Origin of the sequence: Pseudomonas sp. AKS31 (genome assembly GCF_023634765.1) — a bacterium.
GTDB lineage: Bacteria > Pseudomonadota > Gammaproteobacteria > Pseudomonadales > Pseudomonadaceae > Aquipseudomonas.
Genome location: NZ_JAMLFX010000001.1, coordinates 1,066,928 through 1,123,939, shown reverse-complemented (window position 1 = coordinate 1,123,939; position 57,012 = coordinate 1,066,928). Strand labels below are relative to the sequence as shown.

Annotated in this window: 56 protein-coding genes, 1 tRNA gene and 1 pseudogene (1 of these 58 running past the window's edge); 31 read left to right on the top strand and 27 right to left on the bottom strand. The window is 58.2% G+C overall.

What is annotated here, in order from left to right; translation table 11 throughout:
• The 3 genes from M9827_RS05090 to M9827_RS05080 all read right to left on the bottom strand — a co-directional run.
• Positions 1–408: the 5' portion of a glycine zipper domain-containing protein gene (locus M9827_RS05090; RefSeq protein WP_007914081.1), read on the bottom strand. 12 nt of this gene lie to the left of the window's left edge; the window shows 408 of its 420 coding nt (coding positions 1–408); it begins with the start codon at positions 406–408; the stop codon falls past the left edge of the window.
• A 136-nt stretch (positions 409–544) separates the two neighbouring features.
• Positions 545–916, bottom strand: coding sequence for a hypothetical protein (locus tag M9827_RS05085; protein WP_038366883.1), 372 nt, complete (start codon positions 914–916; stop codon positions 545–547).
• Positions 917–1,238: 322 nt separating this feature from the next.
• The gene (locus M9827_RS05080; RefSeq protein WP_250603932.1) at positions 1,239–1,427 is read right to left on the bottom strand and encodes a hypothetical protein; all 189 of its coding nucleotides are present in this window, start codon (positions 1,425–1,427) and stop codon (positions 1,239–1,241) included.
• Positions 1,428–1,649: 222 nt separating this feature from the next.
• On the opposite strand from M9827_RS05080, the gene M9827_RS05075 reads away from it, so the two are divergent.
• Complete coding sequence (locus tag M9827_RS05075) at positions 1,650–2,003, top strand: YceK/YidQ family lipoprotein (protein ID WP_250603930.1); 354 nt, start codon at positions 1,650–1,652, stop codon at positions 2,001–2,003.
• On the opposite strand, the gene M9827_RS05070 is transcribed toward M9827_RS05075, so the two are convergent.
• The 3 genes from M9827_RS05070 to M9827_RS05060 all read right to left on the bottom strand — a co-directional run bounded on the left by M9827_RS05070 (position 2,004) and on the right by M9827_RS05060 (position 2,787).
• Positions 2,004–2,324 (bottom strand): YbjQ family protein, encoded by a 321-nt coding sequence (locus M9827_RS05070; protein ID WP_250603928.1) that lies wholly within the window; start codon positions 2,322–2,324, stop codon positions 2,004–2,006.
• A gap of 142 nt (positions 2,325–2,466) precedes the next feature.
• A tRNA-Ser gene (locus M9827_RS05065) sits at positions 2,467–2,556 on the bottom strand.
• A gap of 84 nt (positions 2,557–2,640) precedes the next feature.
• Positions 2,641–2,787, bottom strand: coding sequence for a hypothetical protein (locus tag M9827_RS05060; RefSeq protein WP_250603926.1), 147 nt, complete (start codon positions 2,785–2,787; stop codon positions 2,641–2,643).
• 64 nt (positions 2,788–2,851) lie between these two features.
• On the opposite strand from M9827_RS05060, the gene M9827_RS05055 reads away from it, so the two are divergent.
• From M9827_RS05055 to M9827_RS05045, 3 genes are all read left to right on the top strand, one after another.
• Positions 2,852–3,541, top strand: a complete 690-nt coding sequence (locus tag M9827_RS05055; protein ID WP_034151725.1) for a crotonase/enoyl-CoA hydratase family protein — start codon at positions 2,852–2,854, stop codon at positions 3,539–3,541.
• A gap of 215 nt (positions 3,542–3,756) precedes the next feature.
• Positions 3,757–4,479, top strand: coding sequence for a lysophospholipid acyltransferase family protein (locus tag M9827_RS05050; protein WP_116032837.1), 723 nt, complete (start codon positions 3,757–3,759; stop codon positions 4,477–4,479).
• Between the two features lie 134 nt (positions 4,480–4,613).
• The gene (locus tag M9827_RS05045; RefSeq protein ID WP_250603924.1) at positions 4,614–5,585 is read left to right on the top strand and encodes a magnesium and cobalt transport protein CorA; all 972 of its coding nucleotides are present in this window, start codon (positions 4,614–4,616) and stop codon (positions 5,583–5,585) included.
• Between the two features lie 108 nt (positions 5,586–5,693).
• On the opposite strand, the gene M9827_RS05040 is transcribed toward M9827_RS05045, so the two are convergent.
• The 3 genes from M9827_RS05040 to M9827_RS05030 all read right to left on the bottom strand — a co-directional run bounded on the left by M9827_RS05040 (position 5,694) and on the right by M9827_RS05030 (position 9,883).
• A complete protein-coding gene (locus tag M9827_RS05040) occupies positions 5,694–6,416 on the bottom strand; it encodes an amidotransferase (protein WP_250603922.1) in 723 nt (240 codons plus the stop codon).
• A gap of 92 nt (positions 6,417–6,508) precedes the next feature.
• Positions 6,509–8,653 carry a 3-hydroxyacyl-CoA dehydrogenase NAD-binding domain-containing protein gene (locus tag M9827_RS05035; protein ID WP_250603920.1) on the bottom strand — a complete coding sequence of 715 codons (2,145 nt, stop codon included), beginning with the start codon at positions 8,651–8,653 and terminating at the stop codon, positions 6,509–6,511.
• 24 nt (positions 8,654–8,677) lie between these two features.
• Positions 8,678–9,883, bottom strand: coding sequence for an acetyl-CoA C-acetyltransferase (locus M9827_RS05030; protein WP_250603918.1), 1,206 nt, complete (start codon positions 9,881–9,883; stop codon positions 8,678–8,680).
• Between the two features lie 585 nt (positions 9,884–10,468).
• Here M9827_RS05030 and M9827_RS05025 point away from each other — a divergent pair.
• Positions 10,469–11,290 (top strand): c-type cytochrome, encoded by an 822-nt coding sequence (locus tag M9827_RS05025; RefSeq protein ID WP_250604214.1) that lies wholly within the window; start codon positions 10,469–10,471, stop codon positions 11,288–11,290.
• Between the two features lie 120 nt (positions 11,291–11,410).
• Here M9827_RS05025 and M9827_RS05020 read toward each other — a convergent pair whose 3' ends face one another.
• The 9 genes from M9827_RS05020 to M9827_RS04980 form a co-directional block, all read right to left on the bottom strand.
• Entirely contained in the window at positions 11,411–12,214 is an 804-nt protein-coding gene (locus M9827_RS05020; RefSeq protein WP_007914065.1) for a transglutaminase family protein, read from the bottom strand.
• Positions 12,211–13,161: an alpha-E domain-containing protein gene (locus tag M9827_RS05015; RefSeq protein WP_007914063.1), complete on the bottom strand. Its 951-nt coding sequence runs from the start codon at positions 13,159–13,161 to the stop codon at positions 12,211–12,213. Before M9827_RS05015 ends, M9827_RS05020 begins: the two co-directional genes overlap by 4 nt.
• A gap of 12 nt (positions 13,162–13,173) precedes the next feature.
• Positions 13,174–14,583: a circularly permuted type 2 ATP-grasp protein gene (locus M9827_RS05010; RefSeq protein ID WP_150601308.1), complete on the bottom strand. Its 1,410-nt coding sequence runs from the start codon at positions 14,581–14,583 to the stop codon at positions 13,174–13,176.
• A gap of 543 nt (positions 14,584–15,126) precedes the next feature.
• A complete protein-coding gene (locus M9827_RS05005) occupies positions 15,127–15,474 on the bottom strand; it encodes a ribonuclease E inhibitor RraB (RefSeq protein WP_093441760.1) in 348 nt (115 codons plus the stop codon).
• Between the two features lie 208 nt (positions 15,475–15,682).
• Positions 15,683–15,916 carry a hypothetical protein gene (locus M9827_RS05000; protein WP_123449605.1) on the bottom strand — a complete coding sequence of 78 codons (234 nt, stop codon included), beginning with the start codon at positions 15,914–15,916 and terminating at the stop codon, positions 15,683–15,685.
• A gap of 340 nt (positions 15,917–16,256) precedes the next feature.
• A complete protein-coding gene (locus M9827_RS04995; protein ID WP_016773784.1) occupies positions 16,257–16,448 on the bottom strand; it encodes a PLDc N-terminal domain-containing protein in 192 nt (63 codons plus the stop codon).
• A gap of 77 nt (positions 16,449–16,525) precedes the next feature.
• The gene (locus tag M9827_RS04990) at positions 16,526–17,056 is read right to left on the bottom strand and encodes a hypothetical protein (RefSeq protein ID WP_250603916.1); all 531 of its coding nucleotides are present in this window, start codon (positions 17,054–17,056) and stop codon (positions 16,526–16,528) included.
• 166 nt (positions 17,057–17,222) lie between these two features.
• A complete protein-coding gene (locus M9827_RS04985) occupies positions 17,223–17,741 on the bottom strand; it encodes an ankyrin repeat domain-containing protein (protein ID WP_250603914.1) in 519 nt (172 codons plus the stop codon).
• 97 nt (positions 17,742–17,838) lie between these two features.
• Entirely contained in the window at positions 17,839–19,677 is a 1,839-nt protein-coding gene (locus tag M9827_RS04980; RefSeq protein WP_250603912.1) for a long-chain-acyl-CoA synthetase, read from the bottom strand.
• A 390-nt stretch (positions 19,678–20,067) separates the two neighbouring features.
• Here M9827_RS04980 and M9827_RS04975 point away from each other — a divergent pair, with 390 nt between their 5' ends.
• Entirely contained in the window at positions 20,068–20,346 is a 279-nt protein-coding gene (locus M9827_RS04975) for a DUF3509 domain-containing protein (RefSeq protein WP_008080936.1), read from the top strand.
• Positions 20,347–20,589: 243 nt separating this feature from the next.
• On the opposite strand, the pseudogene M9827_RS27940 reads toward M9827_RS04975, so the two are convergent.
• The 4 genes and pseudogenes from M9827_RS27940 to aroC form a co-directional block, all read right to left on the bottom strand.
• Positions 20,590–20,708: pseudogene (locus M9827_RS27940) on the bottom strand (acireductone synthase); the annotation flags it as partial.
• Positions 20,709–20,720: 12 nt separating this feature from the next.
• Positions 20,721–21,266 carry a 1,2-dihydroxy-3-keto-5-methylthiopentene dioxygenase gene (locus tag M9827_RS04970; RefSeq protein WP_250603910.1) on the bottom strand — a complete coding sequence of 182 codons (546 nt, stop codon included), beginning with the start codon at positions 21,264–21,266 and terminating at the stop codon, positions 20,721–20,723.
• A gap of 175 nt (positions 21,267–21,441) precedes the next feature.
• Positions 21,442–22,587, bottom strand: coding sequence for an MFS transporter (locus M9827_RS04965; RefSeq protein WP_250603908.1), 1,146 nt, complete (start codon positions 22,585–22,587; stop codon positions 21,442–21,444).
• 34 nt (positions 22,588–22,621) lie between these two features.
• Positions 22,622–23,713 (bottom strand): chorismate synthase, encoded by a 1,092-nt coding sequence (aroC, locus tag M9827_RS04960; protein ID WP_064118641.1) that lies wholly within the window; start codon positions 23,711–23,713, stop codon positions 22,622–22,624.
• Positions 23,714–23,843: 130 nt separating this feature from the next.
• On the opposite strand from aroC, the gene M9827_RS04955 reads away from it, so the two are divergent.
• Both M9827_RS04955 and M9827_RS04950 read left to right on the top strand, forming a co-directional pair.
• Positions 23,844–24,797, top strand: coding sequence for an alpha/beta hydrolase (locus tag M9827_RS04955; RefSeq protein ID WP_250604212.1), 954 nt, complete (start codon positions 23,844–23,846; stop codon positions 24,795–24,797).
• 99 nt (positions 24,798–24,896) lie between these two features.
• On the top strand, positions 24,897–25,688 hold the full coding sequence (locus M9827_RS04950; protein WP_250603906.1) for a hypothetical protein: 792 nt from the start codon (positions 24,897–24,899) through the stop codon (positions 25,686–25,688).
• 91 nt (positions 25,689–25,779) lie between these two features.
• Here M9827_RS04950 and prmB read toward each other — a convergent pair whose 3' ends face one another.
• Positions 25,780–26,688: a 50S ribosomal protein L3 N(5)-glutamine methyltransferase gene (gene prmB / locus M9827_RS04945; protein WP_103303798.1), complete on the bottom strand. Its 909-nt coding sequence runs from the start codon at positions 26,686–26,688 to the stop codon at positions 25,780–25,782.
• 239 nt (positions 26,689–26,927) lie between these two features.
• On the opposite strand from prmB, the gene M9827_RS04940 reads away from it, so the two are divergent.
• The 5 genes from M9827_RS04940 (at position 26,928) to M9827_RS04920 (ending at position 29,700) form a co-directional block, all read left to right on the top strand.
• Positions 26,928–27,518 carry a cysteine hydrolase family protein gene (locus M9827_RS04940; RefSeq protein WP_007914026.1) on the top strand — a complete coding sequence of 197 codons (591 nt, stop codon included), beginning with the start codon at positions 26,928–26,930 and terminating at the stop codon, positions 27,516–27,518.
• 130 nt (positions 27,519–27,648) lie between these two features.
• The gene (locus tag M9827_RS04935; RefSeq protein WP_250603904.1) at positions 27,649–27,969 is read left to right on the top strand and encodes a hypothetical protein; all 321 of its coding nucleotides are present in this window, start codon (positions 27,649–27,651) and stop codon (positions 27,967–27,969) included.
• Positions 27,970–28,043: 74 nt separating this feature from the next.
• Positions 28,044–28,601, top strand: coding sequence for a Smr/MutS family protein (locus tag M9827_RS04930; RefSeq protein WP_250603902.1), 558 nt, complete (start codon positions 28,044–28,046; stop codon positions 28,599–28,601).
• 78 nt (positions 28,602–28,679) lie between these two features.
• Positions 28,680–29,225 carry a GTP cyclohydrolase I FolE gene (gene folE / locus M9827_RS04925; RefSeq protein ID WP_003442011.1) on the top strand — a complete coding sequence of 182 codons (546 nt, stop codon included), beginning with the start codon at positions 28,680–28,682 and terminating at the stop codon, positions 29,223–29,225.
• 103 nt (positions 29,226–29,328) lie between these two features.
• Positions 29,329–29,700: a glutathione S-transferase N-terminal domain-containing protein gene (locus M9827_RS04920; protein ID WP_250603900.1), complete on the top strand. Its 372-nt coding sequence runs from the start codon at positions 29,329–29,331 to the stop codon at positions 29,698–29,700.
• Between the two features lie 164 nt (positions 29,701–29,864).
• On the opposite strand, the gene M9827_RS04915 is transcribed toward M9827_RS04920, so the two are convergent.
• The gene (locus M9827_RS04915) at positions 29,865–31,031 is read right to left on the bottom strand and encodes an aminotransferase-like domain-containing protein (RefSeq protein ID WP_250603898.1); all 1,167 of its coding nucleotides are present in this window, start codon (positions 31,029–31,031) and stop codon (positions 29,865–29,867) included.
• A gap of 82 nt (positions 31,032–31,113) precedes the next feature.
• Here M9827_RS04915 and M9827_RS04910 point away from each other — a divergent pair, with 82 nt between their 5' ends.
• From M9827_RS04910 to M9827_RS04880, 7 genes are all read left to right on the top strand, one after another.
• Positions 31,114–31,560 carry a MarR family winged helix-turn-helix transcriptional regulator gene (locus M9827_RS04910; RefSeq protein ID WP_250603895.1) on the top strand — a complete coding sequence of 149 codons (447 nt, stop codon included), beginning with the start codon at positions 31,114–31,116 and terminating at the stop codon, positions 31,558–31,560.
• 298 nt (positions 31,561–31,858) lie between these two features.
• Entirely contained in the window at positions 31,859–33,208 is a 1,350-nt protein-coding gene (locus tag M9827_RS04905; protein ID WP_250603893.1) for an NCS2 family permease, read from the top strand.
• An 89-nt stretch (positions 33,209–33,297) separates the two neighbouring features.
• The gene (locus M9827_RS04900) at positions 33,298–33,927 is read left to right on the top strand and encodes a LysE family translocator (protein ID WP_250603891.1); all 630 of its coding nucleotides are present in this window, start codon (positions 33,298–33,300) and stop codon (positions 33,925–33,927) included.
• Positions 33,928–34,167: 240 nt separating this feature from the next.
• The gene (locus M9827_RS04895; protein WP_250603889.1) at positions 34,168–37,713 is read left to right on the top strand and encodes a calcium-binding protein; all 3,546 of its coding nucleotides are present in this window, start codon (positions 34,168–34,170) and stop codon (positions 37,711–37,713) included.
• Between the two features lie 151 nt (positions 37,714–37,864).
• Positions 37,865–39,715, top strand: coding sequence for a hypothetical protein (locus M9827_RS04890; protein ID WP_250603887.1), 1,851 nt, complete (start codon positions 37,865–37,867; stop codon positions 39,713–39,715).
• A gap of 247 nt (positions 39,716–39,962) precedes the next feature.
• Entirely contained in the window at positions 39,963–41,642 is a 1,680-nt protein-coding gene (locus M9827_RS04885) for a hypothetical protein (RefSeq protein WP_250603885.1), read from the top strand.
• 80 nt (positions 41,643–41,722) lie between these two features.
• Positions 41,723–43,567 (top strand): hypothetical protein, encoded by a 1,845-nt coding sequence (locus M9827_RS04880; protein ID WP_250603883.1) that lies wholly within the window; start codon positions 41,723–41,725, stop codon positions 43,565–43,567.
• A gap of 236 nt (positions 43,568–43,803) precedes the next feature.
• Here M9827_RS04880 and uraH read toward each other — a convergent pair whose 3' ends face one another.
• Complete coding sequence (uraH, locus tag M9827_RS04875; RefSeq protein WP_007913983.1) at positions 43,804–44,157, bottom strand: hydroxyisourate hydrolase; 354 nt, start codon at positions 44,155–44,157, stop codon at positions 43,804–43,806.
• Positions 44,158–44,600: 443 nt separating this feature from the next.
• Here uraH and puuE point away from each other — a divergent pair, with 443 nt between their 5' ends.
• The 8 genes from puuE to M9827_RS04835 all read left to right on the top strand — a co-directional run bounded on the left by puuE (position 44,601) and on the right by M9827_RS04835 (position 52,752).
• Positions 44,601–45,527 carry an allantoinase PuuE gene (gene puuE, locus M9827_RS04870; protein WP_250603881.1) on the top strand — a complete coding sequence of 309 codons (927 nt, stop codon included), beginning with the start codon at positions 44,601–44,603 and terminating at the stop codon, positions 45,525–45,527.
• Positions 45,524–46,039: a 2-oxo-4-hydroxy-4-carboxy-5-ureidoimidazoline decarboxylase gene (uraD, locus tag M9827_RS04865; RefSeq protein WP_250603879.1), complete on the top strand. Its 516-nt coding sequence runs from the start codon at positions 45,524–45,526 to the stop codon at positions 46,037–46,039. Before puuE ends, uraD begins: the two co-directional genes overlap by 4 nt.
• Positions 46,040–46,127: 88 nt before the next feature.
• Positions 46,128–47,123, top strand: a complete 996-nt coding sequence (gene alc, locus M9827_RS04860) for an allantoicase (protein WP_007913974.1) — start codon at positions 46,128–46,130, stop codon at positions 47,121–47,123.
• Positions 47,124–47,255: 132 nt separating this feature from the next.
• On the top strand, positions 47,256–47,759 hold the full coding sequence (locus M9827_RS04855; RefSeq protein ID WP_250603877.1) for an ureidoglycolate lyase: 504 nt from the start codon (positions 47,256–47,258) through the stop codon (positions 47,757–47,759).
• A gap of 51 nt (positions 47,760–47,810) precedes the next feature.
• Positions 47,811–49,121: a urate hydroxylase PuuD gene (locus M9827_RS04850; protein ID WP_250603875.1), complete on the top strand. Its 1,311-nt coding sequence runs from the start codon at positions 47,811–47,813 to the stop codon at positions 49,119–49,121.
• Positions 49,122–49,290: 169 nt separating this feature from the next.
• Positions 49,291–50,649, top strand: a complete 1,359-nt coding sequence (locus M9827_RS04845; protein WP_250603873.1) for a nucleobase:cation symporter-2 family protein — start codon at positions 49,291–49,293, stop codon at positions 50,647–50,649.
• A 158-nt stretch (positions 50,650–50,807) separates the two neighbouring features.
• Positions 50,808–51,593: an outer membrane protein OmpK gene (locus M9827_RS04840; RefSeq protein ID WP_250603871.1), complete on the top strand. Its 786-nt coding sequence runs from the start codon at positions 50,808–50,810 to the stop codon at positions 51,591–51,593.
• 373 nt (positions 51,594–51,966) lie between these two features.
• Positions 51,967–52,752, top strand: coding sequence for an outer membrane protein OmpK (locus M9827_RS04835; RefSeq protein WP_250603869.1), 786 nt, complete (start codon positions 51,967–51,969; stop codon positions 52,750–52,752).
• A gap of 88 nt (positions 52,753–52,840) precedes the next feature.
• On the opposite strand, the gene M9827_RS04830 is transcribed toward M9827_RS04835, so the two are convergent.
• Positions 52,841–53,998, bottom strand: coding sequence for a patatin-like phospholipase family protein (locus M9827_RS04830; protein ID WP_250603867.1), 1,158 nt, complete (start codon positions 53,996–53,998; stop codon positions 52,841–52,843).
• A 35-nt stretch (positions 53,999–54,033) separates the two neighbouring features.
• Positions 54,034–54,966: a lipid A biosynthesis lauroyl acyltransferase gene (locus M9827_RS04825; RefSeq protein WP_250603865.1), complete on the bottom strand. Its 933-nt coding sequence runs from the start codon at positions 54,964–54,966 to the stop codon at positions 54,034–54,036.
• A gap of 117 nt (positions 54,967–55,083) precedes the next feature.
• On the opposite strand from M9827_RS04825, the gene minC reads away from it, so the two are divergent.
• The 3 genes from minC to minE all read left to right on the top strand — a co-directional run.
• Positions 55,084–55,821, top strand: coding sequence for a septum site-determining protein MinC (minC, locus tag M9827_RS04820; RefSeq protein WP_250603863.1), 738 nt, complete (start codon positions 55,084–55,086; stop codon positions 55,819–55,821).
• Positions 55,822–55,990: 169 nt separating this feature from the next.
• Entirely contained in the window at positions 55,991–56,803 is an 813-nt protein-coding gene (gene minD / locus M9827_RS04815; RefSeq protein ID WP_007913953.1) for a septum site-determining protein MinD, read from the top strand.
• Positions 56,803–57,012 (top strand): cell division topological specificity factor MinE (gene minE, locus M9827_RS04810; protein ID WP_250603861.1); only part of this gene is annotated, 210 nt, incomplete at its 3' end. The genes minD and minE, both read left to right, overlap by 1 nt.

Here is a 57,012-nt window from a genome sequence, read left to right as displayed (position 1 = left end):
GTTTTTATGTTTGTTCTTGTGTTTGTGACCGCCGCCGGAATGAGAGCCACCATCGTCACCGAGGTTGTTGCCGACCGCACCACCGGCCGCGCCGCCCAACCCTGCGCCGATGGTCGAACCGGTAGACCCGCCGAGACTGTTGCCGACGACCGAGCCACCGGCCGCGCCGAGACCACCGCCAATGGCGGCTTCGGTTCGATTGCGTTTATTCGCCCCGACGGCACTGCCGGCCGCGCCGCCAACGCCTGCACCTACCGCCGCGCCAGTACTGCCACCGAGTTGTCCACCGACCACATTGCCGAGCGCGCCACCCAGGCCGCCACCCACAGCGGCGGTGCCATCACCGGCGGCCATCGCCCCTTGTGCTACCAGCAAACCGAAAAACAGTGCAGATAATGACAAGCGCATATCAACCTCACAGTTCCCGAAGCGGGACAGTCCGCCCAGACATGGGCCTATGTAAGCTTGGAGAGTCGAACGGGGAAAACGTTCAGCCATGAAAAAGCCCGACATCGGGCCGGGCTTCTTCTGACAGGGATGAGTCTTAGTGACGCTTGTGACCTTTGGACAAGTTGCTACCCACTGCGCCGCCAGCCGCGCCACCCAGGCCTGCACCGATGGTTGCGCCAGTCTTGCCGCCAAGGCTGTTACCGATCACTGAACCACCGGCTGCGCCAACGCCGCCGCCAATCGCCGCTTTGGTTCGGCTCCCCTTGCGCGCCGCCATTGCGCTGCCCGCCGCGCCTGCTACACCGGCACCAATGGCCGCGCCAGTGCTGCCGCCCATTTTCTGGCCGACGACATTACCCAGTGCACCACCCAGACCACCGCCCAGCGCAGCGGTGCCATCACCTGCGGCCATTGCACCTTGAGCAACCAGAAGCCCCAGAACCAGGGCAGGCAGTGTTAAACGCATGACGAAAACCTCAACAATTGGGATGACTAAAAGGGCCGGGATTTAATGCCGTCGTCACGCGAAAGTCCAGCCGAAATCAGAGGTGCCCGCGTACTCGGCGCCGATTGGACAGCAATTCTGCAAAAGGTTTTATGACAGGCAAAAAAAAGCCCGCTGGGGAGACGGGCTGGAGACTTGCTTTCTAACGGATGGCTTCACCCTACTGCGACAGACGTGAAAAGTTTGTGAAAGCAAACTGATTTGTCGTCGTCGCCCGTAAGAAAATTCTTCACACGCACTGACATAAAAAACCCCGCTCAATACGGGGTTACTCAGAGAACAATCATTTTCTGGATCGCGTGGTGACCTTGGGGAGGAATTTCGCCTTTGGTCCTTTGGGTGCCGCGGATTTGATCTTCCCGATCTGCACAGGATCCTCGCCAAAACCTGCCTGATATTCGCTCTGGCCGCACCGGACGCAGTTATTGAAGGAAAATTCAGCGCCATCGTCTTCGATATACGGATCAGTCATACGTTCGCCCCTTCGCAACAGATCGACACCGGCAAAAAACCTTTCTGCCTGAAAAAATATCGACCTCCATGCCTTTGAGACTAGTCGGTCACTCTTGGACTTGTTATTCAGGCTGCCTTACGCCCGACGAATGGCCTACAAAAAATGAACAAAATGAAGAGGCATCCGCATTGCCACCAAGCTAATCTGGCACCCCAATCTCATTGCGAAGGAATCGCGAACATGCTCAGAAATGCCAGCGCTCTACTACTTTCAGCTCTGATGATCAGCGGCTGCGGGACGATCAGCAGTGTTTTTCAGGAAGACACCGTCGCAGGCAATGACCTGAAACAGCGCCAGACTTACTGTGATTCGATCTCCCGGATCTACAGCGGCGTCGGTTACGACTTCTGCGTATTGCACGCGCCAGAATTACCGATGAAAGCTTTCGGCACCGGCCGCCCCGCTGCACCCTTGGTATTGCTCGACCTCGCGGTCTCCGGCGTCACGGATACGCTGGTATTGCCTTACACCGCCTATCAACAGGTTAAACACGGCAATATCGAAATCTACCAGGCGCAAACGTCGGCTCAATGATCAGCGCAACTTGACGGCGGTCCCGGTCGCAAACACCACCACCATGCCACCCTTCCCCGCCGGCATGCTGATCTCGAAATCCACCCCGACCACCGCATCCGCCTGCAAAGCGTGTGCGCGTTCCTTGATCTCATCGGTCGCCTGAATACGAGCCTCCTTCAACGCGCGCTCCAGGGTTTGCGAGCGTCCGCCGAAAAAATCGCGCATACCGGCGAACATATCGCGGATCACATTGACGCCCTGCACCGACTCGGCACTGACGATGTCCAGGTAAGCCGTGATCTGCCGGCCTTCAATGGTGTGAGTGGTGGAAATGATCATGGAAGTCGTCTCTGTACCAATGAATAAATGCGCGATTGTAATCGCACAAAGCGGACTTCACGGCGCGGCAATAAAAATGCAGACGCCAGAAACCACAAAACCCCTGACTTCTTTCGAAATCAGGGGTTTTGTGTACTGAATATGGCGGTGAAGGAGAGATTCGAACTCTCGATACAGTTTCCTGTATACACACTTTCCAGGCGTGCTCCTTAAGCCACTCGGACACTTCACCGTATCTCTTCAAACATGTTCTGTCTGTCGAGGCGCGCTAATGTAGTCGAAAGCTTTTCCGATGGCAAACTTTTTTTCAGAATTTTCATGCGGTTAAGAGAAAAAGTCGTTTCGCCCACAGGCAGGCCATGGCAAACCGGCCAATCTTCGGTGGGTGCAGCGCTTCTATATAGAAGCAGAACGCCTCGCCACGCCGGGTGGGCGGGGAAACGGTGACCGGCGGGTCAGTCACGGCGCTTTACCTGGCCTGCGGCGGTGGGTAACGTCTGCCCATCTTTCTTACAAGGAATAGCGTCATGAGTGAGTTGATTTCCTACCACCTCGAAGACGGTATCGCGACCCTGACCTTGAGTAACGGCAAGGTCAATGCCATTTCTCCGGACGTGATTGCGGCATTCAACGCGGCGCTGGATCAAGCGGTGACTGATCGCGCCATCGTGATCATTACCGGTCAGCCTGGAATTCTGTCTGGCGGCTATGACCTGAAAGTCATGACCGCTGGCCCTAAAGAAGCTGTGTCGCTGGTAACCGCCGGTTCGACGTTGGCGCGTCGTCTGCTCTCTCACCCGTTCCCGGTCATCGTCGCCTGCCCAGGTCATGCTGTGGCCAAGGGAGCCTTCATTCTGTTGTCTGCTGATTACCGCATCGGTGTCGATGGCCCGTTCAGCATCGGTCTGAATGAGGTGCAGATCGGCATGACCATGCACCACGCCGGTATCGAGCTGGCTCGCGATCGCCTGCGTCGCTCGGCGTTCCACCGCTCGGTGATCAACGGCGAGATGTTCGATCCAAAAAGCGCTGTGGATGCAGGTTTCCTCGACAAGGTGGTGGCCGCCGAGGAACTGCAAGGCGCCGCCCTCGCCGCTGCGCGTCAGCTGAAGAAGATCAACATGCTCGCGCACAAGAACACCAAGTTGAAGGTGCGTAAAGCACTGCTGGAAGCTCTGGATAACGCGATCATCCAGGATCAGGAGCATCTGGGCTGAGCCCGGTCGATGCGCAAAAGATAAGCCCGACCGTCGTGTCGGGCTTTTTCTTGCGCGCACGGTTTAAAAGGCTGCGACAGCTCTAGGACAGGTCTGACCCTCCATTCGGAAACATGCGCTTAAACATCGGCTATCTCCGCACTCTATAGCGGCAATTGCCGAAAACAGTGCACATCCGTACACTGCGCCACCTTTTGTCCCGGTGGGGCCTGAAAATGCTGTTCGTGTTTCGTATGTTATTGATGGGCCTGCACTTTATTCTGGCAGGTGTGCTCGGGGTGATCCTCGGGATCTGCCGCCCGTTCAATCCGGACAACAGCCGTTTGTGCGCCCGCCTCTACGCGCTGCCGGCGATGTGTATTTTGCGTTTACGGGTGAAGTCCGATGTCAGCGGTTTAATGAACAAACCTGACAGCTGCGTGATCATCGCCAACCATCAGTCCAACTATGACTTGTTCGTGTTCGGCAACGTAGTGCCGCGCCGGACCGTGTGCATTGGCAAGAAGAGCCTCAAGTGGGTACCGCTGTTCGGGCAATTGTTCTGGCTGGCCGGCAATGTGTTGATCGACCGTGGCAATGCGCACAAGGCGCGCCAATCGATGCTGACCACCACCAATACCTTGCAGAACGAAGACACCTCGATCTGGGTGTTCCCGGAAGGCACGCGCAACCTCGGCGAAGAATTGCTGCCTTTCAAGAAGGGTGCGTTCCAGATGGCGATTGCTGCCGGTGTACCCATCGTTCCGGTTTGCGTCAGCAGTTACATCAAGCACATGCGCCTGAATCGCTGGCGCAGTGGGAAAATCCTTATACGCTCGTTGCCGGCAATTCCTACAGCCGGATTGACCATGGATGACATGCCGATGCTCATCAATCAATGCCGCGAACAGATGCGCGAGTGCATTGAGTCGATGGATCGGCAACTGCAAGCAGCCTGAAAAGACAACCCGCCCTGTGCGGGTTTTCTTTTGCCCGGTGAACTGTACAGATTTCACTGACTCTCAAGCATCGACACGGCTAAGCTGAAGCCTTGTATTCCCTGCCACCTGCCAAGAAGAAGTGAATCACCACCATGGGTCGAGTTGTTGCTGCTGCGGTGTACAGCGCAGGCAAGAAAGTCACCAATATTACCCTTGACGAAGGCGCTGCCTGGGCTGCGAAAACCGGCCACTTTGTGTGGATCGGTCTGGAAGAGCCAGACGCTCAGGAACTGTCCAATCTGCAACGTCAGTTCAACCTGCACGAACTGGCCATCGAAGATGCTCTGGAAAAACACAGTCGACCGAAGCTGGAAACCTTTGGCGACGCCTTGTTTATCGTCACCTACTCGCCCATCCGTGAAAACGGCGTTCTGCAATTCATCGAAACGCACATCTTCGCGGGCAAGGGCTACATCATCACCGCGCGTAACGGTCACTCGGCGTCCTACGCCCATGTTCGCCAACGTTGTGAGGCGCGTCCGCTATTGCTGGAGCACGGGGAAGATTTCGTACTGTATGCGTTGCTCGATTTTGTCATCGAAAACTATCAGCCGGTCGGCGAAGCGATCCATGCCGAGATCGATGAGCTTGAGCGCAATGTTTTGTGCAGTGCGTTGAATGAGCGTGACATTCAGAAGCTGCATGGCTTGCGTCGCGATGTCGTGCGCCTGCGTCGGTATGCAGCGCCGATGGTGGAGATTGGCGAGGAACTGCAGAAGTTGAGTTTCCCGTTTATCGACAAGAACATGCGCCCGTACTTCCGCGATGTGCAGATTCACGTCACACGGCAAATGGAAGACCTCACCACCCTCGCCGACATAGCTAGCCAGACCATCGAGATTGGTGTGTTGCTTGAGGCATCACGGCAAAGCGTGGTGCAACGCAAGTTCGCTGCCTGGGCGGCGATTCTGGCGTTTCCGACGGCGGTGGCGGGGATTTACGGGATGAACTTCCAGAACATGCCGGAGCTGAGCTGGCACTACGGCTATTTCGGTGTGCTGGGGTTTATTACCGTGGGATGTGTGAGTTTGTGGGCAAGTTTCAAGAAGTCGGGCTGGTTGTAGAGCAAACCGAGTTGTCTGGAACATTCGCGAGCAGGCTCGCTCCCACATTGATCGGTGGCGGCACCGAAGATCTAATGTGGAAGCGAGCCTGCTCGCGAAGCTTTGGCCTTAGACAGTTTCTGGCTTGTGCGCCACAAACCGCATCATCCATTCGGCAACCGTGGTGCCATGGTGCTCCTGCTCGAGGCTCGCCACGCCTTTGCTGTAGATATGCGAACCCAGCGCTTCCTGACGCAGATCCAGCAGCGCCCGCGAATAATCGTGGATGAACTCCGGGTGGCCCTGGAAGCACAGCACCTGATCGTTGATGTGGTACGCCGCAAACGGGCAAAAATCGCTCGAAGCAATGACCGTGGCATTCTCTGGTAGCGCCGTGACCTGATCCTGGTGACTGATCAGCAGCGTCAACTCTTCGCGTACCGGGCTCATCCACGGCGCCTTCGCCGCGAGTTTGTAGTTGTGGGTGCCGACGCCCCAACCCTGAGTCGCACGCTCGCTCTTGCCACCGAGCAGCAGCGCCAGCAGTTGGTGGCCGAAGCACACGCCGAGGAGTTTGTCGCCACGCTCGTAACGGCTCAGCAGGTATTTCTTGAGGGTTTGAATCCACGGGTCAGTGCCGAACGAATCGGCCTTGCTGCCGGTGACCAGATAAGCGTCGAAGGCCTGGTCGTCGCTCGGGTATTCGCCCTGCATCACGTTGTAGACAGTGAACTCGGCGGCAATCGGTTGCTGCGAGAACAGGCGCTGGAACATCTGCCCGTAACCCTGATATTGATCGACCAGTTCCGGACGCAGGATGTCGGTTTCCAGAATGCAGATGCGTAGCGACATAAAAAATACCTGACACATGACGGGAATAATGAACACCCCAGAGCCTGCCCTGAAACACCCAGGCAAGGCAAGCCCCGGAATGCTCGTTGTCCTTAGAACATTTCACCTTTCGCTGCTTTATCCAGCAGCAACGCAGGCGGCGCAAAACGCTCGCCATATTGCTCGGCCAGATACTGCGCGCGGGCGACGAAATCCTTCACGCCGTATTGGTTGATGAACTGCAACGCGCCGCCGGTCCACGGCGCAAAACCGATGCCGAAGATCGAGCCGACGTTGGCATCTGCCGTCGAGGTCAGCACGCCCTCCTCCACACAACGGACGGTTTCAATGGCTTGTACAAACAGCAGCCGATCGCGCACGTCTTTGGGCGAAATCTGCCCGTCAGCCTTCTCGAAACGCGCCTTCAGTTCGGGCCACAGATGTTTCTGCCCACCAGCCGGGTAATCGTAAAAACCGCCACCCGCCGCTTTACCCGGTCGCTTGTATTCGTTGAGCAGCAAGTCAATCACGGCGAAGGCCGGGTGCTCAATCAGCGGTTTCCCTTCTGCTTGTAGGTCCTTGGCAGTTTGCTGGCGGATATGGCTCATCAGGCTGAGGGAAACTTCGTCAGAGATCGCCAGAGGTCCGACCGGCATCCCGGCCTTGCGCGCTTCGGTCTCGATCATCGGCGCACTCACGCCTTCACCGAGCATGGCGATACCTTCGTTGGTGAAGGTGCCGAACACCCTTGAAGTAAAGAAGCCACGACTGTCGTTGACGACGATCGGGGTCTTCTTGATTTGCAGAACGAAATCAAAACCGCGCGCGAGGGTTTCATCGCTGGTCTGCGCACCCTTGATGATTTCCACCAGCGGCATTTTTTCCACCGGGCTGAAGAAATGCAGGCCGATGAATTTGCTTTGATCCGCAACAGCAGTCGCCAGACCGGTAATCGGCAGCGTCGACGTGTTGGAGGCGATGACGGCTTCGGCGCCAACAACCTGCTGGGCTGCGGAAGAGACTTTCGCCTTAAGATCGCGATCCTCAAACACCGCTTCGATGATCAGATCGCAACCCGCCAGATCGGCATCACTTTCAGTAGTGTGAATCCGCGCCAGCACTGCCTCACGCTTCGACGCCTCCATCTGCCCGCGGGCGACTTTCTTGTCCAGTAACGCTGCCGAGTGAGCCTTGCCTTTCTCGGCGGCCGCGAGATTGATGTCCTTGAGCACCACCTCAATTCCGGCTGATGCACTGACAAAAGCAATCCCGGCGCCCATCATTCCGGCACCTAGCACGCCGACTTTCTGCGTTTTATAAGGTGCAAAACCCTGCGGCCGCGAACCGCCGGCGTTGATCTCATTGAGTTGAAACCAGAAGGTGCCGATCAGGTTTTTCGAGATCTGCCCGGTGGTCAGTTCGGTGAAGTAACGGGTTTCGATCAAGTGCGCGGTGTCGAAATCGACCTGAGCGCCCTCGACTGCGGCGCAGAGGATTTTCTCCGGCGCTGGCAGAGTGCCTTGGGTCTTGCTGCGCAGAATCGACGGCGCAATCGCCAGCATCTGCGCCACTTTCGGATTCGACGGCGTGCCGCCGGGAATCTGATAGCCCTTCACATCCCAACGCTGCACTGCGCTCGGATTGGCGACGATCCAGGCGCGCGCCTTGGCCAGCAATTCGTCGCGATCCGCCGCCAGCTCATCAATCAAACCGGCCTGCAACGCCTGCTGTGGACGCACTTTCTTGCCTTCGAGCAGATACGGCAGCGCTTTCTCGAGACCGAGCATGCGCACCATGCGCACCACCCCGCCACCGCCCGGCAGTAGACCGAGGGTCACTTCCGGCAGGCCGAGTTGCACCGACGCGTCGCCCAGCGCCACCCGGTGGTGGCAGGCGAGGCAGATTTCCCAGCCTCCGCCCAGCGCCGCGCCGTTGATCGCCGCAACCACCGGTTTGCCGAGGGTTTCCAGAGTGCGCAACTGCGCCTTGAGGGTCAGCACCATGTCGTAGAAGGCTTTGGCTTCAGGCTTGCCGACCTTGATCAGTTCGTTGAGGTCGCCACCGGCGAAAAAAGTTTTCTTCGCTGAGGTGATGATGACGCCGGCAATGCTGTCTTTTTCAGCTACCAGCCGGGCGACGCAGGCGGCCATGGCCTCGCGGTACACGGCGTTCATGGTGTTGGCGCTCTGGCCCGGCATATCGATGGTCAGCACGACGATAGCGTCCTGGCCTTTTTCGTAACGAATGGCTTCGCTCATAACAAGGTTCCTTGAATTCGGGGTTCAGAGGCGTTCGATGATGGTGGCAATGCCCATGCCGCCGCCGACGCACAGCGTCGCCAGGCCATAGCGCAGGCGCCGCGCTTCCAGTTCATCGAGCAAGGTGCCGAGGATCGCGCAACCGGTGGCACCCAACGGATGCCCCATGGCGATTGAACCGCCGTTGACATTGACCTTGTCCGGGTCGACCGCCATGTCCTTGATGAACTTGAGCACCACCGAGGCAAACGCTTCGTTGACCTCGAACAGGTCGATGTCTTCAACGCGCAGCCCGGCCTTGGCCAGTGCCTTGCGCGTTGCCGGCGCGGGGCCGGTGAGCATGATGGTCGGATCGGTACTGGTGACTGCCGTGGCAACAATGCGCGCCCGGGGTTGCAGGCCCAGTGCCCGACCTTTGGCTTCGGAGCCGATCAGCATCAGCGCCGCACCGTCGACGATCCCGGAACTGTTACCCGGTGTGTGCACGTGATTGATTCGTTCGACATGGCTGTAGACCCGCAGCGCCGTGGCGTCAAAACCCATCTGGCCGATCATTTCGAAACTCGGCTTGAGCTTGCCCAAGCCGTCAAGGGTCGATTCGGCGCGGATGAACTCATCGTGGTCGAGCAGGATGATGCCGTTCTGATCCTGCACCGGCACCAACGACTTGTTGAACGAGCCATCGGCCCGCGCCCGCGCGGCTTTCTGCTGCGAGTGCAGCGCATAGGCATCGACGTCCTGACGACTGAAGCCTTCCAGCGTAGCAATCAGATCGGCACCGACGCCTTGCGGGGTGAAATGGCTGTGCAGGTTGGTCTGCGGATCCAGCGCCCAGGCACCACCGTCGCTGCCCATTGGCACCCGCGACATTGACTCGACGCCGCCGACCACTACGAGGTCTTCGAAACCCGAGCGCACTTTCATCGCGCCGAGGTTGACCGCTTCCAGTCCCGAGGCGCAGAACCGGTTGATCTGCACGCCCGCGACACTGACGTCCCAATCGGCTACTTGCACGGCGGTTTTGGCGATGTCCGAGCCTTGATCGCCAATTGGCGTCACGCAGCCGAGCACCACGTCATCGACCTGGCTGGTGTCCAGCGAGGTGCGTTCTTGCAGCGCGGTCAGCAGACCGGCCACCAGATTCACCGGTTTGACGCTGTGCAGGGCACCATCGGCCTTGCCTTTGCCACGGGGCGTGCGTAACGCATCGAATATCAAAGCTTGGGTCATGACGTCCTCGAACCTGTGCGGGGAGTGATTGCTTGTACCTCCACTCTTGGCCCGAGCGGCCATGGATTCAATGACCACAGCGCTCAATGCGGTTGACGGACACGCTCAGACGGACGGTCATTAACTGTCGGGTGAACCGGTTCAGGTCGGCGAGTTGTCTAGCCAGCGGGCGGCAAAGAAGCTGGCAATAAGCCTCATGCCTTTTTTATAGCAACTGGTGAGCGCTCCATATGAAATGGATCTAAGCCAAGCGTGACGTGGCCCCTAATGTAGAACATGTACGTCAGTGTCGTCGGATTTTGCCGAGGCAGACGTTCTTCAACAGGAAGTGCAACGCTTGCCGTCATGGATATGCAGGCAAGCATCAGGAAATAACAATAAAGGCGGTCAAGCCATGTTCAAACAACCGAAAGTTCGTCAAGCAGGGCTCATTCTTTTCGCCACGACGCTGTTGTTGATTTTGCCGAATCTGACCAAGGTCATCGGTTGAGTCGAGCGGCGGGTGCTGTTCATCGCCACTGAAAATGTGACTGGCCCGCTACCCGGGCCAGCGTGGCTGTGCCAACCTTGGCGCACTCCCACGACATGGACGGCGATCATTTGAAAGCGCTCACTCTTCTGGGGGCCATGCTGCTGAGCATGCCCTTGTCTGCCGCACAGTTGGATCTGCAACTGGGCGCAAACAGCCGCACCTGGCAGACCGAGGAATTGCTCAAGCATCCTCAAGTGCAAACCCTGACGATCAAAAACGATGTGTCCTACAAGAAGGACATGACCTATCGCGCCGTGCCCGTGGCCGCTCTGCTGAGCGGGATCAAACCGCAAGATCACCTGCAAGCGGTGGCACTGGACGGCTTTGCCGCAGAATTGGCCGCGGCGCCGTTGCTCAATACAACAGGTGCGCGGGCTTGGCTGGCTATCGAAGATCCGGCTCAGCCGTGGCCGCCGCTGTCGGAAGGCAAGCACAGCGCCGGGCCGTTCTATCTGGTCTGGAGCGATCCGCAGACCGGCAATATCAGTCCGGAGCAATGGCCATTTCAAGTTGCGAGCATCAAGCGCATGGCGCCAGTGAGCGAACGCTTCCCGGCCCTGCTGCCGGATCCTGCATTGAAAGCGGATGACCCGGTGAACCAAGGCTTTGCGCTGTTTCAGAAAAACTGTCTGGCGTGTCATCGGTTGAACGGTGCGGGGGATGCGCAATTCGGGCCGGATCTGAATATTCCGTATAACCCGACCGAGTATTTCGGCGCGGATTTCCTCAAGCGCTACATTCGTGATCCGCAGAGCTTGCGTCAGTGGCCGCAGGCGAAGATGCCGGGCTTTTCGGCAGAAGTGTTGCCGGAGGGGGATTTGGAATTGCTGGTGGGTTATCTGAAACACATGGCTGGGCGCAAGGTTAAGCCGTAACGCCATTTCCCTTGTGGGAGCGAGCCTGCTCGCGAAAGCGGCGTGTCAGAACACTGCATCAGTGACTGATAAACCGCCTTCGCGAGCAGGCTCGCTCCCACAGGGTTTGTATGAAGCAATTTATTGTTGCTGGACCGAGATGATCGGGGTCGGCGACACGAACACTTTTGCATGCATCTGCTCACATCCGCCGCCACGGCGCATGCCGCGCACCGGGCAGGCATCCAGATAATCCAGACCCACCGCCAGTTTCAAGTGCCGCTCCGGCCGCGCCAATTCGTTGGTCACGTCAAAGCTGTACCAAGCGTCATCCAGCCACGCTTCTGCCCACGCATGGCTGGCCAGATGCTCACAATCCTCGCTGTACAGATATCCCGACACATAACGCGACGGAATCCCGAGACTACGCGCGCAAGCCAGAAACGCATGAGCATGATCCTGGCAGACACCCGCACGCCCGGCAAAGGCCTCAGCGGCGCTGGTATCAACCTCGGTGGACCCCGGCGTGTAGGTCATGTGCTGATTCAAGCCATGCATCAGATCGATCAGCGCCGTACGATCACGCCGCTGCTTGCAGGACTTCTCGGCGAACGCGCGCAAGGCCTCATCCGCCTCGGTCAACCGGGTAAAGCGCAGGAACGGCAGCGCCGACTGGCTCTCATGCTCGGCCTCGCGCAGCTCGTCGATATCGACCTGCCCGCGCGCACCGATGATGATCGCTTCGTGCGGTTCATCCATGGTCAGCACGTGCAGGATATTGCCGAACGGATCGAGTTGCGCACGCACCGGGCGCGGCAGGTCGAGCTGCCAGCTCAACACGTGCTGACGTTCGCTGTCGTGTGGGGTCAGCCGCAGGTACTGGATGCTCGCCCGCACCTGATCTTCGTAGTGATAGGTGGTCTCGTGGCTAATGGAAAGTCTCATGCAGCCTCCAGGTAGGAACTGTGAATGGCGTTACCCAACTGGCGCACCAGCGGGATGAATTCGGTCAGCCAGGCGTGCAGGCCTTCCTCGAGTATTTCGTTGATGCCGGTGTAGCGCAGGCGTGCGTCCATTTCGGCCGCCAGACGTTGTGCCGGCCGGCCATTGGCGCCTGGCAACTGCGCGAGAATCTGGTCGATCTCTTCGGTGCAGGCCCGTAGCGAACGCGGTACATCGGCGCGCAACAACAGCAACTCGGCGACATGCCGGGCACCGGGCGCATCGCGGTAGATTTCGGTGTAGGCCTCGAACGACGACAAGGCGCGCAGCAAGGCACTCCACTGGTAATAGGCGTGGGCCGTACCGTCGCTGACTGCTTCAGCCTGATCGCCAGCCATTTCATAGCGCGCATCGAGCAATCGCAGGGTGTTGTCCGCGCGTTCGATGAACGTACCGAGGCGAATGAAACGAAACGCATCGTTACGCATGATCGTGCCGTAGGACGCGCCACGAAACAGGTGTGAACGCTCCTTGATCCACTCACAGAAACGGCTCATGCCATAGCGGCTGAGGCCCTGTTCAGCAATCCCGCGAATCTCCAGCCACGTCGCGTTGATGTTCTCCCACATGTCCGCCGTGATCCGCCCGCGCACGGCGTGCGCACTGGCACGCGCCGCGCCGAGGCAACTGTAAATGCTCGCCGGATTGGCGGCATCGAGGGCGAAAAAGTGCAACAGACGTTCGGCATGCAGCGCACCGTGACGCTCCAGATAATCATCGAGGGTGCCGGTGATCAGCAACGGCATGGCCAATTCGTGCAAACCATCGCCGCGACCGTCCTGCGGCATCAGCGACAGCGAATAACTGATGTCGAGCATCCGTGCGAGGTTTTCCGCCCGCTCCAGGTAACGCGACATCCAATACAGATCCGAGGCAGTTCTACTTAACATGGCAAGCTTCCTTCAATCCTCGACCACCCAGGTGTCCTTGGTTCCGCCGCCCTGGGAGGAATTCACCACCAGGGAGCCTTCGCGCAGTGCAACGCGGGTCAAACCGCCAGGCACCACCCGGGTTTCGCGACCGGACAAGACAAACGGACGCAAGTCGATATGGCGTGGCGCGATGCCGTTTTCGACAAAGGTCGGACAGGTCGACAGCGACAGCGTCGGTTGCGCGATGTACGCGTGGGGTTTGGCTTTGATGCGCTCGCGGAAGGCATCGATTTCCGCCTTCGTCGACGCCGGCCCCACCAGCATTCCGTAACCGCCGGAACCTTGGGTTTCCTTGACCACCAGATCTGGAAGATTGGCCAGCACATGGGAAAGTTCAGACGGATTGCGGCATTGCCAGGTGGGTACGTTCTTCAGAATCGGCTCTTCGTCGAGGTAGAACCGGATCATGTCGGTGACAAACGGATACACCGATTTGTCGTCCGCCACGCCAGTGCCGATGGCGTTGGCCAGCACTACGTTGCCGGAGCGGTAGGACGACAGCAGGCCCGGCACACCAAGCATCGAGTCGGGGTTGAAGGCCAACGGGTCGAGGAACGCGTCGTCGAGGCGGCGGTAGATCACGTCCACCGCTTTCGGGCCGTCGGTGGTGCGCATGAAGACCTTGTCATCACGCACGAACAGATCCGCGCCCTCGACCAGTTCCACGCCCATTTCCCTGGCCAGGAACGCGTGTTCGAAGAAGGCGCTGTTGAAGCGTCCCGGCGTCAGCACCACTACGCTGGGGTTATCAATCGGACTGGAGCTTTTCAGGGTGTCGAGCAACAGGTTCGGGTAGTGATCGATCGGTGCAATGCGCTGCGCGGCGAACAGCTCCGGGAACAGGCGCATCATCATCTTGCGGTCTTCGAGCATGTAGCTCACGCCGCTCGGTGTGCGCAGATTGTCTTCGAGCACGTAATAAGTGCCGTCGCCATCGCGTACCAGATCGACGCCGGAGATGTGCGAATAGATATCGCGGTGCAGATCCAGGCCCTGCATCGCCAACTGATATTGCTCGTTTGCCAGTACCTGTTCGGCGGGAATGATCCCGGCCTTGATGATGCGCTGCTCGTGATAGAGGTCGGCGAGGAACATGTTCAGCGCCTTGACCCGCTGGATGCAGCCGCGCTCGACGATCCGCCACTCGCTGGCGGGGATGCTGCGCGGAATGGTGTCGAAAGGAATCAGGCGCTCGGTGCCCTGCTCGTCCCCATAGAGCGTGAAGGTAATCCCGGCGCGATGGAACAGTAGATCGGCCTCGCGTCGCCGCTGGGCCAGCAGTTCGTCTGGCGTGTCAGCCAGCCATCGGGCGAACTCCCGATAATGCGGGCGAACCTGGCCGCCGGCATCGTACATCTCATCAAAATAGGTGCGGATCATGCCGTACTCCTTGTCACCCGGACATACAGGCCTTCGCAAGGCCCGTGCCATCGGCATAAACGCTTTGATTTCAATCGGTTGGAAATACACGCCGCAGGCACCGCACCATTCCTGTGCGGCAATTGCCCCAACCGGATTGCCCCCGCTTCATTGCGACGCACTGCATCGCCTATCACCAGCATAGTCAGAGTTGATTTCACTGCCCGGCGCTGCCTAAGGATAATCCGCGCATCCGCTGCAAAACTTCACCGACCAGCGTGCCATGAAGTCAGCAGCTCAACTGATCCGGACTGCCCGCGCAGCCCGCCCCGCTGTAACCCTGACCGGTTTCCTCTCCTTATCGGTCTTCCCTTTTAGCCACCCTCTCCGGTGGCTTTTTTTTGCCTTTTGGAAATGTTTTGAAAGCAAAAGCAAAAGATCGCAGCCTCCGGCAGCTCCTATACCGATCACCTGTAGGAGCTGCCGGAGGCTGCGATCTTTTGCTCTTTAAAAAACAACGGCCGACCCAAAGGTCAGCCGTTGCTCGATAAATGAAAACAGAGATCAGTTCAAACGATGGCGGTTGCGCACCTCCTGCTTGACGCCCCAGCCTTCGATGATGCCGCCCAACGGTTCGACCACGGCCGAAAAACCCTGCTCGAAGTCGCCGATATCGTCATACGTCGCGTACATCACTTTGCTCAATTCCAGTGCCCACGCACCGTCATCACGCAGGCTGACCTGGGCATTGATGGACTCACCGCGAAATTTGCCTGCCGCCCTGCGCGCCCGCTCCTCGTCCGGGAAAATGGCGTAGAACTCGATGGGATGGAATCGGGAAAAATCGAAACCGCCTTCTTTCATGCGGCGCAGAACATTGCTGCTGATGTCTTCTTGATAGGCTGTGCTCATGAATCGTCCCCCTCGCATAGATGGATAGACTTTCCGTATTCCCGCCCCGGGCCTTTGGCCAAAGTACGACGGCAACGTGGTTGCACGCGGGAACAAGCATGTAGCTGACAAGACCAGACCTTAGCGATCCGTTCGCTGATCTCGCTTGCAGAGTAGCCCCAAGATAGAGCTGCTGCCAAGGCCTGGTTTACGAGATGACAGGAAGTGTTCAGACAGGTGTGATGCTGCGGATTTCGATGCCGTTCTGAGTCTTGAGGTTTTTCACCCCGGCATCGGCGGTGCGCCCTTCCAGATCGTTCAGATCCAGCTTCGCGGCAACCGGAAGCAGCCGCTCCTTGATCAGACGCGCGGCTTCATCATCGGACGGGCATTCCTCACGTTCGAAGACTTCATCAAGAATTTCACCGTGATCATCCACGAAAGTGACTTTCCACTTTTGCATCAGTGCCTCCTCGATCAAACCCGCAAATGGGCTTACACCTATCTCGACTTTGGACGCCGGGGGTTGGTTCAAAAGGATTACAGCGGGCAAAGATGAAAAAAGCGACATCTTCAGACTGGCCGGACAAATGTGGGAGCGAGCCTGCTCGCGAAGGCGGTTTATCGTTCAACAAATATGTTGGCTGACAGTCCGATTTCGCGAGCAAGATCGCTCCTACAGGGGGGTTGCAGTGTTCTTTCCTGGCTTGGTGATCGCCTGCAGCACGTTGCCGAAGATGACCAGTGGAACCTCACCTCATCAGCCAGCTCCCACAGGTTATGGGTTGTCCATGAGAGCGGGGTCAGATCCGCACGTTACCCCGCGGTCCGGCAATCGCCCAGATGATCAGGCCCAGCACCGGCAGGAGGATGATCAGCAGCACCCAGACGATTTTCATCCCGGTGGACGCGCCGCTTTTCAGCACATTGATGATGGCCCAGATGTCGAGGGCGAGGATGATCAGGCCGATCAGACCGTTGAACGTGGAACCCATGGTGTCGCTCCAGAATAGTGGGATGCACTTTTAGGATAGACGGTCGCGCGCAGGGTTCCCTTTTATTGCGAACTCGCTCAGACGTGAACGGCGATCTTCAGCGCTTCAAGCGATGGCGCAGCGGCGATGCCGACTTCGGCGCACAGCTCCAGCACCCGTGGCACGTCGTTGCCGTAGACCAGCACCACCTGCAGTTCGTCGTCGAGCAACTGGCTGAAGTTCATCAGCGTGTAACCGCCGTTTTCCTTGTTCAGGCTGCTCATCTGCACCTGAATGCGGTTAAGGGCAGTCAGTGCTTCGGTCTTGGCCAGTTGCTTGGGCTTGAGGTTGAAATCCACGCCCGGACCGAACGAGGCAACGATCTGCGCGAACAGGTCGACATAGGTGTCCGCCTGGAACAACACGGTTTCCGGCAGACTGCCGACCACTACCCACTCGCCCAGCGGAATCGGGAAGGTATCGTCGAAGTTGATGTCCGGGTTGGCTGCCAGAAAGGTATCGGCATCGGCGTAGGCCTGCGCGGCTTCGTCGGCCACTTTCAGGATCTCGTCCTCGCCCATGCAGCCGGAGCTGATTTTGCTGATGAGTTCGACGAGTGCGGCTTTCATGAGGGCGGATCCTGTGGCGAAGGTGAATTTCGAGGGCGCGGAGGATAGCGCACAAAGCAAAAGATCGCAGCCTTCGGCAGCGCCTACCGACTCAACATTCGTCCGCGAAACTGGCGGCGAACGCATCATTGCAGGAGCTGCCGCAGGCTGCGACCTATTGATCCTATCAACCCGACAGTTTTTCCAGCTGCGCGGTGGTGTCGACTGCACCCATCGTGCGCGCCGCGTCCAGCGCCGTGACGCCATTGGCATCCTTGGCTTGCGGATTTGCGCCTTTGCTGATCAGGTAATCAACGATTTCAACGCGGTTGAACATCGCCGCCATCATCAGCGCCGTACGGCCATCAAACGACGAGCCTTCAATCTCGGCGCCCGCTTCAACCAGCGCTTTGACCACCGGCAAATCGCCCTTGAATGCGGCGCCGGCAATCGGACTCTGGCCGTTGCCATTGCGCATTTCCGGGTCGGCCTTGTGTTTAAGCAACACCTGTACCGCATCCAGATGGCCGTAATAGCTGGCCAACATCAACAACGTGTCGCCCTTGCTGTTCTTCAGGTTCACCGGCAAACCGGCCGTGACCAGGCGATCAAGCATCTCGGCATCACCTTCGCGCGCCTTGTTGAAAACCTGCTCGGTGAATTCGGCAGCTTCTTCAGGGGTCATCTGGCGGCTTTGGTCGGACATGGGGCAACTCCACTTTCGGTCAATCGGAAAGCCGACAGTTTCCCGAGCGAGACGCAGGCTGTCACCCCCTTTTTCTCAAGTCAGCTCATAGTTGGATTCAATAACGATGCTTGCCCTGATGAATCTCCGCCAACACTTCATCGGTGACGCGAACGTAAGTCTGGGTGCCGGGCAGCCAGGCATAAATCGGGTCATCGCCTGTCCGACCGAGGTCGAAGCCTTCATTTTTCAATCGGGTTTTCTGGTATTTGAAGGTGCCGGTGGTTTCCATTTTAACTTTGACTCGCAGAAACAACGGCACCGCATAGGCCGGCATGCGTTCCCGGACGAAGGTCAGCAACTCGGCGAAATCCAGGGTCGCGAGGGATTCCGCCGGAGTAATCGCCGCCATCCCGGCGCGGCCGTTGGTATTGCGGATTTCCACGCCATAGGCCACCGCCTCGGAGATATGCGGATGCTGCAGCAACAGGTTTTCGACTTCGGTGGTCGAGACGTTCTCGCCCTTCCAGCGGTAGGTGTCGCCGAGACGATCAACAAATTGGGCGTGGCCGAAGCCGATGTTACGCAGCAGGTCGCCGGTGTTGAAAAAACGATCACCTTTGGCAAACACATCGTGCAGCACAACCTTGGCGGTTTTCTGCGGATCGGTGTAGCCGTCCAGCGGGGCTTTTTCGTCGATCCGCGCCAACAATAGACCCTGCTCGCCTTTGCCGACCTTGCGCAGGAATCCGTCAGGGCTGCGGATCGGTTCGCCACTGTCATGGTCGTAGGCCACCAATTCCCAGGCCATCAGGGAAAAACCGATGGTGTTGTCGAAGTTGAGAATATTGGTGAAACCAATGTTGCCGTCGCTCGCAGCGTACAGCTCACAGATGTGTTCGACCGCGAAGCGCGTCTTGAACTCGGCCCAGGCGCCGGGGCGCAAGCCGTTGCCGATCATCTTGCGCACGCCGTGGCGACTGTCATCGGCACTGGCCGGTTGATCGACCAGATAACGGCACAGCTCGCCGACGTAACCGATGGTGGTCGCGCGATAGCGGCGCACATCGTTCCAGAACTGACTGGCGCTGAATTTGCGCCGGATCGCGAAACCCGAAGCACCGTTGACCGCCGAACCCCAGCACACACACAGACCGGTGGCGTGGTACAGCGGCAAGGTGCAGTAGACGACGTCGTCGGGGCCCATATTGAGCGCGATCATGCCGAAACTGGCGGAGCTGCGCATCCAGCGCCCGTGTTTGAAAACTCCGGCTTTAGGCAGGCCGGTGGTGCCGGAGGTGTAAATGTAGAAACACGGGTCGTCGAAGAAGATCTGCTGGCTGCTCGGCGGATTATCACTGGACGCATCGGCGCTGGCGCTGATCAGATTGACGTAGCCGTCGGGCGCAATGCCCGGATGGCTGTAGGTGTCCTGATCGGCGACAAACCAGGTGCGTGGTGCGCTGATTGCCACTTGATCACGAATCGCCGCATACGCCGCCAACAGTTCTTCGCCCACGACGATCGCCACCGGCGCCACCAGATTCACGCTGTGGATGAGCGTATCGCGGGTTTGCGAGGTATTGAGCAGCGCACTGACCGCGCCGACCTTGGCCAGCGCCAGAATGGTCACCAGCAATTCAGGGCGGTTTTCGATAAACACCGCGACCACGTCGCCCTTGCCGATGCCCTGCCCGTTCAGATAGTGAGCGATGCGGTTGGCCCACTGGTTGACCTGCGCATAACTCAATCGCACATCGCCGTGCAGTAACGCCGGCCCCTCGGGATTGCGCAGCGTCGCTTGCTCGAATGTCCAGCCAAGGCCACAACTTTGGGTCGGATCCGTGACATTGGCCACCTTCATGCCCTTGACCACCCGCGGGATGGCTTTGGCAATCATCGGCAGTTTGCGGAGCATCATGCCCCAGGTAATCGTGTCGCTTGGCGCGTGACTCATGGAAGCTCCCCGTTCGACCTTGGCATGCAGGTCGATGTTTTTATTTTTCGGGCTTTGGCTTGAAGCAACCGGCGCCTTGGAGCGCGGGTCGAGATCGAAAATACGTCAGCGCTTCTCGGGCTGTACACGCGGTTTTTGCAATGTTTTGTATCCGCTGATCTTTACGGAGCGCAGGTGATCTGCGGATCAGCGATTGGTTCCATCGATTCGACATCGATCACGCAAAATGCAGGATGCACGATGGCCATTCATGCAGTTTGCACGACGACCTGAATTTTGATTATTTTTAACTCGTTGATTTACAAAGATTTTTTTATTTTCAAATGCTGGCACAATCGCTGCAACCTCCTCTGCATGCTTGCCATTCAAGTGCATACGGAGCTGAAAAACATGAGCCTGATCCAAGAAAAATTTACCTCCCTGTTCTCCAACTTCGACGTCACCACTGCGCCACGTCCCGATGGCGGGATCCTGCTGACGCTGCGCAGCAGCGACGGCAAAGTATTTAAACGCGCACTGACCTACCAGCAACTGCATGCCGGCGACCAACTGTCGTGGGCGATCAGTGCAATTCGCCGCGACCTGGCTGAACAAGCCAGCGAGTTGCCGCAAATTGCCATGCTGCAGAGCCAGCAGCGTTTTGCTCTGCCGACGTATCACTCGCTGTAATTTTTAAAGCGTTTTAAACAAAACCGGCCGTGGAGCTTTCGCTTCACGGCCGGTTTTTTGTGGCTTGCGCACAACCTTCTGGCAGCGAGCCTGCTCGCAAATGGGTGTGTCAGCCACTGAAAAGGCTGGCTGAACGGACACTTTCGTCGGAACGCCGCGCGGAGCAGGCTCGCTCCCACACTAAATCGGTGTGATCAAAAGGCTTCCGGTTCCATGCCGGTGAACGTGTCGACGGTCATGTGGCTTCAAGGCCTTGAGCGGCGCGGCTTTGCGATCTTCCTCAATCCAGCTCCAGAGAATTTCAACAACCCGATCAAATCGGCTTGCGGCGCATTGCTGTCACGACGCACGGCCTCGATTTGATCGACACCGGCTCAGTCCTCCAGCCGCGGGAAACGGCCGGCGATGTCTTCGCCGGTGAAGTTGGCGACCCAGCCTTCCGGGTTGTTGAACAGACGAATCGCCACGAAGTGCGGATGCTCGCCCATGTCGAACCAGTGTTTGGTGCCGGCCGGCACCGAGATCAGATCGTTCTTTTCGCAGAGTACGGCGTAGACGTAATCGTCGATGTGCAGAGTAAACAAGCCACGGCCGGCGACGAAAAAGCGTACTTCGTCTTCGCCATGGCGATGTTCTTCAAGGAACCTGGCGCGCAGCTCGGCTTTTTGCGGGTGATCGCTGTTCAGGCTGATCACGTCGACAGTGATGTAACCGCGCTCGGTCATCAGTGTGTCGATCTGCTCTTTATACGCGCTGATCACTTCTTCCTGGGTTGCACCCGGCTGGATCTTCGCAGTCGCTTGCCAGCGGTCGAAACGCACGCCCTGCTCGGCCAGAGTCGAGGCGATGTCTTCGAAGTGGGTCAGGACCTTGTTGGGAATCTCGGGACTTGAGACGTGATAGACGGACAGGCTGCTCATTGGGGAAATTCCTCGGTATCGGCCTTGCCTTCCGGCTCTTGCAGACCGGTCGGGCACAGCATTTCATCAGGCAAAGGTGCTGCTTCTGGTGAAGTCAGCCTTGGCGGTTCATGGCGCTGCGGGTTTTCAACTCGCATTCAAACAGAAATTCAAAGGCCTCGATCAGCAGCGAGGCTCATGGCCTGTCCTCTTGCATACGTGTGGCAATGATAACGGCAGCAGCGAGCGCCGCGAGGCTGGCAATACTAAAGGTCAATGTCGCGCCAAGGGCATTCCAGCTGTAACCGGCATACAACGCGCCGAGCGCACCGCCGGTGCCGGCCAACGCGGCGTAAAGCGCCTGGCCCTGCCCTTGCTGACGCGCGCCGAAGCTACGTTGCACAAACGCGATGGCAGCGGCGTGAAAACTGCCGAAGGTCGCCGCGTGCAAGACCTGCGCGAACAACAACACCCACAGGAATTCGGCGAACGAACCTAGCAGCACCCAGCGCAGCGCCGCCAGGAGAAAACTCGCCATCAGCACCCGACGCAACGAAAACCGCGCGAGAATCCGGCTCATCGCCATGAACATCAACACTTCGGCAACGACACCCACGGCCCAGAGCATGCCGATCACGCCACGGCTGTAACCGAGCCGTTCAAGGTGCAGGGTCAGAAAGGTGTAATAAGGCCCATGGCTCAGTTGCATCAGCGCGACGCAGCCATAAAACGCCAGCACGCCGGGGTTGCGCAGTTGTTTGAGGAAGCCCTCCCCGCCTGGCCGATTGCCTTGCGGCGGTTGCGCGTTTGGCACCCACAGACTGCTGAGGACGATGCCGGCCATGATCAGCACCAGCGCCGCCGGATAGATGTCGAGGCTCAGCCATTCGAACAGCCTCCCCAGTGCAACCACGGTGATGATGAAGCCGATCGAGCCCCACAAGCGGATCTGGCTGTAACGTGAGGTCTGGCCTTGTAAATGCGCCAGGGTGATGACTTCGAACTGCGGCAGCACTGCATGCCAGAAGAACGCGTGCAGCGCCATGACCATCGCCAGCCAGGCGTAGGTCTTGCTGACGAAGATCAACGAAAAAGTCAGCAGCGTGCACACCGCGCCGAAACGCACGATGGCCAGGCGTTTGCCGGTGTAATCACCGAGCCAGCCCCAGATGTTCGGCGCCACGCAGCGCATCAGCATCGGGATCGCGACCAGCTCACCAATCCGCGCCGGACTGAAGCCGAGGTGGTCGAAGTACAGCGCCAGAAACGGCGCTGTCGAACCGAGCAAGGCGAAATAGAACAGATAGAAACTGGACAGCCGCCAGTAAGGGAGCGCCGCCACGCCGGTTATGCCGCGACGGCTTTGCGATCAACCATCAAAGCTGACCCAGCACCGGCGTGCTCACGCGCACATCGGCGTTCTGGCCACGGTGACGCAGCAGGTGGTCCATCAGCACGATCGCCATCATCGCTTCGGCAATCGGCGTGGCGCGGATACCGACACACGGATCGTGACGGCCCTTGGTGATCACATCGACCGGGTTGCCGTGGATGTCGATCGAACGGCCCGGGGTGGTGATGCTCGACGTTGGTTTCAAGGCCAGATGGGCAACGATCGGCTGACCGGACGAGATGCCACCGAGGATGCCGCCCGCGTTGTTGCTGAGGAAACCTTGCGGGGTCATTTCATCGCGGTGCTCGGTGCCGCGCTGGGCAACCGAGGCGAAACCGGCGCCGATTTCCACGCCTTTGACCGCGTTGATGCTCATCAGCGCATGGGCCAGTTCGGCGTCGAGACGGTCGAAAATCGGCTCGCCCAGACCCGGCATGACGCCCTCGGCGACCACGGTGATCTTCGCGCCGACCGAGTCCTGATCGCGACGCAACTGATCCATATAGGCTTCCAGTTCCGGCACCTTGTCCGGGTCCGGGCTGAAGAAGGCGTTCTCTTCCACCGAATCCCAGGTCTTGAACGGAATTTCGATCGGGCCGAGCTGGCTCATGTAGCCACGAATGACGATGCCTTGGGTTGCCAGGTATTTCTTGGCAATCGCACCCGCCGCCACGCGCATCGCGGTTTCGCGCGCGGAGCTGCGGCCGCCGCCACGGTAGTCGCGCTCACCGTATTTGTGGTGGTAGGTGTAGTCGGCGTGGGCCGGGCGGAACAGATCCTTGATCGCCGAGTAGTCCTTGGACTTCTGGTCGGTGTTGCGGATCAACAGGCCGATCGAGCAGCCAGTGGTACGCCCTTCGAACACGCCGGAGAGGATTTCGACTTCGTCGGCTTCCTGACGCTGGGTGGTGTGGCGGCTGGTGCCGGGCTTGCGGCGATCAAGGTCGCGCTGCAAGTCTTCGAGGGAGATCTCCAGGCCCGGCGGGCAGCCGTCGACAATGGCGACCAACGCCGGACCATGGCTCTCGCCAGCGGTGGTGACAGTGAACAACTTGCCGTAGGTATTGCCGGACATGCAGGACGCTCCGTGAAATCAAACCCAAATTCGTGATGCGCGCCAGTATACGCAGGCTAACCGAGTAGTTCATCCTCGAACCTTAGTGGTGCTGGCGAGTCCAACCGGCACCTTGGCGAATGATGGCGTGATGATGCTGCGAGTTTTGATCTTGAGTCTTACCCTGTTTACGGGCTTTGCCCAAGCGACGGTCCTACAACGCCCGGTAACTCTGGATACCGGCACTGGCGAGCTTTTCGGCTCGCTGCTGCTGCCAAAGTCCGACAGTCCGGTGCCGGTTGTCCTGATCATTTCTGGCTCCGGCCCTACGGATCGCGACGGAAACAACCCTGACGGCGGGCGCAACGACAGCTTGAAACGGCTGGCGTGGGTGCTGGCCAAACACAACATCGCCAGCGTGCGTTACGACAAACGCGGTGTTGCGGCGAGCCTCGCGGCGACGCCGGATGAGCGCAATTTGTCGGTCGAGGCCTATGCGGCGGACGCGGTGGCATGGGGGCAGAAGCTCAAGGCCGACCCGCGTTTCGGCAAGCTGATCCTGCTCGGCCACAGTGAAGGCGCGTTGATTGCCAGCCTCGCTGCACCGAAAGTCGATGCCGCAGCGGTGATTTCCCTGTCCGGCAGCGCCCGACCGGTCGATCAAGTGATCCGCGAGCAACTGGCCCGCAGCCTGCCACCACCGCTGATGTTGCGCAGTAATGAACTGCTCGACAGCCTCAAGGCCGGCCACACTGATGAAAATGTGCCGCAACCGTTGCAGGTGATTTTCCGCCCGAGCGTGCAGCCGTATCTGATTTCGCTGTTCCGTCAGGATCCAGCGAAAGCCTTCGCGCAATTGAAGATGCCGGCACTGATCGTTCAGGGCAGCAACGACATCCAGGTCGGTACCGAAGACGCGAAGCTGCTCAAGGTTGCCAAACCGGACGCCGAACTTGTAGTGATCGACGGCATGAACCACGTCATGCGCATCGTCCACAACGATATGAAGCGGCAATTGGCTTCGTACAAGGATCCAAATTTGCCGCTGGCCGCAGAACTTGGCGCGAAGATCATCGAGTTTATTGACGGACTTCGCTCCAGTTAAGCGCGTTTTACCCTCCAGTCCTGCAAAAAACGGCCGATAAGCCTTTGTCGCCAGCGCAACGACTGGCGACAAGCAGGGCTTGGACAGGATCTCGCCGTTATGACTGATACCCAGACTTCACCCGACACCACCGCTGAAAAAGACGCACCGCCAGCGGTCGAGCTGCCGTGGGCGGATGTCCACGTCGAGCACCACAAGATGCTCCGCCTGGCCCCGCTGCAGACCGATCGCAACACTGGCGGCCGCCCTTTGCGCTTCGTTGAATTCGGCTATGCCGAGCGCAACAGCAAAGAAAAAAGCCTGCTGCGCATGGCGATCAAACTGCCCGGCCAGCGGGTGCGCAAAGAACAGAATCATCTGGATGTCTGGGCCGATCACGCCAGCAAGCGTGTGCACTTCGGCCCCGACAGCGGCTTGCAGATCGAACCCATGAACCGTGGCATCGGCCGATACATGGCCGCGCAAGGCATCAACTGGGCGAAAAAACGCTGGCCGACCTACACCGTCGACGGCATGGACTTGAACAACAAGGACGCGCTGAACGAAGACACGCGCCTGCGTCGCGATCATTTCCTGCGGGTGCATGGTTTTGATGTGGCGTACGCCGATGCCCAGCATTTGAAAGGCAGCGTCAAGGATGTGCTGGTAGGCGATTTGCTCGGCGACTGGAACAGCGAGAAGCTGCAGATCGTCGAGATTCTTGAAGCGGCGCAGATGCTTCAGCAGGCCGAACAGAATCTGGCCGAGCAGGAAGTGAAGCTGAAGAAGCAGGAAGAGAAGGTCAGCAAGTTCAAGCGTGAAGACGCCGGATTGCGTTTCACCATTACCTGTCTGGTGGCGTTTGCGGTGTTTCAGGCGGGGCTTCTGATCTGGATTGCTACGCACCGGTAGATCAAAAGATCGCAGCCTTCGGCAGCTCCTACATTGGGATTGGTGTACACCTGTAGGAGCTGCCGAAGGCTGCGATCTTTGCTTTTAGGCTTTAGACGCGGGAAGCGAACAGCGCCTGATGGTTGCGGCACTGCTCGGCCGTCAGCATGAACACACCATGCCCGCCGCGCTCGAATTCCAGCCAGGCGAAATCGACTTCCGGGTACAACGCGTCAACGTGTACCTGGCTGTTGCCCACCTCGACAATCAACAACCCCTTCTCGGTCAGATGATCGGCCGCTTCAGCGAGCATGCGTCGCACCAGATTCAAACCATCGTCGCCACAGGCCAGGCCCAGCTCCGGTTCATGCTGATATTCGTCCGGCATGTCAGCGAAATCTTCCGCATCCACATAAGGCGGGTTCGACACGATCAGGTCGAAACGCTGGCCCGGCAGGCCATCAAAACCATCGCCCTGCACGGTGTAGACGCGCTCATCGACGCCATGCCGCTCGATGTTCTGGTTGGCCACTTCCAGCGCTTCGAACGACAGATCGGCCAGCACCACTTCGGCGTTCTGGAACTCGTAGGCACAGGCGATACCGATGCAACCGGAACCGGTGCACAGGTCGAGAATTCGAGCAGGTTCGTTGCCGATCCACGGAGCAAAGCGGTTTTCGATCAGCTCGCCAATCGGCGAACGCGGGATCAACACACGCTCATCGACGATGAACGACATGCCGCAGAACCACGCCTCACCCAACAGGTAAGCGGTCGGAATGCGCTCTTCGATACGGCGCTTGAGCAAACGCTGCAAATTGACCAGCTCGTCGTCTTCCAGCGCGCAATCGAGATAGCTGTCGGCGATTTCCCATGGCAGGTGCAATGCACCGAGCACGAGTTGACGGGCTTCGTCCCAGGCATTGTCGGTGCCATGGCCGAAAAACAGATCCTCCCCATGGAAGCGGCTGACGGCCCAACGGATGTGGTCGCGCAGGGTACGAAGTCGGGAAGTGATCACGGGGCAGAACTCCAGAAAAAACGACTGGCGATTCTAGCAGCCAAAACGCGTGACGACGACGCAGGAAAAACATCGCGGCAACGGTAGGAGTTTTCTGTTTTTTGCATCAGCTATTGAACAGAACGTGTAACTTGACAAGGCTGCAGGCCAATAACGACGGTGCTTACGATGGTAGCGATTCACAGAACCGCTCAGCCAGAGGACAATGTCGCAAAAGCCCCACCCCAAGGAGCCCCAGAATGTCCGTTCCAAAAACGATGTTTCAACTCAGCGGTCGCGGTTACGCAGCGGCCACACTGAGCCATGCCACCGTGGTCATCATCGATGCCCAGAAAGAATATCTCAGTGGCCCGCTGGCCCTGAGCGGCATGGACGCGGCCGTCGCGAACATCAAGCAAGTGGTTGCCGCAGCCCGTGCAGCCGGTCGGCCGATCGTGCACGTGCGTCACCTCGGCACCGTCGGCGGCCTGTTCGACCCGCAGGGCGAACGCGGCGAATTCATCCCCGGCCTCGAGCCACAGGGCGATGAAACCATTATCGGCAAACTGCTGCCGAGCGCGTTCCACGGCACCGAGTTGTTGGACCGTTTGCAAAACCTCGGCTCGCTGGACCTGATCGTCTGCGGTTTCATGAGCCACTCCAGCGTCAGCACCACCGTACGTGCGGCAAAGAATCTGGGCTTCCGTTGCACCCTGGTCGAAGACGCCTGCGCCACCCGCGACCTGCCGTTCAAGGGCCGCGTGCTCAGCGCCGCCGTAGTGCAGGAAGCCGAAATGGCGATCATGGCGGACAACTTCGCCACCCTCGCGCTGACTCAAGACCTGATCTGATCTGCCCTGATGAGCGGCTCACGGCGCCGCTCATCTGCAAAATCCTCTCATTTGCCGCAAATGCCATAGCCTCAGGAACAACCCGGTCAACTCCCGGTCGAAGGGCCGATACCCATTGAGGAAGGTCGGAATGAAGTTATCCGATGGATTTGACGCACGCCGCTTGCGGCCCAAAGGCCAAAGCAACTGGCGTTTTCGCTTCGGCGCGGCGATCGCCGCCATTCTGGCGACGTTCGGCGTGCTGCTGGCGATGGCCGGGGCCGCCAGCCTGCTCGGGCGCCCGCCGGCGCTCGGTGATTTGAATGCCACGCCGGTGGGGTCGGCGATCATTCTGGCGGTCGGCTTGCTGTTTCTGTATTTCGGTGTCGCCCTGTGGCGTCGCTGCCGCCGGCGCGCCCGGCAATCGCGGGAGCTGAACATGTCCCCGCACCTGATGAAAAAACACGACTGAATCACCGGCCTGGCTTTTTGCCGGGCCGTTTTGTTTCGACTTGGGTAAACTGGCCGCCCTTCGCGGAGGCTGACATGCAAGACGACGATTTTTCCCTGTTCAAAAGTGCGATCCAAGGCGTCAAGCCGATCAAGCATGACCGCGCCGACACCGGCAAACCCAAGGCTGACCGCGCACAGATCGCCAAGCTGCGCCAGTCCGCCACCGTGCGCACCGACACCGCTACCGTGGATGGTCTGTCTGATCAGTTCGTAATCGACGTCGGCCCGGAAGACGAGTTGATGTGGTCGCGCGACGGCGTGCAGGAAAGTCAGATGCGCAAGCTCAAGGTCGGCCAGATTCCGTTCGAAGGCAGCCTCGACCTGCATGGCATGAGCGTGGAAAAGGCCCGGGAAACGCTCTGGGCATTTCTCGCCGAAGCGACCAGATTCGAAATCCGCTGCGTGCGCGTCACCCATGGCAAGGCTGTGCGCCTGGACGGAAAGCGGCCAATGATCAAAAGCCACGTCAACACCTGGTTGCGCCAGCACGCCCAAGTGCTGGGCTTCTGCTCGTGCCAAGCGAAACACGGCGGCGCCGGCGCGGTTTACGTGATGCTCAAACGCACCATGATGGAAGGCCGCGACGAATAATCGCGTTACACCGAACTTGCAGGGTTGTGTCCGCCACCGTACCCTTGCCCTTTGCGAAAATCCCCCACAGGTAGTTTCATGTCCCTGGAACAGAATTACACCGCGATTCTCGGCCAATTGGGCGAGGACGTGTCCCGCGAGGGCCTGCTCGACACGCCGAAGCGTGCCGCCAAAGCCATGCAGTACCTCTGCCGCGGTTATGAACAGACGCTTGAAGAGGTCACCAACGGTGCCCTGTTCAGCTCCGACAACAGCGAAATGGTGCTGGTCAAGGACATCGAGTTGTACTCGTTGTGCGAACACCATCTGCTGCCGTTCATCGGCAAGGCGCATGTTGCGTACATCCCGAGCGGCAAAGTGCTGGGCCTGTCGAAGGTCGCACGGATCGTCGACATGTACGCCCGCCGTCTGCAGATCCAGGAAAACCTCAGCCGTCAGATCGCCGATGCGGTGATGCAAGTCACCGGCGCGCTGGGCGTAGCCGTGGTGATCGAGGCCAAGCACATGTGCATGATGATGCGCGGTGTCGAGAAGCAGAATTCGTCGATGATCACTTCGGTGATGCTCGGTGAGTTCCGTGAAAACGCAGCGACCCGCAGCGAATTCCTCAGCCTCATCAAGTAATTTGCGCTGTGAAGAAAACCGGCATTCATCGCCGGTTTTTTTTCGCCCGAGAAAAATCGGGTAAGCTGCGCGCCTTTCTCAATTGCACCGTGAGGCTTTAAACGTGTTCGTCAAAGCGCTTCGTGTCGGCCTCGGCCAACTGGTTATCTTCATCGACTTCATCACTCGACCGGGCAAGAAACAGCGCCCTGCCGAAACTCAGGCGCAGGTCAATGCCGCCGCGAAAGGCCTGACCCTGTATCAGTTCCATGCGTGCCCGTTCTGCGTGAAAACCCGCCGCACGCTACGCCGTTTGAATGTGCCGGTAGCGCTCAAGGATGCGAAGAACAACGAGCAGGATCGTCAGACGCTGCTGGATCAGGGCGGCCGGATCAAAGTGCCTTGCCTGCGCATTGAAGAGAATGGCCAGACGACGTGGATGTATGAGTCCAAGGTGATTATTGATTATCTGGATAAGCGCTTCGCGACGGTCTGATGATTATGTGGTGATGCTGATGGCCTCATCGCTGGCAAGCCAGCTCCCACAGGTTTTGTGAACGCCACGGATCACTGTGGGAGCTGGCTCACCAGCGATGAGGCCCTCTCAGCCACGGCAAATCCCAGTCAAAAATAAACCGGCCTGTGAGCCGGTTTATTTTTTCAGGCCGCTTTCTCTAGCTGCGCCTGGCGCACCACTGCCGCCAATCGCTTCAATCCTTCATTCAGTCGCGCCGGATCGATGTGGCTGAAGTTCAAGCGCAAATGCCCAAGGTTGTTATCCGGTTCCGGAAAGAACGGCTCCCCCGGCATGAACGCCACATCATTGGCCAACGCTTCATTGAGCAACGTTCGCGTGTCCAGCGGCTGCTTCAACGTCAGCCAGAAAAACAGCCCGCCCTGTGGCATGTTCCAGTCGGCCAGATCAGAAAAGTGTGTTTCCAGCGCCGCCTGAAAGGCATCGCGCCGCTCTCGATAGAAGCCGCGCAACTCGCTCAGATGCTGCTGATACTTGTCGCTGCCGATCCACTGCAACGCCTGCCACTGACCGATGCGGTTAGTGTGCAGATCTGCCGATTGCTTGAGTTTGAGCAGATGCGGGAACAGGTCCGGACTGGCGATCAAGTAACCGACGCGTAAACCGGGCAACAAGGTTTTCGACACGGTGCCGGTGTAGATCCAGCTCGCCCTCTGCAGACGCCCGGCAATCGGTTTCGCGCTACCGCCATCGAATGTCAGTTCGCGGTAGGGTTCATCTTCGATCAGGGTGACACCGAATTCATCGAGCAATGCCGCTACGGCTGCACGCTTGGCTTCGCTGTAGCGCACGGCGGACGGATTCTGGAACGTCGGGATCAGGTAGATGAATGCTGGCCGGTGCTGTTCAAGACGACTGCGCAATTGCGTCAGGTTCGGGCCGTCGGCCTCTTGCGGCACAGTCAGGCAATCGGCGCCGAACAGCTGGAAAATTTGCAGTGCGGCGAGATAGGTCGGCGCTTCAAGCAGAATTTCCGTGCCCTTGTCGATGTACAGCTTGGCCGCCAGATCGAGGGTTTGTTGCGAACCGCTGACCACCAGCACCTGACTTGCCGTGCACGCCAGGCCAAGCGCCCTCGCCTCCGCTGCCAGCGCTTCGCGCAATGCCGGCTCACCTTCGCTCATGCCGTATTGGCCAAGCGACAGTGGCATGTCGGCCCACTCGACCTTCGGCAGCATGGCTTCGGCCGGCAAGCCGCCCGCGAACGACATGACCTCCGGACGTTGGGCGGCAGCAAGGATTTCACGGATCAAAGAACTTTTAAGGCGCGCGACACGTTCGGAAAAAGCCATGGAAGTCACCGGTAGCAAAGCATGGGAAAATTGAGTCAAACTGGTTGACTGAAATTACGACAGCTTGAGCGAGTACGTCAACATGCTTGACCTTAAAAACCCCGCCAGCCAACAACAGGCGATGGAAGCGTTTTTCTTCGGCTACCAGGCGTTTACCGCCAAGGCTGATGAAATGCTGGAACGCCGTGGCTTGTCGCGGGTGCATCAGCGCATTGTGTTTTTCATCGCGCGTTATCCGAATTTGAGCGTGAAAGAGCTGCTGGCCTTGCTCGGTGTGAGCAAGCAGGCGCTGAACATGCCATTGCGGCAGTTACAGGAAATGCATCTGGTCGACAGCGTCGCGTCGGAGGCCGACAAGCGAAAGCGTCTGCTGGAGCTGACGGCCGAAGGCGCGAAGTTTGAACAGGCGCTGCGGCGTGAGCAGGTGAAATTGCTGGAGCGAGTGTTTGCCGAGGCTGGCGAGGCGGCGGTGAATGGGTGGTTGGCGGTGAATTTGGCTCTGGGGAATACCCAGACAGTTATCGATTGATTGTTCGGGCCTCATCGCTGGCAAGCCAGCTTCCACAGGTTTTGTGGACACCAGAGATCATTGTGGGAGCTGGCTTGCCAGCGATGGGGCCATCAAGGGCGATATATCCCTATCGACGGAACTTTCGTAAACAAAATCAAAAACAATATTTGCTTTATTTGTACACAAAAGCATAATCCACAGCGTGCGAGTTCCTGACCGCATGGTCAACAAATTCGCGTATGCCTCAAAGGGCCGCTGCCACCCCTCATGGGTCCGGCCCTGGAAATAACAATAAAACTCTTGAGGAGTACTCGCTGTGGAAAGCCGCAAATCCGAAGCATCGACGCTGGACCTCGCGCCACCATTACGCAGTGGCTTGCTGGAACGTCTGTTTAAACTCAGCTTGCATGGCACCACGGTGAAGACCGAGCTGATTGCCGGTCTGACAACCTTCATCACCATGGCTTACATCATCTTCGTCAACCCGAACATCATGGCCGATGCCGGAATCGACCACGGTGCAGCCTTCGTCGCCACCTGTATCGCCGCCGCACTTGGCTGCCTGTTGATGGGCCTGTACGCCAACTGGCCGGTAGGCCTGGCACCGGGCATGGGCCTCAACGCCTTCTTCACCTACACCGTGGTCGGCACCATGGGCTACAACTGGGAAACCGCGCTGGGTGCGGTATTCGTCTCCGGTGTGTTGTTCATGATCCTGACTTTCTCGCGGATTCGTGAATGGCTGCTCAACAGTATTCCGGTCAGCCTGCGCTTTGCGATGGGTGCGGGTGTGGGCTTGTTTCTCGGCCTGATCGGCCTGAAAACCGCGGGTATCGTCGTCGACAGTCCAGCGACATTGATCAAACTCGGCTCCCTGCGCGAACCAGGCCCGCTGCTCGCGGCCATCTGCTTTCTGATGATCGCGATCCTCAGCTATCACCGAGTCTTCGGCGCAATCCTCATCAGCATCATCACCGTGACCTTGGCCGGTTGGGGGTTGGGCATCGTGCACTACGAAGGGATCATGTCGACTCCGCCGAGTCTGGCCCCGACCTTCATGGCCATGAACGTCGCCGGCGTGTTTAACGTCAGCATGATCAGCGTGGTCCTGGCCTTCCTCTTTGTACACATGTTCGACACCGCCGGCACCCTGATGGGCGTCGCCCAGCGCGCCAATCTGGTCAACGCTGATGGCCGCATCGAAAACCTCTCGCGCGCGATGAAAGCCGACAGTGCCTCCAGCGTCTTCGGTGCCGTGGTCGGTGTTCCTCCCGTAACAAGCTATGTGGAAAGTGCCGCTGGCGTAGCCGCTGGTGGTCGGACTGGTCTTACCGCAGTCACCGTAGGTGTGCTATTTATAGCGGCGATGTTTTTCGCACCGCTGGCCGGCATGATTCCCGCTTACGCCACCGCCGGTGCACTGATCTACGTTGCGATGCTGATGATGGGCGGCATGGCCCACATCGAATGGGACGAAGCCACTGACGCCATCCCGGCGATCGTGACTGCGATCATGATGCCACTGACCTTCTCGGTCGCCGACGGCATCGCGCTGGGCTTCATCACCTACGTGGCGTTGAAGGCCGGTACCGGCAAGTACAAGGAAATTTCCGTGAGCCTGTGGGTGCTCTGCGCGATCTTCATCGCCAAGTTCATCTTCTTGTAAGCGTCACGCGGTTCTGGCTTCAACACGGCCTCACCCGATCGGGTGGGGCTTTTGCGCATTCTTGAGTACAACAAAAAAGGAGGAAAGTGATGAGTCTGGAAACCTGGCTGCTGTTCAGCGGCGCTGCATTAGTGGTGATCCTGATTCCGGGGCCATTGTCGTTGTTGATGATCAGCAACAGTCTGAACTTTGGGTTGCGCCGTTCTTATCCGGCATTTCTCGGTGGTGTATTCGCCTCGATCTGCCTGCTCAGTGCTTCTGCGCTGGGGCTGGGCGCCTTGTTGCTGGCATCGGAGCAACTGTTCAGTGCCCTGAAAATCGTCGGCGGGTTGTACCTGTTCTACCTGGCCTGGCAGAGCTGGCAGCAATCGCGTCAGCCATCGGTGGGCGCCGTCGTGCCACAAGCGGCCGCTGTTCCACGCTTTCGCGCGTTGTTCGGACGCGCCTTTGTATTGGGCGCCAGCAACCCGAAAGACATCCTGTTTTTTGCCGCTTTCCTGCCGCAATTCCTCAGCGCCGAACAGCCTTTCCTACCGCAATTGCTGGTGATGATTGCCACTTGGACCTTGTTGGATCTGCTGTGCAAGCTGGCCTACGGACTCGGCGCCCACGGCGCAGCGCGTTATTTGCGCAGCGGCAAAGGACAGAGCTGGTTCAACCGCATCAGTGCCGGTTTGTTCGGTGGCGCGGGCGCGGCATCGTTGCTCAGCAGCCACTAAAACACCTGAATCACCGAGTCAGCGTTTATTGTCTATCTGTCGCCATCCTGACTTGAGAAACTCAAGTCGAGGATGGCATTCCCGGCAACCTCGCGTGTTGCTCGTTACATCTCCCCGCCATAACAATTGCCTCTCTGACGCGCAATACACAGCAACAACCCGTTGATGTACATCGTTATAAAAGCGACCGTACTATCACAACTTGCATTAACAAAAATCTGCCAGAACAAGGAAGTTCAGATGGCCACCATGATAAGCAACGCGTTATTGGAAACTGCGGAAATCACCGACGCTGTCGTCATTACAGACATGCGCTTTGAAAGCAATGAGCATCATGCCTCGACCATTGATCTCAAACGCACCACCGATGAAACAACAAGTCCAAAAAGCAAAAGCAAAACAGATCAGTTGCATATCGCCGACTCGGTGTTCGGCCCGCTGCAAATAGGTAACATTTCAATCACACGAGTTTCCCTCGATGCCTTGGGCGCAACTTTCGAGGGGCAGCCACTGAACGGCAGGAATACTTTCTCCCGGGTACCCAGGCGATCGTTTATCAACTCGCTGCAATTCGACGCTGTCGCGATTGAACACCACATGAAATCGTCATCGGGGCAGGACCGTTACTTATTGCCGGCATTACTGTTTGAAATGGCCAGCGAACGCCCGCTGACAGCACCGCACCTGATAAGAGACAGTTCGCAAGCCGCGACAGACGAAGGTAACTACCGTAGAAAATTGGTAAAACTACTGGGCTCGGCACAGAAACTGGACCTGTATCACGCAAGTATGCCCAAACATAACCCTCGCTGGGTGTCACTGACAAAAAGTTACGCCGCGCTGGGTTCGAGTGTCGGCATTCAGGGTTTCGGCATATTCATGGGGTTGCGCGGTGTGGTGGATGCTATCAAAGCAAACAACACCACCGAGGTTGTCATCAACAGCGTGGGCATTGGTACGGAAGTGGGGTCCATCGTTGTGGACATCGCCGTCAGCAAAATTGCGTCGAATATGCTTTCGGCCGGGCAAGGGGCCCTGCTGGATTTTGCCAAAACCCGGTTTGCACTGAGGCTGGGTCGCTCCGGCGGCTTGATCGGCGGCGCACTGACATTGCCGTTCGATATCTTCACCGCGGTCAGATCGATCAATGCCGCTGACAGTGCCGTCGGAAAAGAAGCCATGGATCACTACGTGAGCGCTGGATTGAGTATTACCAGCGCAGCCATGACGGTCATCCTTGGCGCGGCAGCGTTGGCAGGTTTTTCATTTGCAGGGCCCGTCGGGCTTGCGGCTGGAGCGATCCTGGCCATCGGATCGCAAGTTTATGGTGCGGTGCGCGTGGTCGACGACATTGATGACTACATCGAACTGACTCTGGACGAGCGTTGGCGCACAGGCTGGTTTTCGTTCTGCATGATGGCGCCTGATCAGGCTGTGCAAAACCGCTATTTACTGGCAAAAACCAGATTCCAACACGCGAAACAATTGAAAGAAACAGCCAGAAAACTGCTGGTTGGCCAATTAAAGGACACAACCGAAGCCATCGTTAATGGCAAGTTCGAAGTCCACCTCAAACCTACCCGTGTATTCAAGCGCAATTGGTGGACCAAACAGGATTATTGGGAAACGATACAAATCCCGCAGATCAAGGGAGGCGACGACGTCATTGATGCTCGCAACGGAGTTACCAAGGACACGCCCGGTGCGGAGTTGGGAACAGCGGGCGCTAACAAAGGCATTCTGTGGTTCATCAGCGATGGTCAGGACACGATCGAGGGCGTTGAGAACAAACCAAACAGCTTTCATTATCGGACAGGAAAAAAACAGCTGACCGGAGGTGAAAAAGACGACCGCTTCGTGTTTGAGACGGCTGGAGATCTTCTTGTACAGGATGTCCAGGTTTCCGAATACTCGACACTGAAAGGCGGTGCAGGCACCGATACCTTAGTTCTGGCTGGTAACAATTACACCCGCCGTACCGATAAAAAAGGCTATGACGTTGATCTGCTCGCACAAACCCTGCAGATAATCGCAACCGACCCATCGGCCAGAGAAGGCAAGAAACATACCCTCCACAGCCGCCTCGAAAGTATCGAGAATGTTGAAACGGTCAGCGGGGCGAATAGTGTTGTGACCGGTTCGGATCAACGCAACATCATTAATTCGCGCGGCGAAGACACCATCAATGCGGGGCCGGGGAATGATCAGATTCATCTGTCGTATCCAGGCGCGACAGCCTCGGGTGAAGCGGGCATTGACGAATACATCATCGGTCACAAACCAGGCCGCATCGCCATCATCGAAGACGGCGCAGATGACAGTATTGTTTTGCTCAACTGGAAATACGAACTGATCGAAAGCTGGACGATCGAGAATGGCGCACTGATCATCAGGTCCCGCTTCGCATTCGCGGACAACCCGAAAAGCGTAGTAATCATTCAAGATGTATATAAGAAAAACGAAAACAACTTCACATTGCAGAATAATAAATTCACGTTCATCACCGGCGACGGCTACTCGTTAAGACTGCCTGATGCCCCAGACCTGCCCGACAGACTAGAAAATGGCCACAACCTCGAAATCGAAGTCGTCGTAGTAAAAAAAGGAACACCCGAAAGGCCACTTATCCTCCACGCTCCCGAGTGCTCGATCAATCATCAGCGTGAGGTGAGTTACTACCTGCCAAGATCAAGGAAATACACGACACTCTGGGCGGTGAAACGTACTGAGGCAGTCATTCGCTTGCATCTGGATTACGACATCAACGAATTGACAAAAGTCGAGGCGCGCTTTGGCTCAGGCGAGTGGAAAGAAAATCGAGAATTCTTCGTAGGATGTAATCTGCTTTATCACTTTGGCCAAAACACAGTGAAGCTTAAAGAATTCGCCTACGCGGAGGGAGGAACTGATCCCAGAAACATGACCAGGATCTTGAGAACCATGGCCGCACGTCCCAACTACAGAGTCGTGCTCATTTTTAAAGGCGGCGTCACCATCAATGCAGGACTGACTCCAGAAACCGATGTTTGCCCCCTTAAAAAACATGATCCGTATGGCTTTGATCGCTGGACAACGCAGCTTTCACTGCCGCTGCCACGTCGCACAGACCAGACCCCCTTTGAATTGCCTGACACCAAACCCTTCAAGTTCGACAGGGCGGGATGCGGTTCGCTTTTTTCCTACCCGGAGCAAACCTCGATCCAGAATCTTGAAGGTACTGGCTCCACCTACCTGATTCATCTGGTTGCCGATATAGCGATCAGATTGTCTACCCCGGGAGCACTTGCGAACGCCCCTGCCAGACTGCCTTACTCCTCCACCTGGGACCTCGATGCGACAAAACTTGGCAAAGTCGAGATCAAACTGGAAAACAACCAGTTGCACGTCGGCACCTGCATTATTCATCTGCCCGAATACGAAAGCGAAGACCTGATAGATCAAGTACGCGTGATTACCGAAAAAGGTGTCGTCCATACCGTCGATCTTTCCTTCGACAGGATCTACCAGGACGGCCTGGATGCACGTTTCTTTGAAGAACCCGAGCCGGCGAAAGCCTTGCCCGAAGTCTTAGCATCGATGGCCAATAAAGAGATCAAAGTGAGCAACATCGTTCTCGCCAACAACCGTCCCGGGGCGCTGAGTTACAACTTTCCGGCGTATGGCTGGATTCTGCGCAGCGACAAATCCCGTGTTGAATATTCAGCATTGCACGTGATCAATCGTTGCAGCCATCAAGACCTCACCCTCTTTGCGCCACCTCCGTTGATAAGCGTACCTGCGGCTTGACGCGCGACACGCCAGTCGAAAACAAGTAACCACGTGCGCACTCCGAAGTTGCAGCAGCCGAACCTCTCCATCGGGAGGCGGACGAGTGCGCCTGAAAAATGCGCTGAGGCACTTCCGTGCCTGCGCATCACCACTCAACGAGTAACTTCACATGGCCAAACCACCCAAAAAAATTCCCGTGACGGCGGCAGCTGATACCACTGTTACAACAAGACCCGCACAGTCAGGCTCGGGTACTCGCGTCACTGCCAACATGCCTGACCCAGCGCTGTCTGGCATCGACTCGACCACGGGATCCTCTGCCCCCGGCACCTCCACCACTCGCCCGCCCGCCGTCATCGTCAGTAATATGCCCGATACCTACCGCGCCGCCCGCAGTGCCATCGCCTGGCCACAGGATCGATTGAACGAGCTGACACCCAGCGGAGAAAACACGGGTCTGTTCACCGGTCCGGATCAGCGCACCTACGCACAAATCGGCAACGAAGGCCGGTTCGTTGTCGAACGGGATCTGCAAGGCAACTATTACGTTCCGCTGACCTTTGCACCCGGTGTTCCCGGCCCGGTACTGACCAGGATTGAAGGTCAGGCCAGTTGGCACATCCAGCGCCCCGGCTGGCAATCAACACAGTCTCGACCAGCCCCCCCAGCCACGCAGCTGTCCCTCTCCTACCTGGCGGCCGATGACGCAAAAACGCTGACCAGAGCAGAACTCTCATCGGGTGGAATCCGATACAACAAACTCAAACATACCTTCGTCGATACCGCAGACGGCACAGTCATGGTGCGGAAAAACCAGCAAGGTGAATATCAACTGACCTCGGCAACCAGCAGAGACTTGCCCGATGTATTTTTTGAACAGATTCCAGGAACGGTACTCTGGCGCCGCAAGCATCCGCACTTGCCAATCCCCGAACATCCTGCAGCAGGCAGATCCCGGCCAATTGCCGAAACAGACGACTCACAACCTGGCCCGAGCAAACGCGCGCGGATCAACGCCCCCGAGCAACCACTACCCCCCAGAACCCTGGACGCCAGCGCCCCAGCCGAGCAAACACCGTTTTTCTGGCTACCCTGGGGCCATCTGAACAAACCACCACTGGTGGAGTCGGTGCAGCTCGGCTGGCTTCACTATCCGATTGTGCCGACTGGCTCCACCCCCACCCCCAAAGTCTACTTTGTGCAACATCCTGACTTTGTGCCGACACACTTCGAGGCGTTTGAACAAATGCTCCATACGGCGCCCTCGATGCAGCCTGTTGCGACGTTCCGCATCGGTAACGATCCGGGCGAAATACACCCCGGAAAACGCTTTTTTAATGAACCGATATCGCACTCGGTTGCGAAGACGTTTCCCGACTTCTCTGACGACACTGCACGGGCCGTCGCCAGAAGGCTGTTCGAACTCGCGGACAACTCACCGATGATTACCGGCACCGGGCTGGTCAACATTCAGGCAGTCCTGCATCAGTGGAAACAACGGCCATTTCCCACGGCACCGGCGTATGCCGACCCGCTGAACATGCTGGCAGTGGCACCCGCCATCGATTTCAACGGAAAAAAACTCATCCGCATCCCCTCCCAGGTCGACAGCGAACTGCAACGGCTCAGCTTCGATCCCAAGCATTTTCCCGTCGAGTGGACCCACTACAAAACCTACCCGACCGATCTGAACCTCAGACGCCTGCTGGGCGCCCTTTTGGTTCGCAGCGGCTATGACATATTTCCCCTGACATACGAACACCGCATGCCAACGCTGGTATTCAGGCGCGGAACCAGTGAGCAGATTTATTTTATGAAACTGGGTGCGGTGGATCATGTCGGCCTGTCCCATACCCCGGGCAATGAACTGGCAGACCCCGGCTTGCCGGCCAGGATAGGCAACGAGGCGTTTCACGCCCTGACCACCGCGACCCTGGAAAACAAAGTGGTCTGGCTCATCGGAGGCGTATTGAAGGTTGAGTCGACTCCGGATTCGGTGTTCGTGATCAGGGAACGCTGAGAGCCCGCTACAACTCGCGCCGGCCCTGCCAGCGCGAGTTGGCATTGCCCTCGTAAGTCTCGCAACACCCTGCAGCATTTACCCTCATCGCAATACATATATACCGCACACCGTGGCGTTTTTTTGCCGAACATCACTCCTTTGAAGCCAATGGGCCAGGCAAGCACGATGCTGCGAAATTGCACATCGAATCCGCTTCCCGAATATCCGGCCGCACCACTGATCAGCGATTCATCGGAGCAAGTCAATGGCAAAACCACCCAGGAAAATTCCTCGCAAGGCGTCACCGGAGGCGTCAGGCCCAGACGCCAATCCTCTACCTGCTTCACTCGCAACACTTCCCGTTGAACCGGGTTACTCCGATCCGGGCATGATGACCGTCAATCCGCGCTCAGACGCGTTGTCGGAAGCGCCCGCCGACCGCCCCAGCGTTATCGTCAGTCGCCCGCTCCCCCGGGAACGCCAATTGAGCGAAGCGCGAACCGCTGATTGGGTGAGGCAGCAATCCAGCGAAGCCGGACCGTCTCCGCTGGCCGGTACTTACAGCAGCGAAAGACCCTCGCATCCGGTCTATATCAACCCCGAGTCGGCAAACCATCTGAAGCTGCAGCCTGGAACCGCAGAAGGCTTTCGCTACGACAAGCGCAAAAAAACCTATGTCGAAATGCTCGGCGGCATGGTCATGGTGAGTAAAACAGCAGAAGGCTGGCGTCAGACACATGCCGGGGAATCAACACCGACGGGACAAAGGGTTGCACAGATTCCGGGGACAAAACTCTGGCGTGAAATCGACGCGCCGCAGCAAGGCCACCCGGTCGAAATCAATCCACTGCCCACCGAAGCGACCGATGCCGTACCCGGCCCGAGCCAGCGCCGACGCCTGGACGAACAGACTCATGTCGCGACCGGTGCCAGCACGTTGATCGAACATCTGTTGGCCCAGCCGAGCGGTGCTCTGGATCTTTCCGCCAGGCAATGGAGAAACTGGGGAAAAGCCGCAAAACCCGGTTCCGGCGAGTCGATAGAAATCGACGGGCAATACTTTCGGATTGTCGCCCAAGGCGTCAGTGACACCACCGAACTGGTCTATTTGCAACACCCGGGATTTTCACCGGACCGCTATGACGCGTTCGAAACCATGCTGCGTCATGAGCCTTCGCGTCAACCGAAATGGGCACTTAAACGCCAAGGCCAATGGAAGGTTGTGGACAACGCTCCACCGTTCGAAATGTCCACCACCCAATATGTTTCCGCCGCCTACAACTACCTGTCTGAGCAGTCGACCAGCAACCTCGCGCGGGCGGTATTCGATCGGGTTTCACTGCCTCAGGGCATCAACGCTCATGGACTTTCGGCGATGGCACTGACCTTCCGCCACTGGCTGGACAGGGTGAATAACGAGCCCCCTCTCCATAGCCTGTCGGATCCTCTGGTCATGCTGCCAATACTGCCGACGCCGCCTGGGCATCTGGCCGGCGGCGGTTTGCTCACGTTGCCTGCTTACAACTCAGCCGTGCTGCAGCGCCTGGATTTCGATCCACAACGGTTTCCTCAGGAATGGGCCCACTATGCAGCGGCGCCTACACCAGGAAACCTGCGGGGATTGCTGGTGACCCTCCTGCAACACAACGGCTACAGCATTAATCCGAGCACGCGCCGACTCAGTGAAGGCGCATTGTTCTTTCACCGCCCGGGCGTTGCCGCTGTATTCGTATTGAAGCTGCCACGCATCGCTGGCAATCAGGTTCCTCGCACCACCCCCGCAGGGACCGAACTCACCGACCCCACCTATCTGACCAGGCTCAGCGTGCCGCAAAAACAGTTGCTGGAGAGCCAGCTGGCTCATACCGAAGTCATCTATCTGGTGGGGGGGATACAACATTTATCCGCTGACAACCCGACGCTGTTCATTGTGAGAGAGGGCTGAGCCGCTGCCGAACGCCTGAACGGTGCGGCGCAAGTCCGAACACCTGCACACCCCACAATTCAAATTACGAGATTCAGTTAATGGTCAAACCACCCAAGCGTGTGGCCGGTGTTACTGCGCCTGATACACGTACAAATACCGCTGGCACTTCCCCCAGAATGCTGGGCGAAAACACGCAATCCTTTGCAGACCTGCCGAGCACTTCCGGGCATCAACCGTCAGTGCAGATTCACAACGCATCCGTCGTCCACCCCTTGTCGGTAGAGGCCGCGCTGCGTTCAATCACCTGGCCTGCCGATCAAGTACACCTGTTAAAACGGCTGGATCCCGACAGCGGATTGTTCACCAGTCCGGATGGAAAGCTGTACGCCCACGTTGAAAACGAAGGGCATCTGCTGGTCGAAATCCATCACGATGGCCGCTACCAGATTCCCTTCAACTTCACTCCGCATCTGGCGGGTCCTTTCCTGATCAAAACCGAGCGCCAGCCCGTCTGGATCTTCGAACGACCCAGTTGGCTGGCGCACAACCCAGACAATGATGGGGCAACTGCAGCCGCTGAGCGTCTTCCCGGGGAACAGCCGATCTACCTCGCCCCCGATGTAGCCGCCCTGCTCTCCCCGCGCCTGCAGACACCGGATGGCGTTCGCTACGACAAGCACCGCAAAACCTATATCGATACTGCAGAAGGAACCGTCATGGTGCGTAAAAACGCCAACGGTGAGTACCAGCAGACCTCCGCGACGGCGCGCGAAGTATCTACTCTATTGTTCGAACAAATTCCCGGGACGCGGCTGTGGCGCCGCAAGACCGGACAAACCGATTCTGCAGCGCAACGATCATCGCAGGAAAAACGCAAAGCCTCGACCGAGATATCGGACTCCAGGGCCCGCGACAGCAAGCGCCTGCATCAGGAAGAAGGAACAGACGCCGCCCAGGCACTGACTGAAAGCCTGCTCTCGGACAACCCCGACGCGATCAACTTGAGCTTCGGCTTATGGCGAAACTGGGGACACAGTGTCCGACCAGCGCTGGGCCAGCATATCGAGATCGACGGGCAGTATTACCGGGTGATGCAACAAGGCCTGAATGCCAACCCGCGCCTGGTTTACCTGCAGCATCCGTTGTTCTCACCCGCCCTGTATGACGCCTTCGAATACATGCTGCGGGACAACCCGTCGCTACAGCCGAAGTGGGCGGTTAAACGAAACAACCAATGGACGGTAATGGACAATGTCGTGCCTTTCGAAATGCCGATCACTCAGTACATCGCCAGAACCTTCAAATACTTGTCGGATCAATCGGTCAACTCGCTCGCTCGGGCCATGTTCAATCAGGCGAACCGATCGGAAATCATCATTGCTCCCGGTCTGGCGCTGATGAACCAGGTGTTTCGTTACTGGGCCAACAGAGATCGGCGCAGAGCACCGAATCGAGAGCTGGCCGACCCGCTACTCATGTTGCGCCCGGCGTCCGGACCTGAACAAACCCTGGCCATTCCCTCTTCGCTGGGTGAAGGCCTGATGCGCCTGGATTTTGATCCCGGGCGCTTCTCTCGCCACTGGAACGAGTACGCCACAACGCCCACTGCGGCCAATCTGCGAAGGCTGTTCAGGCAGGTTCTGGAGGATGACGGTTACGTCGTGAGCAACCCGACAAGCATGCTTGCGGAAAACGAACTGTTGTTTCACCGCAAGAAAATCGATCACGCATTCGTGCTGAAACTGCCGCCTCTTATCGACGGGCGCCTGCAGCGATTTCGGCCTGAGCGTTTTGAGCACAGTGAAGTCGTGCTGCAAACATCCGGCAGCGAACCAAAACCTCTGTCGACTTACCGCACAGAAAAAAAGCTCAGTTACCTGCTAGGCGGCACCCAAACAGATGTTCTGGGACAGACAACGCTGTTCATTTTCAAAGACCAATGACCGCGCAGGACAGTGAAGCAAAAAACATGAACCGCTTAGAGACACTTCAATGACCAAACCCACCAGGACCAAAGTCCGCCCTGCTTCGCCCGACACCTTGGCGATCAACAGATCTCGTGGCCCCGGACGGCAGGCAGCTGAGCGCCTGGCATAAAAAAAGCCCGCAGTGTGAGCGGGCGAAAGACCAAAGAAGCTATATGCGCAGTCGCTTCCCGGTGGGGGCAGCTGCTTGGGGGTCAGCTGCCCCGGTAGGTGGAATAGCTGTAAGGCGAAATCAGCAATGGCACGTGGTAGTGATCCTGTTCGGCAGAGATGCCGAAGCGCAGCACCACCACGTCGAGGAATGCCGGCTCCGGCAACTGCACGCCGCGGGCGCGGTAGTAATCGCCGGCGTGGAACTGCACCTGATAGACCCCGGTGCGGTAGTCATCGCCTTGCAGCAGCGGCGCATCGACCCGGCCATCGCTGTTGGTAACCGCACTGGCGACCAATTCCAGGTGCGATCCTTCAACGCGGTACAGCTCGACCTTGATCGAACTGCCCGGGCAACCGTGTGCAGCGTCCAAAACGTGTGTTGTCAAACGTCCCATTGATTCTGCGCGCCTGCCTGCGTGGAAGCAGTCAGACCTCGCGCCTCCCGAAGTCAGATAAAAAGGAGACCGCACCGATTCGGAGCACGAAAAGCTGCGGCGAGCGACTGATTAAGACACTTTTCAAAAAAATTGTACACAATAAAAACGACATTTTTCATATCACCCCCGCCATTCGGGGGTTTCCTCGCGTTCTGTCAGCAACACGCCTATTCATTGCACGTCCCATCCATTAGCTGACTGGTCAGGCAGGTTTCTTGCAGGCTCACGCCAATAGCAGCAAAAGATGACAGTCGGTGAAAAATGCGAAAATTCAGGCTTACAAATTGCGAATAAAGTTGTATACAATCAGCCCATCGCTGTGACGCCAGCCTGTTAACTCACCGCCAGGCCGCCACAAAATCCCGACTTTGAAACAGTCATGAACAAGAAGGAAGACTGCAGTGAGCGCTGACTACCCACGCGACCTGATCGGTTACGGCAGTAACCCTCCTCACCCACATTGGCCGGGCAATGCCCGCATCGCCCTGTCGTTCGTGCTCAATTACGAAGAAGGCGGCGAGCGCAATATCCTGCACGGCGACAAAGAGTCCGAAGCTTTCCTCTCCGAAATGGTTGCCGCTCAGCCGCTGCAAGGCGCGCGCAACATGAGTATGGAATCGCTTTACGAGTATGGCAGCCGCGCCGGCGTCTGGCGGATCCTGAAACTGTTCAAGGAATTCGACATTCCGCTGACCATTTTCGCCGTCGCCATGGCCGCTCAGCGCCACCCGGATGTAATCCGTGCGATGGTCGATGCCGGCCACGAGATCTGCAGCCACGGCTACCGCTGGATCGACTATCAGTACATGGACGAAGCGCAGGAACGCGAGCACATGCTCGAAGCGATCCGCGTCCTCACCGAAATCACCGGCGAGCGCCCACTGGGCTGGTACACCGGCCGCACTGGCCCGAACACCCGTCGTCTGGTGATGGAAGAAGGTGGTTTCCTCTACGACTGCGACACCTACGACGACGACCTGCCCTACTGGGAACCGAACAACCCGACCGGCAAGCCGCATCTGGTGATCCCGTACACCCTCGACACCAACGACATGCGCTTCACCCAGGTGCAGGGTTTCAACAAGGGTGACGATTTCTTCGAATACCTCAAAGACGCCTTCGACGTGCTCTACGCCGAAGGTGCCGAAGCGCCGAAAATGCTCTCGATCGGTCTGCACTGCCGCCTGATCGGTCGTCCGGGCCGTCTCGCTTCGCTCAAACGCTTTATCGAATACGCCAAAAGTCATGAACAGGTGTGGTTCAGCCGTCGCGTCGACATCGCGCGTCACTGGCACGAAACCCACCCGTACCAAGGGGCCGCCCAATGAGCCGCTTTCAAACCCTGCAACCGTCGAGCCTGAGCCGAGACGCTTTCGTCAACGCCTTCGCCGACATCTACGAACATTCGCCATGGGTGGCCGAGAAGGCCTACGACCTGGGCGCGGACACTTCGATCGACGAGATTGAAACCCTGCACCAGCGCATGAGCGACATCCTGTTGAGCGCCGATCACGCCAGCCAGCTGGCGCTGATCAACGCTCACCCGGACCTGGCCGGCAAAGCCGCCGTCCAGGGCCAACTGACCGAAGCCAGCACCAATGAACAGGCGGGCGCCGGTATCCACCAATGCACGGCCGAAGAGTTCCAGCGCTTCACCGAGCTGAACGACGCCTACAAAGCCAAGTTCAAGTTTCCCTTCATCATGGCGGTAAAAGGCAGCAACCGGCATCAGATCCTCGCGGCGTTCGAAACGCGCATTCACAATTCGGTCGACACCGAGTTCAAATGCGCGCTGGCGGAGATCAACAAGATCGCCCTGTTCCGTTTACTGACTCTTTAGCGAAGCCTGACCCGAGTGCATCAGACGCGGAGAGCACCCAGGGTCTTGCAAGCATCCCCAGCCAACTTATTAAAGGCAGACAAGAAGAATGAAAGCTTACGCCGTACCTTTCGAAAAATTCGTCAACCTGGCCGATGCCCGTCTGGGCACCAAAATCATCTCGGTCACCGATGACTGGTTCGCAGACGCCAATCGTCTGTTCCAACCGACCCCGGCCGTATGGAAGGAGGGCGTGTTCGATGATAACGGCAAGTGGATGGACGGCTGGGAATCGCGCCGCAAGCGCTTCGAAGGCTTCGACAGCGCAGTGATCCGTCTGGGCGTACCGGGTTCGATCAAAGGCGTGGACATCGACACTTCATTCTTCACCGGCAACTTCCCGCCATCGGCCTCTCTGGAAGCGTGCTTCCTGGCCTCGGGCGAGCCTGATGAAAACACCCAGTGGACTGAAGTGCTGTCGGCCGTCGAGTTGCAGGGCAACAGCCACCACTACCACGAAATCAGCAACGACCAGGCGTTCAGCCACCTGCGCTTCAACATCTACCCGGACGGCGGTGTAGCCCGTCTGCGCGTGTACGGCATTCCGTTCCGCGACTGGTCCGCTGTAGGTGACAACGAGCAAGTCGATCTGGCAGCAGCCCTGAACGGTGGCCGCGCCCTCGCCTGCTCCGACGAACACTTCGGCCGCATGAGCAACATCCTCAACCCGGGCCGTGGCATCAACATGGGCGACGGCTGGGAAACCGCACGTCGTCGCACGCCGGGCAATGACTGGGTGATCGTCGCGTTGGGTCATCCGGGCGAGATCGAGAAGATCGTCGTCGACACCCTGCACTTCAAAGGCAACTACCCGGACACCTGCTCGATCCAGGGCGCGTTCGTGAAAGGCGGTACTGACAGCCAGATCGAAACCCAGTCGCTGTTCTGGCGTGAACTGCTGCCGAGCCAGAAGCTGGAAATGCACGCCGAACACACCTTCGTCGAGCAGATCAAGGCACTGGGCCCGATCACCCACATCCGCCTGAATGTGTTCCCGGATGGTGGTGTGAGCCGCCTGCGCGTTCTGGGCAAGGTCGCGAAGTAATGCTGAGCCTGTAGGAGCTGCCGCAGGCTGCGATCTTTTGATCTTAAAAACAAAGTCAAAAGATCGCAGGCTTCGCCAGCTCCTACAGGGAAATGCAGTGAACAGACAACAAATTCGGATAAGAAGAACAGCATGCGCACACTACAGATTGAACCGCTGACCAAAGAAGCCTTCGCCCCTTTCGGTGACGTGATCGAAACCGACGGCAGCGATCACTTCATGATCAACAACGGTTCGACCATGCGCTTCCATAAACTGGCGACGGTCGAAACCGCTCAGCCTGAGGACAACGCGATCATCAGCATCTTCCGCGCCGACGCGCAGGACATGCCGCTGACCGTTTGCATGCTGGAACGCCATCCGCTGGGCAGCCAGGCTTTCATTCCGCTGCTCGGCAACCCCTTTCTGATCGTGGTCGCGCCAGTTGGCGATGAACCTGTATCAGGCTTGGTCCGCGCCTTCGTCACCAACGGCAGGCAGGGCATTAATTACCATCGCGGCGTCTGGCACCACCCGGTGCTGACGATCGAAAAGCGGGATGACTTCCTGGTGGTTGATCGCAGTGGCACAGGCAATAACTGCGATGAGCATTTTTTCAAAGAGGATGAGCGTTTGATCCTCGCCCCCCACCAATAAGAGAAGGTCTGATCACTCGACAACAAGAGTGACAGGCGAGAGGTAAAGACTGTGGAAGCACATCTGTTGGAATGGCTGAACCTGAGCGTGCGCTGGGTTCACATGATCACTGGCGTGGCCTGGATCGGCGCGTCGTTCTACTTCGTCTGGCTGGAGAACAACCTCAACCGCGTCAACCCGAAAACCGGCCTGGCCGGTGACCTGTGGGCGATCCACGGTGGCGGTATCTATCACCTGGAAAAATACAAACTGGCCCCGCCGGCGATGCCGGAGAACCTGCACTGGTTCAAATGGGAAGCCTACTTCACCTGGATGTCGGGTATCGCGCTGCTGTGCGTGGTGTTCTACTCCAACCCGACGCTCTACCTGCTGGCTCCGGGCAGCACCCTGAGCGGCCCTGAAGGCGTGGCCATCGGTATCGGCTCGCTGTTCCTCGGCTGGTTCATCTACTCCTTCCTGTGCGACTCGGCGCTCGGCAAACGTCCTGCTCTGCTCGGCTTCATTCTGTTTGTGCTGATCATCGGCGCAGCGTATGGCTTCAGCAAAGTGTTCAGTGGTCGTGGTGCGTACCTGCACGTCGGCGCGATCATCGGCACCATCATGGTCGGTAACGTGTTCCGCATCATCATGCCGGCGCAGCGTGCACTGGTTGCCGCGATTGCCGAGAACCGCACGCCGGATCCGGCGCTGCCAGCCAAAGGCTTGCTGCGTTCGCGTCACAACAACTACTTCACCCTGCCGGTGCTGTTCATCATGATCAGCAACCACTTCCCGAGCACCTATGGCAGCCAGTACAACTGGTTGATCCTGGCCGGGATCGCGGTGTTGGCGGTGTTGGTGCGTCACTACTTCAACACCCGCCACGACAGCCACAAGTTTGCCTGGACCCTGCCGGTTGCGGCGGTGGGCATGATCAGTCTGGCGTACGTCACCGGCCCGATGCCGATGTCGACCGCGCCGGAAGTGGCAAAGGCACCCGCCAAAATCGAGTACCAACCGCTGCCGGAAACGGCACTGGGCGGTGGCGCGAAACCGGCTGAAGCGGCACCGGCAGCCCCTGCCGAACCCGCAGCAGCACCGGCGCAAGCCTCCAATGCAGGTCCGGCCTTCGACAAAGTGCACAACGTGATTCAAGAACGTTGCGCGGTTTGCCACTCGGCCAAACCAACCAGCCCGTTGTTCAGTGCGGCACCTGCGGGTGTGATGCTCGATACCCCAGAGCAGATCCGTCAGAACGCGGCACGCATCCAGGCGCAAGCCATCACCACGCAGATCATGCCACTGGGCAACATCACGCAGATGACCCAGCAGGAACGTGACCTGATCGGTGCATGGATCGCCCAGGGAGCACAGACCAACTAAGCCGTAAAAGCATCGCTGGCAAGCCAGCTCCCACAGGGTTTTGTACGGCCTGTGTGGGAGCTGGCTTGCCAGCGATTGACCGCAACGCGGTTTACCTGATGCAAAGAAACAGCTGTGAGCAACCCGACAGCTGTTCAATCACAAGAATAAAAAAGATCCGAGGTGTTGCATGTCCGAGCTGTCCAAAGCGCGCATCCCCGACGCACCCGCCATTCAGCGATTGCCCCTTTTGCAACTGATCCTAGTCGGTTTGCAACATGTTCTGCTGATGTACGGTGGTGCCATCGCGGTACCGCTGATCATTGGACAGGCCGCTGGCCTGAGTCGTGAAGAAATTGCCTTCCTGATCAACGCCGACCTGCTGGTCGCCGGCATCGCCACCATCGTGCAGTCCATGGGCATAGGCCCGATGGGCATCCGCATGCCGGTGATGATGGGCGCCAGTTTTGCTGCCGTCGGCAGCATGGTCGCCATGGCCGGCATGCCCGGTATCGGCCTGCAAGGCATCTTCGGCGCAACGATTGCCGCCGGTTTCTTCGGCATGCTCATCGCGCCGTTCATGTCCAAGGTCGTGCGCTTCTTCCCGCCGCTGGTGACCGGCACGGTCATCACCTCGATCGGTTTGTCGCTGTTCCCCGTGGCCGTGAACTGGGCCGGTGGCGGCGCCGCTGCTGCGCAATTCGGCTCACCGATTTATCTGGCCATCGCCGCTCTGGTGCTGGGCACCATTCTGTTGGTTCACCGCTTCATGCGCGGTTTCTGGGTCAATATCTCCGTGCTGATCGGCATGTGCTTTGGCTACTTGCTATGCGGTGCGATCGGCATGGTCGATCTGAGCGGCATGGCCAACGCGCCATGGGTTCAGTTCGTCACCCCACTGCATTTCGGCATGCCGAAATTCGATCTGGCACCGATCCTGTCGATGTGTCTGGTGGTGGTGATCATCTTCGTAGAGTCCACCGGGATGTTCCTCGCCCTGGGCAAGATCACCGGCCAGGAAGTCTGCCCGCGTATGCTGCGCCGTGGCCTGCTGTGTGATGCCGGTGCCTCGTTTGTGGCGGGTTTCTTCAACACCTTCACCCACTCTTCTTTCGCGCAGAACATCGGTCTGGTGCAGATGACCGGCGTGCGCTGCCGCTCGGTGACCATCGTTGCCGGTGGCTTGTTGATCGTCCTGAGCCTGCTGCCGAAAGCGGCGTTTCTGGTGGCGTCGATTCCACCGGCGGTACTCGGTGGCGCGGCGATTGCGATGTTCGGCATGGTTGCCGCGACCGGCATCAAGATTCTCCAGGAAGCCGACATCGGCGACCGTCGCAACCAGTTGCTGGTGGCGGTGAGCATCGGCATGGGCCTGATCCCGGTGGTGCGTCCGGAGTTCTTCGCGCATCTGCCGATGTGGATGAGCCCGATTACCCACAGCGGCATCGCCATGGCCACACTCAGCGCACTGACGCTGAACCTGTTGTTCAACATTCTCGGCGGCAAAGAGCGCGCAGCGATCAACGACTGCCACGCACACCAGCACTGACAACACGATATTCCCATGTGGGAGCGGGCCTGCTCGCGAAAGCGCTGTGTCATTCAACTGTGATGGCAACTGACACGCCCTCTTCGCGAGCAGGCTCACTCCTACAAGGGCACGCAACAGCTCTGCGCCTTAAAAATAAAAACAAGAGGGAGCAACAGATGATTCGCACGCAAACCAACGTTCTGTTGAGTGGCGGCCTGCTGGCCGCGAGTCAGGCCATGGCCGGCGATTTGCTGCTGTGGCAGACCAACAGCCTCAGCTACCTGTACGGCAAGAACTTCGCGATCAACCCATCGATCCAGCAAACGCTGACCTTCGAGCACGCCGACAAGTGGAAGTACGGCGACAACTTCCTGTTCGTCGACAAGATCTTCTACAACGGCAAGGAAGACGCAAACAAAGGCCCGCACGCGTTCTACGGTGAATTCACCCCGCGTTTCTCGTTCGGCAAGATCTTCGACCAGAAACTCGAGTTTGGCCCGATCAAAGACGTCCTGCTGGCCATGACTTACGAGTACGGCGAAGGCGACAGCGAGGCCTACCTGATCGGCCCCGGCTTCGACCTCAAGGTGCCGGGCTTCAACTACGTCACCCTGAACATCTTCCGCCGCCACACCGAAGGCCCGCGTCCCGGCGACGGCGTCTGGCAGATCACGCCCGCCTGGTCCTACAGCTTTCCCTTGGGCAATTCCGATGTGCTGATCGACGGCTACCTCGACTGGGTGGTCGACAACGATGAGAACTCGCGCGGCACCTACCACGCCAATTTGCATATCAATCCGCAGATCAAATACGACCTGGGCAAAGCCTTGGGCTGGAGCCACAAACAGCTGTATGTCGGTACCGAGTACAGCTATTGGAAAAATAAATACGGCGTCGAAAACACGCACAACTTCGACACCCATCAGAACACCGCCAGCCTGCTGGCAAAGGTGCATTTCTAGGATGGCCCGCAACCGTGCCCCATGCCTGTCGTCGGTGCTCTTTTGCGGGGCACTTGAGAGCGGGCCGAGGAGTCAGTATTCTCCGCGGCCTTCTGAATTCGGTCTAAAAAAAAGCCCGGATTTAATTCCTGACCGAAAAGCCAACTTATCCCGGCCCCGGTCAGTACCGAGGCATCCCGAAAACACACTCAATCGACTGTTTTTCAGCAGCCGAGCGGGTGTTTTTTTGCTTTTCGAAAGCCTTGGCTCAGCTCTTGCTAACAGCAACGAAGCTGACCGATCGGATGAGTTTTTGCAGTAACGAAAAAAGGCGCCACACCAGAGCGCCGATCTTAAAAAAATAACGTGGAACACCTACTTTGGGAGCAACCGAATGAAACGTATGTGCACCAGCCTGATGCTCGCGGGATCGATGTTGGCCGGCGGCCAAGCCATGGCCGAGGGCCTGCTGCAATGGCAGAACAACAGCCTGACCTACCTGTATGGCAAGGACTTCCAGGTCAACCCGCGCATCCAGCAGACAGTCACCTTCGAACACGCCGATGCATGGAAGTACGGGGACAACTTCTTCTTCCTCGACAAAATCTTCTACAACGGTGGCAAGGACTTCAGCAACGGCCCTAATACCTACTACGGCGAGTTCAGCCCGCGCATCTCGCTGGGCAAGGTGCTCGACCAGAAGATCGAGTTCGGTCCGATCAAAGATGTCCTGTTGGCGATGACTTACGAGTTCGGCGAAGGCGACACCGAGTCGTACCTGATCGGTCCAGGCTTCGACCTGGCGATCCCGGGCTTCGACTACTTCCAGTTGAACTTCTACCAGCGCCACACCCAAGGTGCTCGCGCCGGCGACAACGTCTGGCAGATCACCCCGGTCTGGTCCTACACCATCCCGGTTGGCAAATCGGACATCCTGATCGACGGCTTCATGGACTGGGTCACCGACAACGACTCCAACTCCAAAGGCGATTACCACGCCAACCTGCACTTCAACCCACAGATCAAATATGACTTGGGCAAGGCGCTGAGTTTCGGCGAGAAACAGTTGTATGTCGGTGTGGAATACGACTACTGGAAAGACAAGTACGGCATCGACGATACCGGCGCGTTCAAGACCAATCAGAGCACTACGAGCTTCCTGGTGAAGTTCCACTTCTGATAAAAATCAAAAGATCGCAGGCTTCGCCAGCTCCTACAGGGATAGCGCATTCCAATGTAGGAGCTGCCGAAGGCTGCGATCTTTTGCTTTAAAATGGCAATCCCAAAAACCGGCTCAGCTCCTCGCGCTTGGCCAACGCATCACGCCGCCCCAGATCAATCAGCTCGCTGCAATACCCCGCCTCGAACAGCAGATAACTCAACACCCCTGCCCCACTGGTCTTGGTCGCCCCCGGCCCACGCAGAAACAAACGCAACGCCGCCGGCAACTCCTGGCGATGCCGTGCCGCAATCTCGTCGATCGGCTGACTCGGCGAAATCACCAGTACCTCCACTGGCGCTACACCCAATTCACGCGTCGGCGTGCCGGCGGGCATCAAGTGGCTGAACTGGTTGAGACGCTGGAGCAATTCGATATCGCTCTCCAGGCTGTCAATAAACGTGCTGTTGAGCATGTGCCCACCAATCTGCGCCAGCGTCGGCTGTTGCCCGGTATAGGCGCGTTCCAGCGGCTGCTGCGGATCAAACCCGCGCGGGTTGCCGCTGACACCGACCACCAGCACCCGGCTCGCGCCCAAATGCAATGCCGGGCTGATCGGTGCTGATTGCCGCACGGCGCCATCACCGAAATATTCATCACCGATTTTCACCGGCGCGAACAACAACGGAATCGCCGAACTGGCCAACAGATGCTCAACCGACAACTGCGTCGGCACGCCAATTCGCCGATGACGTAACCACGCATCGATCTTGCCGCCGCCCTGATAGAACGTCACCGCTTGCCCCGACTCATAGCCGAACGCGGTCACCGCCACCGCGTGCAATCGCTTGCGCGCGATGGATTCGGCGATGCCCGGCATGTGCAGCTTTTCATTGAGCAGTTCGCGCAGCGGCGAACTGTTGAGCAGCGCCACCGGCAGTTGCCGACCGAGGCCGAGCAGGCTGTGACTGACAAAGCGGCTGGCCTGACGGATAACCCCGGGCCAGTCACTGCGCAGCACGCGATGGCTGCGAAAGCCCTGCCAGAACAAGGTCAGCCGTTCGATGGCGGCGCGAAAGTCGGTAGCGCCACTGGCCAGGCTGACGGCGTTGATCGCCCCGGCCGAGGTGCCGACGATCACCGGAAACGGATTGTCCGCGCCCAACGGCAGCAATTCGGCAATCGCCGCAAGCACCCCCACCTGATACGCCGCCCGAGCCCCGCCGCCGGAAAGAATCAAACCTGTGACCGGTTCAGCTGGGCTCATCGCAACACTCCATGGTGCTTGAAAGGATGGGTGAATCAACCGCGTTTGGCGTACAGCTTCGGCTCGCCCGGTGGACGGCTCTTGAAGCGCCGATGCGCCCACAAGTATTGCTCGGGGCAGGCGCGCAAGGCACTCTCGACCCACTGATTGATACGAATGCAATCAGCCTCTTCGGTTTCGCCGGGGAAATCTTCCAGCGGCGGATGAATCACCAAGCGATAACCGCTGCCGTCAGCCAGACGCTCCTGCGTGAACGGCACCACCAACGCTTTACCCAAACGAGCAAACTTGGTCGTCGCCGTCACGGTCGCAGCCTGAATACCGAACAGCGGCACAAAGATGCTTTGTTTGGCGCCGTAGTCCTGATCCGGTGCGTACCAGATCGCGCGCCCGGAGCGCAGCAGTTTGAGCATGCCGCGCACGTCGTCACGCTCCACTGCCAGCGAATCGAGATTGTGCCGCTCGCGCCCCCGGCGCTGGACGAAATCGAACAGCGGGTTTTTGTGTTCGCGGTACATGCCATCGATGGTGTGCTGCTGACCGAGCAACGCCGCGCCGATTTCCAGCGTGGTGAAATGCGCCGCCATCAGGATCACGCCTTTGCCTTCGCGCTGGGCCTTTTGCAAATGCTCCAGGCCTTCAACGTGGGCCAGCCTGGCCAGACGTTCGCGCGACCACCACCAACTCATGGCCATTTCAAAGAAAGCGATGCCGGTGGAGGCGAAGTTTTCCTTGAGCAGGCGTTTGCGCTCGGCGGCAGATTTTTCCGGGAAGCACAGTTCAAGATTGCGCTTGGCGATGCGCCGCCGGTCGCCGGCCACGCGATACATCAAGGCGCCCAAAACTCGACCGATGGTCAGCAAGACCGGATACGGCAACTGGACGATCAGCCACAAAAGCCCCAGACCGCACCAGAGCGGCCAGAAGCGTGGCGATAAAAAGGCTGTTCGAAAACGCGGGCGATCCATTAAAGCTTCCGTAAATACAGTGGCCGCGCATTCTACATCGTTCGACCCGGCTTGCGGCCTGCGGGCGTTCTCGTTATAAGTCTCGGCACTTTTAGTGACAAGCCGTTGTATGCCGACATGAGCCAAACCGAACCGTTAGACCAAGATCCCGTATTCCAGCTCAAGGGCAGCATGCTGGCCATTACTGTGCTGGAACTGGCCCGTAACGACCTCGAAAGCCTCGATCGGCAATTGGCCGCCAAAGTCGCCCAGGCGCCGAACTTCTTCAGCAACGCGCCGCTGGTTCTGGCGCTGGACAAACTGCCGCCGAGCGAAGGCGCCGTCGATCTGCCGGGCCTGATGCGTGTGTGCCGTCAACATGGTCTGCGCACTCTGGCGATTCGCGCCAGCCGCATCGAAGACATCGCCGCCGCCATCGCCATCGACATTCCGGTGCTGCCACCGTCGGGCGCCCGTGAGCGACCACTGGAAGCCCCGGAACCGGAAGTCAAAAAGAAACCGGAAAAACCGCCAGAACCCACCGTCAAACCGACCCGCGTCATCACCACGCCAGTACGTGGTGGCCAACAGATATACGCACAGGGTGGCGATCTGGTCGTGGTGTCCTCGGTCAGTCCGGGGGCGGAACTTCTCGCCGATGGCAACATCCATGTATACGGCCCGATGCGTGGTCGGGCGCTGGCCGGCGTGAAGGGTGATACCAAGGCACGGATTTTCTGTCAGCAATTGAGCGCTGAACTGATCTCCATCGCCGGTCATTACAAGGTCTCCGAAGATTTGCGTCGCGACCCTATGTGGGGCTCGGGCGTACAGGTCAGCCTGTCGGGCGACGTGTTGAACATCATTCGGCTTTAACGGATACTGCCGCATTTTCCAAGCATCTCTAAAACGTAGCGAAAACGGCTCAAACGAAGTAGGAAAAAGGCCAAAAGCCGAATTCCAGCCAAGGCTGTCCGACTGCAGTAGTTTTCAAGAGATGTTTTTCAGGGGCTAAAAAGTCCTTCTTCCTTAGGGGTGAAACACCTTGGCCAAGATTCTCGTGGTTACATCCGGCAAGGGTGGTGTGGGTAAGACCACCACCAGCGCCGCTATCGGTACCGGCCTCGCTCTGCGCGGCCACAAAACAGTGATCGTCGACTTCGACGTGGGCTTGCGTAACCTTGACCTGATCATGGGTTGCGAGCGCCGCGTGGTGTATGACTTCGTCAACGTGGTCAACGGCGAAGCCAACCTGCAACAGGCCCTGATCAAAGACAAGCGCCTGGAAAACCTCTACGTACTCGCCGCCAGTCAGACCCGCGACAAAGACGCGCTGACTGTCGAAGGCGTGGAAAAAGTCCTGATGGAGCTCAAGGAACAATTCGAGTTCGTCGTCTGCGACTCCCCGGCCGGTATTGAAAAAGGTGCACACCTGGCCATGTACTTCGCTGACGAAGCGATCGTCGTGACCAACCCGGAAGTGTCTTCGGTACGAGATTCGGACCGCATGCTCGGCCTGCTGGCGAGCAAATCGCGTCGCGCCGAACGTGGCGAAGACCCGATCAAGGAACACCTGCTGATCACCCGCTACCACCCGGAGCGTGTTGAAAAGGGCGAAATGCTTGGCGTTGAAGACGTCAAGGAAATCCTCTCGGTAACGCTGCTTGGCGTGATCCCGGAGTCCCAGGCGGTGCTCAAGGCATCCAACCAGGGTGTACCGGTGATTCTCGACGACCAAAGCGATGCCGGTCAGGCGTATAGCGATACCGTCGATCGTTTGCTGGGCAAAGAAAAAGCCCACCGTTTCCTCGATGTCGAGAAGAAGGGATTCTTCGAGCGCCTGTTTGGAGGTAGGTAATGAACCTTTTTGACTTCTTTCGTGCCAACAAAAAGCCAAGTACCGCCTCGGTAGCGAAAGAGCGTCTACAGATCATCGTGGCGCATGAGCGCGGCCAGCGCAGCACGCCGGATTACTTGCCAGCCTTGCAGAAGGAACTGGTCGACGTGATCCGCAAGTACGTCAACATCGGCAACGACGACGTACATGTTGCACTGGAAAGCCAGGGC

What these genes read in the sequence shown, in the direction of transcription:
- M9827_RS05085 (WP_038366883.1), bottom strand. Translation starts at nt 916, where the DNA reads ATGCGTTTAACACTGCCTGCCCTGGTTCTGGGGCTTCTGGTTGCTCAA.
- M9827_RS05080 (WP_250603932.1), bottom strand. Translation starts at nt 1,427, where the DNA reads ATGACTGATCCGTATATCGAAGACGATGGCGCTGAATTTTCCTTCAAT.
- M9827_RS05075 (WP_250603930.1), top strand. Translation starts at nt 1,650, where the DNA reads ATGCTCAGAAATGCCAGCGCTCTACTACTTTCAGCTCTGATGATCAGC.
- M9827_RS05070 (WP_250603928.1), bottom strand. Translation starts at nt 2,324, where the DNA reads ATGATCATTTCCACCACTCACACCATTGAAGGCCGGCAGATCACGGCT.
- M9827_RS05055 (WP_034151725.1), top strand. Translation starts at nt 2,852, where the DNA reads ATGAGTGAGTTGATTTCCTACCACCTCGAAGACGGTATCGCGACCCTG.
- M9827_RS05050 (WP_116032837.1), top strand. Translation starts at nt 3,757, where the DNA reads ATGCTGTTCGTGTTTCGTATGTTATTGATGGGCCTGCACTTTATTCTG.
- M9827_RS05045 (WP_250603924.1), top strand. Translation starts at nt 4,614, where the DNA reads ATGGGTCGAGTTGTTGCTGCTGCGGTGTACAGCGCAGGCAAGAAAGTC.
- M9827_RS05040 (WP_250603922.1), bottom strand. Translation starts at nt 6,416, where the DNA reads ATGTCGCTACGCATCTGCATTCTGGAAACCGACATCCTGCGTCCGGAA.
- M9827_RS05035 (WP_250603920.1), bottom strand. Translation starts at nt 8,653, where the DNA reads ATGAGCGAAGCCATTCGTTACGAAAAAGGCCAGGACGCTATCGTCGTG.
- M9827_RS05030 (WP_250603918.1), bottom strand. Translation starts at nt 9,883, where the DNA reads ATGACCCAAGCTTTGATATTCGATGCGTTACGCACGCCCCGTGGCAAA.
- M9827_RS05025 (WP_250604214.1), top strand. Translation starts at nt 10,469, where the DNA reads ATGGACGGCGATCATTTGAAAGCGCTCACTCTTCTGGGGGCCATGCTG.
- M9827_RS05020 (WP_007914065.1), bottom strand. Translation starts at nt 12,214, where the DNA reads ATGAGACTTTCCATTAGCCACGAGACCACCTATCACTACGAAGATCAG.
- M9827_RS05015 (WP_007914063.1), bottom strand. Translation starts at nt 13,161, where the DNA reads ATGTTAAGTAGAACTGCCTCGGATCTGTATTGGATGTCGCGTTACCTG.
- M9827_RS05010 (WP_150601308.1), bottom strand. Translation starts at nt 14,583, where the DNA reads ATGATCCGCACCTATTTTGATGAGATGTACGATGCCGGCGGCCAGGTT.
- M9827_RS05005 (WP_093441760.1), bottom strand. Translation starts at nt 15,474, where the DNA reads ATGAGCACAGCCTATCAAGAAGACATCAGCAGCAATGTTCTGCGCCGC.
- M9827_RS05000 (WP_123449605.1), bottom strand. Translation starts at nt 15,916, where the DNA reads ATGCAAAAGTGGAAAGTCACTTTCGTGGATGATCACGGTGAAATTCTT.
- M9827_RS04995 (WP_016773784.1), bottom strand. Translation starts at nt 16,448, where the DNA reads ATGGGTTCCACGTTCAACGGTCTGATCGGCCTGATCATCCTCGCCCTC.
- M9827_RS04990 (WP_250603916.1), bottom strand. Translation starts at nt 17,056, where the DNA reads ATGAAAGCCGCACTCGTCGAACTCATCAGCAAAATCAGCTCCGGCTGC.
- M9827_RS04985 (WP_250603914.1), bottom strand. Translation starts at nt 17,741, where the DNA reads ATGTCCGACCAAAGCCGCCAGATGACCCCTGAAGAAGCTGCCGAATTC.
- M9827_RS04980 (WP_250603912.1), bottom strand. Translation starts at nt 19,677, where the DNA reads ATGAGTCACGCGCCAAGCGACACGATTACCTGGGGCATGATGCTCCGC.
- M9827_RS04975 (WP_008080936.1), top strand. Translation starts at nt 20,068, where the DNA reads ATGAGCCTGATCCAAGAAAAATTTACCTCCCTGTTCTCCAACTTCGAC.
- M9827_RS04970 (WP_250603910.1), bottom strand. Translation starts at nt 21,266, where the DNA reads ATGAGCAGCCTGTCCGTCTATCACGTCTCAAGTCCCGAGATTCCCAAC.
- aroC (WP_064118641.1), bottom strand. Translation starts at nt 23,713, where the DNA reads ATGTCCGGCAATACCTACGGCAAGTTGTTCACTGTCACCACCGCTGGC.
- M9827_RS04955 (WP_250604212.1), top strand. Translation starts at nt 23,844, where the DNA reads ATGATGCTGCGAGTTTTGATCTTGAGTCTTACCCTGTTTACGGGCTTT.
- M9827_RS04950 (WP_250603906.1), top strand. Translation starts at nt 24,897, where the DNA reads ATGACTGATACCCAGACTTCACCCGACACCACCGCTGAAAAAGACGCA.
- M9827_RS04940 (WP_007914026.1), top strand. Translation starts at nt 26,928, where the DNA reads ATGTCCGTTCCAAAAACGATGTTTCAACTCAGCGGTCGCGGTTACGCA.
- M9827_RS04935 (WP_250603904.1), top strand. Translation starts at nt 27,649, where the DNA reads ATGAAGTTATCCGATGGATTTGACGCACGCCGCTTGCGGCCCAAAGGC.
- M9827_RS04930 (WP_250603902.1), top strand. Translation starts at nt 28,044, where the DNA reads ATGCAAGACGACGATTTTTCCCTGTTCAAAAGTGCGATCCAAGGCGTC.
- folE (WP_003442011.1), top strand. Translation starts at nt 28,680, where the DNA reads ATGTCCCTGGAACAGAATTACACCGCGATTCTCGGCCAATTGGGCGAG.
- M9827_RS04915 (WP_250603898.1), bottom strand. Translation starts at nt 31,031, where the DNA reads ATGGCTTTTTCCGAACGTGTCGCGCGCCTTAAAAGTTCTTTGATCCGT.
- M9827_RS04910 (WP_250603895.1), top strand. Translation starts at nt 31,114, where the DNA reads ATGCTTGACCTTAAAAACCCCGCCAGCCAACAACAGGCGATGGAAGCG.
- M9827_RS04900 (WP_250603891.1), top strand. Translation starts at nt 33,298, where the DNA reads ATGAGTCTGGAAACCTGGCTGCTGTTCAGCGGCGCTGCATTAGTGGTG.
- M9827_RS04895 (WP_250603889.1), top strand. Translation starts at nt 34,168, where the DNA reads ATGGCCACCATGATAAGCAACGCGTTATTGGAAACTGCGGAAATCACC.
- M9827_RS04890 (WP_250603887.1), top strand. Translation starts at nt 37,865, where the DNA reads ATGGCCAAACCACCCAAAAAAATTCCCGTGACGGCGGCAGCTGATACC.
- M9827_RS04885 (WP_250603885.1), top strand. Translation starts at nt 39,963, where the DNA reads ATGGCAAAACCACCCAGGAAAATTCCTCGCAAGGCGTCACCGGAGGCG.
- M9827_RS04880 (WP_250603883.1), top strand. Translation starts at nt 41,723, where the DNA reads ATGGTCAAACCACCCAAGCGTGTGGCCGGTGTTACTGCGCCTGATACA.
- uraH (WP_007913983.1), bottom strand. Translation starts at nt 44,157, where the DNA reads ATGGGACGTTTGACAACACACGTTTTGGACGCTGCACACGGTTGCCCG.
- uraD (WP_250603879.1), top strand. Translation starts at nt 45,524, where the DNA reads ATGAGCCGCTTTCAAACCCTGCAACCGTCGAGCCTGAGCCGAGACGCT.
- alc (WP_007913974.1), top strand. Translation starts at nt 46,128, where the DNA reads ATGAAAGCTTACGCCGTACCTTTCGAAAAATTCGTCAACCTGGCCGAT.
- M9827_RS04855 (WP_250603877.1), top strand. Translation starts at nt 47,256, where the DNA reads ATGCGCACACTACAGATTGAACCGCTGACCAAAGAAGCCTTCGCCCCT.
- M9827_RS04845 (WP_250603873.1), top strand. Translation starts at nt 49,291, where the DNA reads ATGTCCGAGCTGTCCAAAGCGCGCATCCCCGACGCACCCGCCATTCAG.
- M9827_RS04840 (WP_250603871.1), top strand. Translation starts at nt 50,808, where the DNA reads ATGATTCGCACGCAAACCAACGTTCTGTTGAGTGGCGGCCTGCTGGCC.
- M9827_RS04835 (WP_250603869.1), top strand. Translation starts at nt 51,967, where the DNA reads ATGAAACGTATGTGCACCAGCCTGATGCTCGCGGGATCGATGTTGGCC.
- M9827_RS04830 (WP_250603867.1), bottom strand. Translation starts at nt 53,998, where the DNA reads ATGAGCCCAGCTGAACCGGTCACAGGTTTGATTCTTTCCGGCGGCGGG.
- M9827_RS04825 (WP_250603865.1), bottom strand. Translation starts at nt 54,966, where the DNA reads ATGGATCGCCCGCGTTTTCGAACAGCCTTTTTATCGCCACGCTTCTGG.
- minC (WP_250603863.1), top strand. Translation starts at nt 55,084, where the DNA reads ATGAGCCAAACCGAACCGTTAGACCAAGATCCCGTATTCCAGCTCAAG.